Origin of the sequence: Aidingimonas lacisalsi, from assembly GCF_008079445.1 — a bacterium.
GTDB lineage: Bacteria > Pseudomonadota > Gammaproteobacteria > Pseudomonadales > Halomonadaceae > Aidingimonas > Aidingimonas lacisalsi.
Genome location: NZ_VRYH01000012.1, coordinates 1 through 56,836, shown reverse-complemented (window position 1 = coordinate 56,836; position 56,836 = coordinate 1). Strand labels below are relative to the sequence as shown.

General features: G+C 58.5%; 51 protein-coding genes and 1 pseudogene. 25 read left to right on the top strand and 27 right to left on the bottom strand.

Annotated features, from left to right (window positions below):
- Positions 1-270 precede the first annotated feature (270 nt).
- From FVV99_RS17435 to FVV99_RS17415, 5 genes are all read left to right on the top strand, one after another.
- Positions 271-1,044: a Crp/Fnr family transcriptional regulator gene (locus FVV99_RS17435; protein ID WP_269090069.1), complete on the top strand. Its 774-nt coding sequence runs from the start codon at positions 271-273 to the stop codon at positions 1,042-1,044.
- Between the two features lie 201 nt (positions 1,045-1,245).
- Positions 1,246-1,971: a Crp/Fnr family transcriptional regulator gene (locus FVV99_RS17430; RefSeq protein ID WP_148255399.1), complete on the top strand. Its 726-nt coding sequence runs from the start codon at positions 1,246-1,248 to the stop codon at positions 1,969-1,971.
- 332 nt (positions 1,972-2,303) lie between these two features.
- The gene (locus tag FVV99_RS17425) at positions 2,304-2,522 is read left to right on the top strand and encodes a JAB domain-containing protein (RefSeq protein ID WP_148255406.1); all 219 of its coding nucleotides are present in this window, start codon (positions 2,304-2,306) and stop codon (positions 2,520-2,522) included.
- Between the two features lie 482 nt (positions 2,523-3,004).
- Positions 3,005-3,727 carry a Crp/Fnr family transcriptional regulator gene (locus tag FVV99_RS17420; RefSeq protein ID WP_148255398.1) on the top strand — a complete coding sequence of 241 codons (723 nt, stop codon included), beginning with the start codon at positions 3,005-3,007 and terminating at the stop codon, positions 3,725-3,727.
- Between the two features lie 201 nt (positions 3,728-3,928).
- A complete protein-coding gene (locus FVV99_RS17415) occupies positions 3,929-4,642 on the top strand; it encodes a Crp/Fnr family transcriptional regulator (RefSeq protein ID WP_148255397.1) in 714 nt (237 codons plus the stop codon).
- Between the two features lie 380 nt (positions 4,643-5,022).
- Here FVV99_RS17415 and FVV99_RS17410 read toward each other — a convergent pair whose 3' ends face one another.
- From FVV99_RS17410 to dctP, 12 genes and pseudogenes are all read right to left on the bottom strand, one after another.
- A complete protein-coding gene (locus FVV99_RS17410) occupies positions 5,023-5,502 on the bottom strand; it encodes an MgtC/SapB family protein (RefSeq protein ID WP_148255396.1) in 480 nt (159 codons plus the stop codon).
- 660 nt (positions 5,503-6,162) lie between these two features.
- Positions 6,163-6,285: a hypothetical protein gene (locus FVV99_RS18960; protein ID WP_269090068.1), complete on the bottom strand. Its 123-nt coding sequence runs from the start codon at positions 6,283-6,285 to the stop codon at positions 6,163-6,165.
- Positions 6,286-6,744: a general glycosylation pathway protein gene (locus FVV99_RS18715; protein WP_201745146.1), complete on the bottom strand. Its 459-nt coding sequence runs from the start codon at positions 6,742-6,744 to the stop codon at positions 6,286-6,288.
- A 364-nt stretch (positions 6,745-7,108) separates the two neighbouring features.
- On the bottom strand, positions 7,109-8,011 hold the full coding sequence (locus FVV99_RS17395; RefSeq protein ID WP_236645455.1) for a GGDEF domain-containing protein: 903 nt from the start codon (positions 8,009-8,011) through the stop codon (positions 7,109-7,111).
- A gap of 580 nt (positions 8,012-8,591) precedes the next feature.
- Positions 8,592-8,924 (bottom strand): DUF427 domain-containing protein, encoded by a 333-nt coding sequence (locus tag FVV99_RS17390; RefSeq protein WP_148255394.1) that lies wholly within the window; start codon positions 8,922-8,924, stop codon positions 8,592-8,594.
- A gap of 90 nt (positions 8,925-9,014) precedes the next feature.
- Positions 9,015-9,107: pseudogene (locus FVV99_RS17385) on the bottom strand (transposase); the annotation flags it as partial.
- A gap of 384 nt (positions 9,108-9,491) precedes the next feature.
- A complete protein-coding gene (locus FVV99_RS17375) occupies positions 9,492-10,541 on the bottom strand; it encodes an L-idonate 5-dehydrogenase (protein ID WP_201745145.1) in 1,050 nt (349 codons plus the stop codon).
- 20 nt (positions 10,542-10,561) lie between these two features.
- On the bottom strand, positions 10,562-11,329 hold the full coding sequence (locus FVV99_RS17370; protein WP_148255393.1) for an SDR family oxidoreductase: 768 nt from the start codon (positions 11,327-11,329) through the stop codon (positions 10,562-10,564).
- Positions 11,326-12,531, bottom strand: a complete 1,206-nt coding sequence (locus FVV99_RS17365) for a mandelate racemase/muconate lactonizing enzyme family protein (protein ID WP_148255392.1) — start codon at positions 12,529-12,531, stop codon at positions 11,326-11,328. Before FVV99_RS17365 ends, FVV99_RS17370 begins: the two co-directional genes overlap by 4 nt.
- A gap of 15 nt (positions 12,532-12,546) precedes the next feature.
- Positions 12,547-13,854, bottom strand: coding sequence for a TRAP transporter large permease (locus tag FVV99_RS17360; RefSeq protein WP_148255391.1), 1,308 nt, complete (start codon positions 13,852-13,854; stop codon positions 12,547-12,549).
- A complete protein-coding gene (locus FVV99_RS17355) occupies positions 13,851-14,357 on the bottom strand; it encodes a TRAP transporter small permease subunit (protein WP_148255390.1) in 507 nt (168 codons plus the stop codon). Before FVV99_RS17355 ends, FVV99_RS17360 begins: the two co-directional genes overlap by 4 nt.
- A gap of 35 nt (positions 14,358-14,392) precedes the next feature.
- On the bottom strand, positions 14,393-15,436 hold the full coding sequence (gene dctP / locus FVV99_RS17350) for a TRAP transporter substrate-binding protein DctP (protein WP_148255389.1): 1,044 nt from the start codon (positions 15,434-15,436) through the stop codon (positions 14,393-14,395).
- A 149-nt stretch (positions 15,437-15,585) separates the two neighbouring features.
- Here dctP and FVV99_RS17345 point away from each other — a divergent pair, with 149 nt between their 5' ends.
- Together FVV99_RS17345 and FVV99_RS17340 are read left to right on the top strand one after the other, a co-directional pair.
- Positions 15,586-16,341: a GntR family transcriptional regulator gene (locus tag FVV99_RS17345; RefSeq protein ID WP_161599040.1), complete on the top strand. Its 756-nt coding sequence runs from the start codon at positions 15,586-15,588 to the stop codon at positions 16,339-16,341.
- A gap of 9 nt (positions 16,342-16,350) precedes the next feature.
- A complete protein-coding gene (locus FVV99_RS17340) occupies positions 16,351-17,310 on the top strand; it encodes a 2-hydroxyacid dehydrogenase (RefSeq protein ID WP_148255387.1) in 960 nt (319 codons plus the stop codon).
- Positions 17,311-18,116: 806 nt separating this feature from the next.
- Here the strand turns inward: FVV99_RS17340 and FVV99_RS17330 are convergent.
- Together FVV99_RS17330 and FVV99_RS17325 are read right to left on the bottom strand one after the other, a co-directional pair.
- Positions 18,117-19,076 carry a quinone oxidoreductase family protein gene (locus FVV99_RS17330; RefSeq protein WP_148255386.1) on the bottom strand — a complete coding sequence of 320 codons (960 nt, stop codon included), beginning with the start codon at positions 19,074-19,076 and terminating at the stop codon, positions 18,117-18,119.
- 161 nt (positions 19,077-19,237) lie between these two features.
- Entirely contained in the window at positions 19,238-20,146 is a 909-nt protein-coding gene (locus tag FVV99_RS17325) for a LysR family transcriptional regulator (protein ID WP_148255385.1), read from the bottom strand.
- 144 nt (positions 20,147-20,290) lie between these two features.
- Between FVV99_RS17325 and FVV99_RS17320 the strand changes: the two genes are divergently transcribed.
- From FVV99_RS17320 to FVV99_RS17280, 9 genes are all read left to right on the top strand, one after another.
- Positions 20,291-21,424, top strand: a complete 1,134-nt coding sequence (locus FVV99_RS17320) for a 4-oxalomesaconate tautomerase (protein WP_201745144.1) — start codon at positions 20,291-20,293, stop codon at positions 21,422-21,424.
- Positions 21,425-21,488: 64 nt separating this feature from the next.
- Positions 21,489-22,607, top strand: a complete 1,119-nt coding sequence (locus tag FVV99_RS17315; RefSeq protein WP_148255384.1) for a Bug family tripartite tricarboxylate transporter substrate binding protein — start codon at positions 21,489-21,491, stop codon at positions 22,605-22,607.
- Between the two features lie 77 nt (positions 22,608-22,684).
- Positions 22,685-24,634, top strand: coding sequence for a tripartite tricarboxylate transporter permease (locus FVV99_RS17310; protein WP_148255383.1), 1,950 nt, complete (start codon positions 22,685-22,687; stop codon positions 24,632-24,634).
- A gap of 76 nt (positions 24,635-24,710) precedes the next feature.
- Entirely contained in the window at positions 24,711-27,455 is a 2,745-nt protein-coding gene (gene acnA / locus FVV99_RS17305; protein ID WP_148255382.1) for an aconitate hydratase AcnA, read from the top strand.
- A gap of 90 nt (positions 27,456-27,545) precedes the next feature.
- Entirely contained in the window at positions 27,546-28,202 is a 657-nt protein-coding gene (locus FVV99_RS17300; RefSeq protein ID WP_148255381.1) for a 5'-methylthioadenosine/S-adenosylhomocysteine nucleosidase, read from the top strand.
- 112 nt (positions 28,203-28,314) lie between these two features.
- Complete coding sequence (locus FVV99_RS17295) at positions 28,315-28,653, top strand: helix-turn-helix domain-containing protein (protein WP_148255380.1); 339 nt, start codon at positions 28,315-28,317, stop codon at positions 28,651-28,653.
- Entirely contained in the window at positions 28,643-29,899 is a 1,257-nt protein-coding gene (locus tag FVV99_RS17290; protein ID WP_148255379.1) for a type II toxin-antitoxin system HipA family toxin, read from the top strand. Before FVV99_RS17295 ends, FVV99_RS17290 begins: the two co-directional genes overlap by 11 nt.
- Before the next feature lie 240 nt (positions 29,900-30,139).
- Positions 30,140-30,706 carry a TetR/AcrR family transcriptional regulator gene (locus FVV99_RS17285; RefSeq protein WP_148255378.1) on the top strand — a complete coding sequence of 189 codons (567 nt, stop codon included), beginning with the start codon at positions 30,140-30,142 and terminating at the stop codon, positions 30,704-30,706.
- Positions 30,703-31,887, top strand: coding sequence for an MFS transporter (locus FVV99_RS17280; RefSeq protein ID WP_148255377.1), 1,185 nt, complete (start codon positions 30,703-30,705; stop codon positions 31,885-31,887). The genes FVV99_RS17285 and FVV99_RS17280 overlap by 4 nt, the downstream gene beginning before the upstream one ends.
- On the opposite strand, the gene FVV99_RS17275 is transcribed toward FVV99_RS17280, so the two are convergent.
- Positions 31,884-33,515 (bottom strand): ShlB/FhaC/HecB family hemolysin secretion/activation protein, encoded by a 1,632-nt coding sequence (locus FVV99_RS17275; RefSeq protein ID WP_236645454.1) that lies wholly within the window; start codon positions 33,513-33,515, stop codon positions 31,884-31,886. The genes FVV99_RS17280 and FVV99_RS17275 overlap by 4 nt on opposite strands.
- A gap of 22 nt (positions 33,516-33,537) precedes the next feature.
- Positions 33,538-40,014, bottom strand: coding sequence for a GLUG motif-containing protein (locus FVV99_RS17270; protein WP_161599039.1), 6,477 nt, complete (start codon positions 40,012-40,014; stop codon positions 33,538-33,540).
- Positions 40,015-40,224: 210 nt separating this feature from the next.
- Here FVV99_RS17270 and FVV99_RS18585 point away from each other — a divergent pair, with 210 nt between their 5' ends.
- The 4 genes from FVV99_RS18585 (at position 40,225) to FVV99_RS17255 (ending at position 42,970) form a co-directional block, all read left to right on the top strand.
- Positions 40,225-40,374, top strand: coding sequence for a hypothetical protein (locus FVV99_RS18585; RefSeq protein ID WP_161599038.1), 150 nt, complete (start codon positions 40,225-40,227; stop codon positions 40,372-40,374).
- Between the two features lie 58 nt (positions 40,375-40,432).
- Positions 40,433-40,942 carry an anthrone oxygenase family protein gene (locus tag FVV99_RS17265; protein ID WP_201745143.1) on the top strand — a complete coding sequence of 170 codons (510 nt, stop codon included), beginning with the start codon at positions 40,433-40,435 and terminating at the stop codon, positions 40,940-40,942.
- Positions 40,943-41,076: 134 nt separating this feature from the next.
- Entirely contained in the window at positions 41,077-42,447 is a 1,371-nt protein-coding gene (locus FVV99_RS17260; protein ID WP_148255375.1) for an AlkA N-terminal domain-containing protein, read from the top strand.
- 1 nt (position 42,448) lies between these two features.
- Positions 42,449-42,970 (top strand): methylated-DNA--[protein]-cysteine S-methyltransferase, encoded by a 522-nt coding sequence (locus FVV99_RS17255; RefSeq protein WP_148255374.1) that lies wholly within the window; start codon positions 42,449-42,451, stop codon positions 42,968-42,970.
- 52 nt (positions 42,971-43,022) lie between these two features.
- Here FVV99_RS17255 and FVV99_RS17250 read toward each other — a convergent pair whose 3' ends face one another.
- A complete protein-coding gene (locus FVV99_RS17250; protein WP_148255373.1) occupies positions 43,023-43,982 on the bottom strand; it encodes a LysR family transcriptional regulator in 960 nt (319 codons plus the stop codon).
- Positions 43,983-44,243: 261 nt separating this feature from the next.
- Here FVV99_RS17250 and FVV99_RS17245 point away from each other — a divergent pair, with 261 nt between their 5' ends.
- From FVV99_RS17245 to FVV99_RS17230, 4 genes are all read left to right on the top strand, one after another.
- Positions 44,244-45,443 (top strand): efflux RND transporter periplasmic adaptor subunit, encoded by a 1,200-nt coding sequence (locus FVV99_RS17245; RefSeq protein WP_148255401.1) that lies wholly within the window; start codon positions 44,244-44,246, stop codon positions 45,441-45,443.
- A gap of 58 nt (positions 45,444-45,501) precedes the next feature.
- Entirely contained in the window at positions 45,502-48,678 is a 3,177-nt protein-coding gene (locus FVV99_RS17240; protein ID WP_148255372.1) for an efflux RND transporter permease subunit, read from the top strand.
- Positions 48,679-48,850: 172 nt separating this feature from the next.
- The gene (locus FVV99_RS17235) at positions 48,851-49,684 is read left to right on the top strand and encodes a helix-turn-helix transcriptional regulator (RefSeq protein WP_148255371.1); all 834 of its coding nucleotides are present in this window, start codon (positions 48,851-48,853) and stop codon (positions 49,682-49,684) included.
- Between the two features lie 14 nt (positions 49,685-49,698).
- Positions 49,699-50,304 carry a LysE family translocator gene (locus tag FVV99_RS17230; RefSeq protein WP_148255370.1) on the top strand — a complete coding sequence of 202 codons (606 nt, stop codon included), beginning with the start codon at positions 49,699-49,701 and terminating at the stop codon, positions 50,302-50,304.
- An 89-nt stretch (positions 50,305-50,393) separates the two neighbouring features.
- Here the strand turns inward: FVV99_RS17230 and FVV99_RS17225 are convergent, their stop codons facing one another.
- The 10 genes from FVV99_RS17225 to FVV99_RS19110 all read right to left on the bottom strand — a co-directional run bounded on the left by FVV99_RS17225 (position 50,394) and on the right by FVV99_RS19110 (position 56,007).
- Positions 50,394-50,978 (bottom strand): YdeI/OmpD-associated family protein, encoded by a 585-nt coding sequence (locus FVV99_RS17225; protein WP_148255369.1) that lies wholly within the window; start codon positions 50,976-50,978, stop codon positions 50,394-50,396.
- A 381-nt stretch (positions 50,979-51,359) separates the two neighbouring features.
- On the bottom strand, positions 51,360-51,662 hold the full coding sequence (locus tag FVV99_RS17215; protein WP_148255368.1) for a type II toxin-antitoxin system RelE/ParE family toxin: 303 nt from the start codon (positions 51,660-51,662) through the stop codon (positions 51,360-51,362).
- On the bottom strand, positions 51,659-51,940 hold the full coding sequence (locus FVV99_RS17210) for a type II toxin-antitoxin system Phd/YefM family antitoxin (RefSeq protein ID WP_148255367.1): 282 nt from the start codon (positions 51,938-51,940) through the stop codon (positions 51,659-51,661). Before FVV99_RS17210 ends, FVV99_RS17215 begins: the two co-directional genes overlap by 4 nt.
- 144 nt (positions 51,941-52,084) lie before the next feature.
- A complete protein-coding gene (locus FVV99_RS17205) occupies positions 52,085-52,492 on the bottom strand; it encodes a VOC family protein (RefSeq protein WP_148255366.1) in 408 nt (135 codons plus the stop codon).
- Positions 52,493-52,581: 89 nt separating this feature from the next.
- Positions 52,582-52,818, bottom strand: a complete 237-nt coding sequence (locus tag FVV99_RS18580) for a hypothetical protein (RefSeq protein WP_161599037.1) — start codon at positions 52,816-52,818, stop codon at positions 52,582-52,584.
- Between the two features lie 76 nt (positions 52,819-52,894).
- Complete coding sequence (locus tag FVV99_RS17200; protein WP_201745141.1) at positions 52,895-53,389, bottom strand: cytidine deaminase; 495 nt, start codon at positions 53,387-53,389, stop codon at positions 52,895-52,897.
- Between the two features lie 13 nt (positions 53,390-53,402).
- Positions 53,403-54,221, bottom strand: coding sequence for an alpha/beta fold hydrolase (locus tag FVV99_RS17195; protein ID WP_148255365.1), 819 nt, complete (start codon positions 54,219-54,221; stop codon positions 53,403-53,405).
- Positions 54,222-54,293: 72 nt separating this feature from the next.
- Positions 54,294-54,668 carry a GNAT family N-acetyltransferase gene (locus FVV99_RS17190; RefSeq protein WP_330861082.1) on the bottom strand — a complete coding sequence of 125 codons (375 nt, stop codon included), beginning with the start codon at positions 54,666-54,668 and terminating at the stop codon, positions 54,294-54,296.
- A gap of 214 nt (positions 54,669-54,882) precedes the next feature.
- Entirely contained in the window at positions 54,883-55,587 is a 705-nt protein-coding gene (locus FVV99_RS17185; RefSeq protein ID WP_236645452.1) for a CPBP family intramembrane glutamic endopeptidase, read from the bottom strand.
- 138 nt (positions 55,588-55,725) lie between these two features.
- On the bottom strand, positions 55,726-56,007 hold the full coding sequence (locus FVV99_RS19110) for a DUF6150 family protein (protein WP_407921360.1): 282 nt from the start codon (positions 56,005-56,007) through the stop codon (positions 55,726-55,728).
- 199 nt (positions 56,008-56,206) lie between these two features.
- Between FVV99_RS19110 and FVV99_RS17180 the strand changes: the two genes are divergently transcribed.
- Positions 56,207-56,686, top strand: a complete 480-nt coding sequence (locus tag FVV99_RS17180) for a replication initiation regulator SeqA (protein ID WP_148255362.1) — start codon at positions 56,207-56,209, stop codon at positions 56,684-56,686.
- Positions 56,687-56,836: the final 150 nt, after the last annotated feature.

Here is a 56,836-nt window from a genome sequence, read left to right as displayed (position 1 = left end):
TAGTGCAACATCCTTGTTTAGGCATTTCCCTCGCCTCACTTGTCCTCACACTAGACGTTAAGTCAGCAGTTGACTGTGCGCTCGCGAACATAGCGTGGAAATCTCCGCAAAACCTGCCCTTTTGTGATACGAATCACGCTTTTAAGCCTGAATGAACCAGCTTATGTGCGTTAGCGTACAGAGTTTTGCCTAAGGCGTTCTATACATTGAGGAATGTGTCTCTTGAACTTGAGATACCCGTGTATAAGCATCTGAAATCATTAAATTATAATGGGCATTGCGATAAGAAGCTGTGCGAAATCAAGCGATAGGGATAGAGCTTCAATGCAAGAACTAAGTGTTTTACAGCAAAACGCTCTGCTTGGCTTGCTGCCAGAAGAGGAGCTGAAACGGCTGTTGCCTCATTTCGAGGAGGTGACGCTGACATTGGGCCAATCGCTGTGTGAATCTGGACAGCAAATGGATCATGTCTACTTTCCGATTGATTCCATCGTATCGTTGCTGTGCGTCATGGAGGATGGGGCTTCAACGGAAATTGCTGTTGTGGGCCATGAAGGGGTTGTGGGCGTGTCACTGTTCATGGGTGGTGAAACCACGCCCAGCCGGGCGATCGTTCAGAGTGCAGGAACGGCTTACCGTATCAAGGGGCAAATGCTCAAAAACGAATTCTACCGCGCTGGCCCAATGCAGCGACTGCTCCTTCGCTATACCCAAGCCTTGCTGACGCAAATGGCACAGACGGCGGTATGCAATCGTCATCACAGCGTCGATCAGCAACTATGTCGCTGGCTACTGCTAAGCCTTGACCGACTGCCGGGCGATAAACTGATCATGACCCAGGAGTTGATCGCCAATATGCTGGGTGTTCGTCGCGAGGGAGTCACCGAATCGGCGGGTAAACTCCAAAAAGCGGGCCTCATCTCATATCACCGTGGGCATATCACTGTGACTGACCGGCCTGGGCTGGAGGGGCGCGTCTGCGAATGCTATACGGTGGTCAAGGAAGAATACGACCGCCTGCTAAACCACCAAAACGTTATGTGACGGGGCATAAGGCATAAGCCCTAATCAAAGCAGGCATTATCGAGTTATGTGCGCTACCGTGCCGACGCGTGATTTACCGAATGTTAATATGCAGATAGCCCGTCAGAAAAGCTGATGATGGGGTTTCAATCTGCAGCCGACATCAAAATGATAGTTACCTTCATTGTGCCGTTTGCCAGGTTCTTATAACCGGAGAGGCACATGACGTCTATTTCGCACGTTCCCGCTGCCAATCAACTACTTGCGGCGCTACCAGACCTCGAGCGGAATGCATTTATGGCTGAGTGCGAAACCGTGGAGCTAGCGTTCGGAGAAGTGCTGCTCCACCCCGCCGAGATGATCACCCACGTCTATTTCCCCGTCGACAGCTTTATTTCACTGATTGTCGTTATCGAGGGTGACAACCGTTTGGAAGTCGCAATGGCCGGGCGGGAGGGCATGCTCGGCACCTCCCTGATACTGGACATCGAAGAGGAACCGCTCCTTGCCTTGGTTCAAGGCAAGGGCTCAGCCCTACGAATCAGCGCTACCAGCTTTCAACGGCTGTTACTGGAAAGCCCCGTCTTGCATCAACGACTGAAGCGATATCTCTATGTAGTGATGAATCAGATGGCGAAAACAGCAGCCTGTAACCACTTTCATCGTATTGAGGCGCGCCTCGCCCGCTGGTTGCTGATGACCCAGGATCGTGCCAGAACTGATCACTTGCAACTGACCCATGAGTTTTTAGCCATGATGCTCGGGGTTAGACGTGCAGGGATTACGATGGCGGCGATAGCCTTACAGACGCGCGGTTTGATTCGTTATCACCGTGGCGAAATCAAGGTACTTAATCGGTCGGGCCTAATCGAGGCGTCCTGCGCCTGCTATACCGAAGATCGCGCACTATACGCAAAGATGCTGACGCCCCCACCTGCAAAAACCTAATCCCATTAACCTCGCCCCGACGTCATCCCCTGCTTGAGTAGCGTTAAGCTTTAGAGACCGTCCCTGCACAGGGAGCTACGCGGCATAGACCTCGTGGATCGACTGATCCGCCACAAATTCTCGACCGCTGAATACCGCCTGGTACGGTGCACGTGGTAGAAAACCAGGCCGAGCTGATACCGCTGGGCGCCTCCTCCAAGATTAATGTCGAATGGTAGTTTCTCACCAAGCTAGTCGATCTCGGCCGCGAAACGGTCACCCGCTGGCAGGATGAAAACTTCGCCACTATCGGCGAGCGCTCAAGAGTCGACCTCCATCATATATTCTAGGGTATTGGCGCGCAGCATCAGAGGCAGGGGCCGTTTTTCAAGGCAGCGCCACCAATATTTTCAACATCTACACACTCGAAGTGCTCTAAACACAGTGATTCAGATCAACCTACCACCCAGCAGCTAAAGGAAGCCCTAGGACTGATGGACATTCAGGTGATTGATCATGTGGTTGTGGGCAGTGAAGGATGCACGTCGTTTGCGGAGATGCGGTATTTGTAGCGGTATGGTAGAGCGAAATGGATCCGCCCGCCGGGGCGGGTCCCAGTTGGGATATTTTCTTTTTTCGGCCAGTAGCGGTCATTTAGTTAAAGCTGATGTGGCGCCACATTGCTTGCGGCAACGAAATTGAGATTCTCGTATGTGGCACTGCGCCCCTGCAGCGCATAAGTGCGACATCCTGTATGGCAACTCCCTCGTCGCACTGAGGGTTAAATAATCACCTGGCCGTGTATTGGCGAACATGGGCAGGTGAAATCCACCCATCTTGGTGTCTCTGAAACCACTCACGGTTCGTGCGCATGCCCGCACAGCGTTCTTTACGTTAACGTAAGTAAGTTTTTCTTCCCCCCCGGTTAGTCTATCCTCAGATTAGGCACGCTAATCGACGTTAATTCGTTGTATAACAATACCCACAACGCGCGCTTACATAAAAAGTTTTAGTTTGAACTACGCGACTATCAAGGATAATCGGAGGGTATTCGATGATTGAACCGCGCCATTTTCAACAAAATACGTTGCTTGGCTTACTGCCGGAAGAGGAAGTGAATCGTCTGTTGCCTGATCTCGAAAAGGTCGAACTGACATTAGGCCAATCGCTGGGTGAATCCGGAGAGCAGATAACCCATGTCTACTTTCCGCTTGATTCGATCGTCTCTTTGCTGTACGAGATGGAGGATGGCACCTCAACGGAAATTGCCGTGGTAGGCCATGAAGGGGTTGTGGGCGTATCACTCTTCATGGGCGGTATGACCACGCCCAACCGAGCCATCGTCCAGAGCGCCGGGCACGCATACCGTCTTAAGGGTCAACTGCTCAATAACGAATTCAACCGAGCAGGCCCGATGCAGCGACTGCTCCTGCGCTATACCCAAGCCCTACTGACGCAGATGGCGCAAACAGCGGTATGCAATCGTCATCACAGCGTCGATCAGCAGCTATGTCGCTGGCTGCTGCTCAGCCTTGATCGGTTACCGGGCGATAAAGTAAACATGACCCAGGAATTGATCGCCAATATGCTCGGCGTTCGACGTGAGGGCGTGACCGAGTCAGCGGGAAAGCTTCAGAAATCCGGCTTGATCTCCTACCACCGTGGACGTATCACGGTGACAGACAGGGCGGGGCTTGAGGAGCGTGTCTGTGAGTGCTATTCAGTCGTCAAGGAAGAGTACGACCGATTGCTCAGTCATAACCAAGTTGAAACGTAATATGGATGCCAAACCAAGGTGTCAAACATAACCGCAAAAAGTATTAGCAATTTATGTCGCTATCGTACCGACGCATGATTGTCCTCAGTAGCAACATGCAGAACTACCGTTAGCTAGTTTTCTGACGGTAGCCTGCAACCGACATCGAAATAATGATTTCCTCATTGTGCCGTTTGCCAGGTTTTTATGACCGGAGGGCGCATGACGTCTACATTGCAAGTTCCCACTACCAATCAGCTACTTGCTGCGCTACCAGACATTGAGCGTAATGCGGTGATGGCTGACTGCGAGACCGTGGAGCTTGCTTTTAACGAGGTGCTGCTCCAGCCCGACGATACGATCACCTACGTTTACTTCCCTATCGATTGCTTTATTTCACTTATTACCGTCGTCGAAACTGACAACCGCCTGAAAGTCTCCATGGCGGGCCGAGAAGGCATGCTGGGCACCTCATTAGTGCTTGGCATTGAAGACACACCACTGCTATCGCTCGTTCAAGGTGCAGGGTCTGCCCTGCGCATCAATGCAGCCCGCTTCAAGCGGCTACTTGAGAAGTGCCCTGTACTGAATCAGCGGATGAAGGGATATATCTATGTCGTGATGAACCAACTAGCGAAAACGGCTGCTTGTAATCACTTTCCCGCGATTGAGGCGCGTCTCGCCCGCTGGCTACTGATGACACAAGATCGCGCTGGCACTGATCAACTGTACCTAACCCATGAGTTTCTAGCCATGATGTTAGGCGTTCGCCGGGCAGGCGTTATGCTTGCCGCAATAGCCCTGCAAACCCGTGGTTTGATTGATTATCATCATGGCGAAATCGATGTGCTTGACCGGCCGGGCCTGATTGAGGCGTCCTGTGCGCGCTATTCCGAAGATTGCGCGCTATATGCCAGAGTAATAACGTCATTATAAAAATAGCAACCTGACTTCTTTCCTACAGACCTTCTTATCCACTAACAACGAGCCCGTTATCTGATCGAAGGGCCAACGGGTGCTTAACGCGCCCCAGCACCCCCAGCCGATAGATTAGCCATGACCACGGCGGCCTTGCGCTTCGCGGTCCATCGTTTGATGGGGTTGTCGTCGCTCATTCTATCCTCCTAGATGGCTGCATTATAACTTTAGTCGTCGTTATTCGGCCATGAGTGGACGTTCGGAAAAGGAGGATATCATCGTTTGTAACCAGCGTGTGGCACGCGTCCAGTGACCGTAGGTACAGGGAACGCATTCAATGGAGTCATCAGGTGCTATGTCGACGCTCTGAAAAGAATTTAATTTTTTGGTGCTCAGCATTATGAGGGGTCATTGCGTATCAAGCGAGTAAAGAAAGGCACCACATACAGTACCACCCAAGCTAGAACCGTACACAACACCGCAGTCTGCTCGCGGCCCAGACCAACGGCTACCCCTATGGCTGCCGTGAACCAAATACCAGCCGCCGTGGTAAGCCCTGTAACACCTTGGTCATCCTCGCCGGTGATGATGGTTCCAGCACACAGAAAACCGATGCCGGTAATTACCCCCTGAATGACTCGACTCATCTCCGAATCCGAGATACCCGCTTGCTGCGGAATAAATATAAACAGAGCAGCCCCCATGCAAACCAACATATGGGTACGTATTCCAGCGGCCTTGCCACGCCGCTCCCGTTCAAGCCCAAGCACTCCCCCCAGAAGAGCAGCGAACAGTAATCGAATCACAACAACGATGAACTCACTAAAATCGTTAAAATCCGAAAACTCAGACATAATGGCATCTACGATAAATTCCATCGTTTTTTTCCTGTAACCCTTGTGACTCGTGATTCATCTTTCACCCTGGGGACAAATCCTTGTTATTTTTAATAACAAAACATCAGAAACTCCAGATAAAAATGATAAATTTCATGTAGTTTTTTGCGGGGCATTCTTCGTGACTTAATTGATTGCATCGTAGTCCAAATGACGCATGAAACACTTCCTCATCTCCTAACAATTCCTATCGTTAAAAAACATATCTACATGCCCCTGTAATACTGCATACAACGAAGTCGCCCATTTGGAAAATCAGTATATCAAGCATGGTTGACACACATAACAATAAGCATCATGCCGACTGTATAATACCGATGAGCTCAACAACTGAATTTTTCGGAAGGCCGGCTTTGGGTCGTTGGCTACTCTTGCAGTATAGCCTAACGTTCTTCATTCAGCCAAACTCGGACTTTGGTCACCTTCGCATATACGCTAAAACCTTTTCACAGTTTGTCGAAGCCTGGGCAGTCAATTACCCAAGCGTCGATACATTAACATTTAAATTTTGATAGAAAAATTCGCCTGACACTGTTAATTACAACAACACCCACCACTGCACCTATGATAAGATCTGGATAGTTGTAGTCAGTCTAGGCAACGAGTTCTTCCACAAGGCTAACACCCAGATTGATAACCACATCATTTACCAAAAACAGGCTCTTCGACGTTTGATGAAGATCTACCTGATTGGCAGTCCAGTGGGCCATCTTTCGGATCAGAAACAGCCCATATAAGACGACGAAAAACCAGTTTTTCATTCATCTATTTATCATCATCACGAGTCAATCTCTGATAGACACCAAGACCGACCACCACCAAAACGGCTGAAATCAACAAAAAAGTAGGGTAGATCAATTTAGTAATATCTTTTGTCCCGGCGTCAAACACGAACACCAAGGATTCTAGACTTATAGCAATAGCTATTATTACGAGAAATTTTAACAAAGCCTCTCTCTGTTTTGCAGGCGACTTCGTAGAGCTACTACTAAAAACCTCTTCCTCCAACAAGAATTTTGACACATCAAAGACAGCCATTCCAATCACGATCAAGCCGATAGCATTAAGAAGGGATGCAACAAGCAAGGTTCTTTCATGTGCCGAGAGCCATATATCCCATAAGGCAACACCTATCATTGTGAGACTTATAATGCCCAAGCTCAAGCAGATGATTCCATAAACAGCACGCCCTATTAAATCAGAAATATTTTTCGCCTTATTCATTTCTCCTCCGACCTGTCGATTGATTTTCTGGCAGATGTTACCGCTAGCAGGTATTAGACAATATGCTCGTATCGTGAAAGCCTGGGTTAGCGAAATTGGTTTAGATGCATCCATCGATGGTACGCGATGTGGCGCACCAAAGCATCGTTGATATACCGTCGTACGAAAAACTTGAGAGCGGTACAGCTACTCTTGGGGTCATACGAAGCCGGAAAGCCCCGTCAGATACCTTGGGATAGAGGTAGATGATGCCTTGGACATGGCTGAGCAGATGGAAGTTTAATAAGGACTAACGACGGCCTGAGGAGGGCCGTCGTTATCCGGCCAATAACGGACCTAGATAGAAAGCAAATTCTCCTTCTCTTCATTCCTCTTCCGTCCTTTTGCGATACATCACTACCCGGTTCCTGCCGTCGCGCTTTCCAACGTAAAGCGACTGATCCGCTCGCGAGATCAGGGCCTGTAGGTCGACTTCCTCACTGTGTGCTATAGCGATACCGATGGTGACGCTTAGGCACAACTCGCTCATTTCTTCCTTCAGCGGCAGTTCGGCGACCTTCGTCTTCAAGCGCTCCGCCACGATTAGAGCATCGTCAGGGCCGGTGTCAGGCAGGGCGACCACGAACTCTTCACCACCGAAACGGCCTATCACATCCGTAGGCCGGAGAGAGTGCGCACAGATCTCCGAGATCTTGGTCAGCACCCAGTCTCCCTGACTGTGGCCCCAGGTATCGTTGATGCTCTTGAAATGGTCCACATCGATCATGAAAAGGCTGAACGGCACCTTTTCCAATCGCGAACTTTGCAACAGTGCCTTGGCACGCTTCATGAAATGACTACGACTATTGAGTCCCGTCAGAGCATCCCGCTCGGCGACCATACGCAACTGTTCTTCCAGTGATTTTCGATGAGCTATTTCCTTGAGCAGTTGGCGATTTTGATCGCGCGCTTCATGAAGCAGAGAAAATTGCTTGCGTTGCAAGCTCTCTAAACGCAGCAAGGCACAGAAGCCCACTACATTGGTCATAACCAACAACAGCGCTATGCGAAGCGTCTCCACCGGTGCAATCTCAGCAAACAGTACCGCAGATACCAGAAAGCCAGTGCTTAAATAGAGGCTGGCGAACGTCACCACCGTCAGCAGATTAGGGATTAGGAGATAGAAAGCCATGGTGGCTACCACCACCGCCGTTACCTGCGTGGAGAGGCTCTCGGGGCGTAAGGGAACAATCAAAATGATGCCCGTCGCAAGTATCCAGAGCGGCATACCGTGCAACCAGATTTTATGGGAATAGCTGCCCCTACGTGCGATAATGTATGCTAGGAGAAGGCAGAGACTAACCACCACGATGCGCATGGTGATTAATAGGTAATATTCTCTAGTCAAGCCTAGTAGGGAGTAGTCCGTAATGGCAAACATGCCAAAGATCACGGCCGCCACAATCAACGAAAGAGAGGACTCAAACCGCACCCTCGTCTTGATGGACCTCCGATACATTGACTCGCTGCTATCTTCACAAAACTGACCCGTCAGCCAATGTACGTTATATTGTTTTTTTAGCAATGACAAAGCTTAATACTCCCTGTGTAAAGCGGCGATTACTTAACGGATTCGGTCAACGAAGATCCTCGATGTAACCTTGACTAAAGAAGAACCTCTTAGCTAAATCGCCACATTTTATGTTTTTCTTAAATTAAATTGTATTCATTACACCTTTAGTACTATAGGGTCCCCGATAGCTGGGGGCTATGCCGGGATCTTATGGAGAAATTGATCAGATCGAGTTGTCGGCAGCACGCGGCCATCGTGTATACATTTTATACTTGTCCGCTCTGGGCGATAGCCGTCATTCCACCGCCTCTTCATGGAACGCCAGCCTTCCGGCAATCGCTTCCATCCCTTCCAACGGCTGATCATAGCTCCACGCCACATCGGCTTGATCGCCAAACGAGAAATAGCAGGCATCGCCTTTGAAGGGGCAGTGCGTCACGGTCTCGGAGGATGTGAGCAGGTCCATCCGCACGTCGTCATGGGGGATGTATTGCCTCGGCGGGTAGCCTGGTTCGCGGAGTTCGATGGCACGCGTGGTATCGGCCAGCAATGTTCCGTCGAGGGTGACTGTCACCCGGCGATCGTGCGGGTGCAGGGTGATGCGAGGCTCGGAAGAAGCCGTTGCCATGGTGCTTTCCCTTGCGTCTCGACGGTGTCGTTATGGTGTTCTGAGAGTCAGCCTAGTATCCAAGTATGGTTTGTCCCATGCGCCGAATCAACGGTGTGGCGACTCCGTGACGGGATGGCCTCGTTCCGTCACTTGCTTGACGGCCTCGATCTTGAATTCTTCGGTATATCGCTGGCGGCTCATGGGCCCCTTGGTGCCTTCAGTATAATGCCTGGAGGTGTCTACGAAACCCGGGGCGATTCAACCAAACGACAACTGTCTGGCTTCTAACTGAAAACCGGACAGTTCGAAATTGGGTGGCGAATAACACACTACGAGGGCGTCAACACCTGACGCGTGATGAGGCTCACCGGTTGATGCAAGGCGCAATGCTTTAATATTCCACCAGGCCTTCGAGGGGGCCGGCCCTGACCATCACAGCGCCGCTTCGGAGCCAGCGAAAGAAACCGGGATAGCGTCGCGCCCCTCCTCCGGACGCTATAATAAGGAGCTAAAGGCCCTAGCCATACCAGCCTAGCGACCAACAATTGTTCAGCGACGCTAGAATTAACCAACGCCTGGTCCGTATCAATACGTTCCTTCGAAGCTCAACTGCACCTTGAGTGAGTGGTTACGATCCGAGGCCAGATCGAAAGCCTCGGTCGCGTTGGTGTATTCAAGTGTGGAAGTCAACACGTGACCGAGCGCCTCACGTTGCTCCGGGATCTTGGTCACAGCCAGTGCGAACTCTTCATGGAAACGGAAGGTTCCCCGAACAGTGAGTTCACGGGCGCATACTAGCGACATCGGCAATGTCGCCTCTTGCCCCAGGCCAATGGTGACCATAATGCCTCGTGGAGCCAGTGCTCGTAACGCTTGCACCTGAGCAACGGGGACGCCCGATGCCTCGAAGGCAATATCGAACCCTCCACTCTCGGCCACCCTCTGTTCCAGCACACCGTCATGAATGACGTTCAAGGTTTCATCGGCGCCCATCTGGCTCGCTTTCTCCAGAGGGAAATCCGTCACGTCGGTGACCGTGATGCTTTCTGCACCGGCCATGCGGGCGGCTAGTACGGTCAAGGCGCCGATCGGTCCGGCACCAGTCACCAATACTCGTTTACCGAACACCTCACCGGCCTGACGTACCGCGTGAAGGGCTACCGCAAAGGGTTCCGCCAACGCGGCCTCACCTGGGGTGATGTCTGCCTGAGGAAACACGCATTGCGTCAAGGGCACGGTTACCTGCTGGCAAAAGATGCCTTGAGCATGAGGGAAGCGCATTGCCGAGCCATTGAAGACCATATCGGCACACTGATTTTGCCAACCCTTCAGACAATATCGACAGTGTTGGCACGGGCGGCTGGGGTTGATGGCCACCAAACGTCCTTGTAGCGCGGAATCGACGCCCTCACCGACTGTAGCGATAAAGCCGGCGGCTTCATGGCCCAACGTCAGTGGTTCCTTGAGGCGAACGTTTCCAAAGCCTCCAGCATGGTAGTAGTGCAGATCCGAGCCACAGATACCGCCTGCGGCGACCTGGATGGTGACCTCGCCCTTCCCTGGTGCCTCACAAGCCACTTCGTCGATACGTAGATCATGGGGACCGTGGGCCACCACGGCACTTGTCATGTTCATGTCACATCCACTCCGATTGCTCACAGCACGGCCAGCATGCCGCCGTCGACATAGACGATCTGGCCGTTGACGTAGTTCGAGGCAGGGGCTGCCAGGTAGACCACGGTGCCGACCAGATCTTCCGGCGTCCCCCATCGTCCGGAAGGCGAGCGCTTACGTACCCAGCCGTCGAAATCAGGGTCGTTGGCCAAGGGCTGGGTCATTTCAGTAAGCATGTAACCAGGACCGATGGCATTGGACTGAATGCCATATTGGGCCCATTCGGCTGCCATCGAACAGGTCAGTAACCGGATCCCACCCTTGGCGGCTGTGTAGGGAGCCACCGTGGCACGAGCAACCTGACTGGTCAGTGATCCAATGTTGATGATTTTGCCACCGTCACCTCGCTGGATCATCCGACGGGCCGCCTGTTTGCCCATCAGGAAGGCACTCGTCAGATTGGTGTCGATAACCTTCTGCCAGTCTTCCAGAGCTAATTCTGTCATCGGCTTGCGCCATTGCATGCCGGCATTGTTCACCAGGATATCGATTTGGCGATGCGCTGCATCGAAGTCCTTAAATGCCGACTCGATCGACGTTTCCTGGGTGATGTCGAAAGACACGGAATCGGCTGCCAAACCAGCATCACGCAGTTCGCTGACGGCCTCATCCAGCTTTGCTTGGTTTCTACCGTGTAAGATCACCTCGGCACCAGCCTCGGCTAGTCCCTGGGCCATGGCGAACCCCAGTCCACCCGAGGAACCAGTCACCAATGCGGTTTTGCCTGTTAAATCGAACAATGCGCTCATGCATCCTCCTCACTACGACGTACGATAAGATCCGACCGTTCGAACACGGCGGGCAGCAGCTCAACGCCGAGCCCCGGACCTTCCATGGGATAGACATAGCCGTTCTCGATGTTGGGTACGTTTGTTACCAACTCTTGATACCAGCCACGATAGAAGGCCCGTACCGATTCCTGGATCAGCGTGTTCGGTTGGCTGAATGACATGTGAATTGCGGCTGCAAAGCCGATCGGCCCGATGCAGTCATGGGGGGCAAACGGCTTATGGTATGTTTCGGCTAGCGCCGCGATCTTTCTCCCCTCTGTCAACCCGCCTGTCCAGCAAAGGTCGACCATCACTATACCGAGGGCATCTTTATCAAGCATTTCCTTGTAGGGCCAGCGCGAGCCGAGTGTCTCGCTACCGCAGACGGGAACCGAAGTCGAGCGGGCATATTCCCCCAGCGCGGCGGTCGAAGTCATCTTGATCGGATCCTCAAACCAATACGGATCGTAAGGTTCGAGTGCCCTGGCGATACGTTTAGCCGTGGTTAGATTCCATTGGGAATGAAACTCCACCATGATGTCCATGGCATCGCCGACTCGATGGCGGATCTGCTCGAACGGCGTCAAGGCCCTCTTCATCTGTTCCGCATTGATGTCCAGGCCACCAGTTGCCTGGGCGATGGGATCGAACGGCCAGATCTTCATGGCCGAGATACCACTTTCCAGCAAGTTCTCAGCCAATTCGCCCGCGTCCGTCATGAAGGCATCCAGATCCTCGAAGGGCCCCTCCTGCGCGCCGATATTCCAATTATTGACCGGACGGATGTCGCGATTGCGCACATAACCGTAGCCGGCACAGGTGTTGTAGATCTTGAGTTTCGGGCGGCAAAGGCCTCCCAGTAGCTGATGGACTGGCTGGTCACACACCTTGCCCAGCAGATCCCACAAGGCAATGTCGATCGCCGAGACTGCTCGCGACTCGGCGCCGGTCGAGGCATGAGCGAGTGGCAGCGCCGTCATCTCGCGGTGCAGAGCTTCGATGTTCAGAGGGTTGCGCCCCAGCAGGCGTGGCGACAGCGTGTCATGGATGTGTGCTGCGACACTTCCTGCACCATAGAATGTTTCCCCTAGTCCGATCGGCCCCGCGTCAGTATGGATGCGTACCCAAAGCACATTTTCAAACTCTCTAGCAATGATCGTCTCTATCGAGGTTATTTTCATCGACATCTCCAAGCATCAATTCAGATTAGGTAGCCACAGCGCCAAGTCAGGCAAGAAAAGAACCAGCAGCAACACGACCAGTTGGATGGCCATGAAAGGCCATACGGATTTGTAAATATCCATTAGACTTATGTCTTTGGGAGCCACACTCATCAGATAGAAGGCGGCAGAACCGAAAGGGGGTGAAAGAAACGCGATTTGCATGGCGATGCAGAACAGTACGCCGAACCAGACCGGGCTATACCCAAGCTCATTAACGATAGGAATGAAGATCGGTATGGTCAGCAGGACGATACCAATCCAGTCCATGAAGCAGCCTAGGACGAGGAATATCGCCAGCATTAGCACAATCGTCATCAACGGCGACACCCCCGCGTCCAGGAGAAGCGCATTGACGAACTCTCGACCACCGGCCAGGTTGTATACACTGATCAGTACCGCCACGCCGAATGTCACCCAGAGTAGTACGCCCACCGAACGCAATGTCTGCACCAGACTTTGGTGTAATAGCGGAATCGATAGTTCTCCACGCAGCATGATGGCAATCAGTGTACCTACCGCGCCCATGCAGGCAGCCTCGGTGATCGAGGTTATGCCACCATAGATACAGCCGAGAATCAGGGTGATCAGTAATAGCGGAGGAACGAGGCTCTTGAGTAGGCGCACCGGTGTCATGGTTGGTGTGTGCGAGTCGTCACCCTTGACCGGCGCCATAGCGGGATTCAGCCAACAGCGGATAACGACATAAGCCAGATAGCTCAGTGCCAGAATCAATCCGGGCACGACCGTAGCGGCGAAAAGCTTCTGTATACTGACACCGCCGACCAGGCCGAAAATAATCATCACGATGCTCGGCGGAAGCATCGTGCCCAACGAGCCACCAGCAACGATCACGCCAATAGCCATGTTGCGGTTATAATTCAGCCTTAGCATTTGAGGTAGCGCTACCAAGCCTAGCATCACTATTTCGCCGCCTATAATGCCGCTCATCGCGGCAAGGACGACGGCAATAATCAGCGTGACGAGAGCGACGCCTCCACGCACAGACCCCACCATTTGCTGCAGGGCATCATATAAATCCTGGGCAATCGTCGAGCGTTCGAGCAAAGACGACATCAGAATGAATAGCGGTACAGCGGCAAAGGAATAATTGACCGCCATGCCATAGACCTTCTCCATGGCAAGGGCAAGCACATCTGGTCCGAATTGGAACAATGCCAAGAGTGAAGCCACACCGCCCGCAGCAAACCCTAGAGGCACACCGACGGCCATCGCCGCAAACAGGGCGCCCAACAAGATCGCCGAAAAAACTGCCACCGTCATACCCGTTCCTCCTCACCGGCTTCACATCGGCGAACCAAAAGGTTTCTGATCGCAAGAATCGCCATCGTAAAACCGCAGACGACTAGCAGCGGCTTGATTGTCATGGGGATCGGCGCATTCCAGGCAGTGCCGAAACGTTCGGTGTGTATGAGAGCCTTCCAAGCCTCAGGGGCGCCGAAGTAGCCAATGGTCAGGCTGAAGCCCACCATGAACAAGCATTGAATGAGATCGAAGATGCGCTGCAATCTAGGTGGCGCTATGTCATAGAGTATCGAGATACGCAGGTGGGCATCACGGCGCATGACATAAACGCCCGAATAGATATAGGCGATGGCACAGACGTAGAGCGATAGCTCATTGGCCCAAATCGTGGGACTGTGGAAGAAATAGCGAGCCGCAACCTCATAGGTGGTGGCGACGATCACGATCATGAACAGCCAGGCGGGCAAACTGTCCCAACTGAACCTTCCACCATGACCGTGTCTCTGCGTTTTGTTCTGCATGTGAGCCTCCATACGGTCGGATTCGAGCAGAGGGCTCAGGAAAGCAAGCCAAGCTTTTTCATAAAGGCGAGATGGCTGGTTACCATGGCATCAGCGGCATCGCTGCGTGTCGCCCAGTCTTTCCAGACGCTCAGCGCCGCTTGGCGAAATGCCACCCGGTCCTCATCGGACCAGTCGGTGAACGTCACCTCGCTGCCAAGATCTGAAACAACCTGACGGTCCGCCACCATGACGCTCTTGATCAGATCGAAGGCAATGGCTCGCTGCGCCGTGCGAATCACGAAACGCAACTCCTCGGGTAACTGCTTCCAGACCTCGAGATTGATCGCCAGATGATCGGCGGGCATCGAATGGAACCCGGGGTAAGTGGCGTATTGGCATATTTCATAGAGCCCCAGGGAGCGGTTGAGGGCCAACGTCCCAGCATCCGCACCGCTCACGACCCCCGTTTCCATGGCAGTGAAAACCTCGCCGAATGGCATGACGACCGGAGCGGCTCCCAGGCTGGCGAAGATTTCGCTCTCCATTCCGGGGGGAGAGCGAAATTTCCAGCCTTTCAATGCCTCGATACCTGGGAGCGGGACGGTGGAACTCAATGACTCCAACGGTGGGCAGAGCAGTCCAACGCAATACATGTCATAGCGTGCATAAAGCGGGTCGACGATTTCCCTGGCCTCCGGCGTATCCAGCCAGGCATGGAACTGAGCAGGGTCTTCGTAACCACCCATGACATCACCGATGAACTGAAAAGCGGGGTCCTTACCGGTGAGATAGCTCGCCCCGGTCATGTCGATATCCAGCACCCCGGAACCGGCCGCATCAAACGTTTGCACGCCATCGACGATCGCGTTCGAGTAGTGAAGATCAATCTGCAGGCGACCGTTGGATAGGGTCCGACAGAGGTCGACCAGACGTCCATACATGCGGCCTTGGGTAGATGTCTCACTCTTGTTGGTCTGCGCGCGTAATCGATACTCGGCGTTGTCGGTTGCAGCTCGTGCGATGTCAGGCATGAGTCCTGCAGCCAGCAAACCGGTTCCGCTGGACTTGATGAGATTTCGTCGAGTGATCGGTTTCATGGGGCATCCTCATGGTGAGCGTGGCGATAGGCCATCATTGTTCGTTGTCTTGACGCATAAGAAAAATATCGCACAATTTTTCAATATTCCATGAAACTAAGGTTTAATTCGCAAAATATCTCTTTCAGCTCACAGTAGGGAGTATGAGCATGACCCGAACCACAGGAGCGAAAGCTCCATCGCCATCGACCAAAGGACTCTCTCAGGGTGAACAAGCCTATGAGCGCATCGAGTCCCTATTGACCCACATGGAACTGAAACCCGGCGAATACCTCACTCTGCAGGCGGTACAGGATCGCGTCGGCCTCGGCCGGACCCCGATCGTGGAGGCTATTCGTAAGCTTTCGGACGATACGCTCGTCGAGGTGCGAGCCGGACGTGGGTTGAAGGTCACGCCCATCGATCTTGTCAGGGAAAAGAAATTGCTGACCCTGAGAGGCGACATGGAGCGATTCGCCATCCAACTGACTATAGATAACGCGTCTCACTTGCATGTCAGCCAGCTACGTCGTCTCTGTGATTCGCTGGATGCGCTGAGTCAGGAGCGTGAGACGACATTGACGGCACAGGACATCCGTAGCTTCAACGAGCTCGATCATCGTCTGGATGACCTGATCCTCGCTGCCGCCGCCGAGCCTTTCCTGGGGCGGACATTGAGACCCTTGCATACCATCTACCGGCGGCTGGGCTTTCTGTTCCTGACCCATTGCGGGACCGATGAACTCTTCCACCGCAATATCGCACTGCACCGGAATGTGTTGCATGCCATCCTCGAACGGAATTCCAGAGCCGCCTGCGAGGCATCCGATACGTTGATGGACTTTGCCGCAGATATGTTCCCCGCACTCGAACTGACGCTGGACCCTTCCTTGCTCGATGCCAGCATCGAGCCCTTTATGCAATAAGGAACCACCATGAGAGTCGTTTTCCACGGCAAGAACGCCGCGACATTCCACGAAGGCCTGAGCGGCCGGCTCAACATCGATGCCGAACTGATTTGCCTTCCTGACGATGTCACCGAAGAGCATGACCGGCAAGCCTATTCCCAAGCGGATGTCATCGTCGCGACGCGACTCTCAGGCGAGGATCCCCTACCGCTTGATGCGAAGCTATTCCAGGTTGCAGGCGCCGGTATTGATGCCATCGATAGAGCCCGACTGCCCGACACGGCCACGCTGTGCAATTGCTACGGTCACGACGTGCCAATCGCTGAGTATGTCTTGGGAGCATTGCTGAATGCGCAGATTCCATATTCCCAGGCTGACCGCCAATTGCGTAGAGGCGACTGGACTTTTCAGTCGGGCAATCAATTTCATGGCGAACTTAATGGACGAACACTCGGCATCCTTGGATTCGGCCATATTGGCAAGGCCATTGCCCGAGTCGTCAGCCCCCTGGGGATGACGGTTCATGCGGCCAACCGCAGTCCAGTGAATGATCCGTTGGTGAAAGCCACTTTCTCACTGGACGAGTTGCAGGATTTCTACCGAGGCATTGACGATCTGGTGGTGGCTCTCCCCCAGGCGCCTGCCACCGAAGGACTGGTTTCCGATGCGGCGTTCGATGCCCTACCAGCCCATGCACGGGTCATCAACGTTGGTCGCGGAGGTGTCGTCGATGCCATGTCGCTCTATCGAGCCTTGAGCCAAAAACGGATCGCAGGCGCAGTGATCGATACTTGGTATCGTTACCCCAACGCCGACAATCCACACCCCTTGCCGAGTGATCAGCCGTTTCATGAACTGGATAATGTCCTGATGACACCCCACATGTCGGGCTGGACACGCGGAACAATTGAGCGACGCAAGGACGCGATCGCCGAAAACATCAGTCGGTTGGCCTACGGCCTGGACCTGTTCAACGTCATTCCGTGACATCATGGCAGCTCTTCTATCGAGAACAGACTTGCATCGTGCCGGGATTCCCGAAGCGTCGTAGGGAAACGTCACCAAACGATTTCGGCAAGGCATGGATCAACGAACGACCGGTAGCGGGCTGGGGCTTTCCATTGTGACGTAACTGGTCAAACGCCAGAGGGCCAGCCTAACGCTACGCAATCAGCATCATCATGGTCTGGAAGTCTTCCTGGAGTGGCCTAGCCTCCGTTAGCAGCTCGACCGATACTGTCTGGAGAACGAAGGGGGTGCCCCGATCAGCGTCGATGGGTTTCGCCGCATGCTGCACCGACTCAGCCCAACGGCTATGCCGCGGCACAGTCCGATGAATCGGCCGGCTCCTTCAAGTCGCCGGCGGCTGCCTCGCTCTAACCCTTCCAATCCACTGACCCGCCTGGGGAGACATCTCCCCAGCGGGCGGTGTCTCCCTTCCTTTAGCGTAGATGTCGCCTCGATACGCAATGCGATAGTGCGCCTCGTCGTGAATCTGTGTCGCTGAACGCCCGACCGAATCTCGAGCCCTGAGCGGCAGACCCTTGGCGTAACAGGTATGGCCTGATCCGCCTGAGCGGGACTGGACAGGCCATGCGGTCAGTCGGGCGGTTTCGCTGTGCCATCGATCCGCGCCGAGACTGAAATAAGGGAATGGGTACTCATGTGGACCCGACGAACAATCTGGAAACGTTCGTAGCGGTCAGTTCAAAAATCGGGGCACCGAATTCCAGACGTCGCGTGCGCGTTTCATCGCCGAGCCGGAGATCTTACATCAGGCCCCCGAAAAGGCGTCACGGTTGTAATATAACCCGCCCGAACGGTCTGCAGCGTTCAGCGTAGTCATGAGCCTCGACCGCTGAAGCTAAGGGAAATCGCTTGTCCAGGAAAACCGTGAGCTTCGACGCGGCGACTCGCAAAAGCAAGTCATCCACCGTGGCTCTGATCTGCGGCTCGATGAATTTCGTGCCCATGAATACGCCGAACAGCGACTGGTTTGCTTGAAGGGCGGGCCAGAGGTCGAGGGCGAGATCACCTCCTCCGGCATTGCCGACGAACACGAGCCGACCTTCCTGTGCAAGCGCCTTCAGCGAGACTGGTAGTGTCGTACCGACCGGATCGACGATAAGGTTGGCTCCTGCGCCATCAGTAAGCTCAAACACGGCTTGAGAGACATCGTCGTTGCGATGGTCGATCACGTGATCGGCGCCAACCGACAGCAATTTCGGCAACCTTTCGGAGCCGCTCGAGACGGCGATGATCCTGGCACCAGCGTGCTTCGCAAGCTGGATTGCGGCAAGGCCTACACCTCCGGCCGCGGCCTGCACCAGCACCGTCTCACCAGACTGCAGTGCGCCACGCGCAAAAAGGCAGTGATGGGCCGTGCCGAATGAAATAGGCAGAGCGGCCGCTTCCGCAGAACCGACACCGTCCGGAACAATCCAGGTCTGATTTTCGGGAACAGCTCGCAGCGCGGCATGTGATCCATCGCTTGCGAACCCCATCACCCGGTCGCCCACCTTGCGCCCGGTGACGCCGTCTCCCACCGCAATGACGGTTCCCGCAGAGGCATAGCCGACGATGTGGCTGGACCTTGGCGGCGGCGCCAGTCGCCGATTGAGCAGGTCACCGCCTTCAATCGAGATCGCCTCCACATCGATCAGGACGTCCGACGCACTCAGGTCGGGATCGGGTATGTCCTTGTAGTGCAGAACCTCTGGTGCACCACATTCGTCATAGACAGCCGCTTTCATGATCTTCTCCAGCCTGTTTCATCAATATTGAATATTGGGATCATGCATCAGCTTATAATCTTTCACTGCATCCTTGTAATGCTTGACTGCTCAAGGTGCTTTTTTAGTGCTTTCTCATAGCAGGGAATATATTTTTAAAAATCAAGGGTGGGCAGTATTTTTTAGGAGGAAGTGGAGTTCTCCCAGTGTTCTAGCAGCATGTCGATAAACAATTGGGCTGTGCTGGAGATGCTGTGCGAGTTGCTTCTCACTAAACCGATGGTGCGTTGAATGTGAGGTTTGGGAAGCTCACGTGCGCAGAGCGAGTCGTGGTCTGTGCCAGGCATGGTCATCCTGGGCAGGATCGCCACACCCAATCCTGACTCGACCAGGCCAAGCGAAGTAGAAAGGTGCTGGACTTCGTAGAAACTATTCAGCCGGATGCCTTCCGCCGAGAGGGTGTTGTCCAGCAAGATCCGATTGCCGCTGTCCCGGCTCACCGTGATCAACCTGACCTGTTCGAGGTCCGACCACTCGATGCGAGCTTTATCCGCAAGAGGGTGATCGGAACGTAGTGCCAGGACGAAAGGATCTCTCAGCAGAGGCGTGAAGGAGACTTCCGGACTCTGGGCACTGAACATGTTGATGCCGAAGTCGGCCTCGCCGCTGATCACCTTCTCCAGACCTTCCTTGGCACTCACGTCGAGTATCCGGATGCGGATGCCTGGCCAGGCTTCGCTGAAGCCACGAATAACACTAGGCAGGAAATAGAACGCCGCGGTGGGGATACAGGCGATGGTAACCGTGCCCTTCTGGTGCGTGGCCAGCTCGCGAATGCCCAGGATCGACGATTCGTATTCCTCGATCATGCGTCTCGCGCGGGGCAGGAAGTCGGTGCCGATGGGGGTCAGCCGCGTTCGCCGGGTGGTGCGTTCCAGCAGCTCGATTTCCAGGAGATCCTCGAGCTTCTGAATGCGTCGAGATAGTGCCGGCTGAGAGAGATGAAGACGTTGTGCGGCCTCGTGGAAGGAGCCCAACTCTGCGACCAGAATAAAGGCTTGCAAATCAAGGAATTCTAGGCGGTGTAGCATATCTTTTTTCTTGCATAAGGTGAAGTATATTAATAACCATAGCACATTAATGTGTTTTTCGAATTAAATGGTATATTTATTTGCATTTGAGGCATTAAAAGTGCCCTGACATGCTCATATCACACCTTTCAGACGCGATATGGCATGACGATGATGAACAGCATTCCCTGCATGATCATGCGCGGTGGCACCTCCCGAGGCCCCTTCCTGCGCATGAGGGACCTTCCCGACAGCCAGGCAGCGCAAGCCGAGATCCTGCTTAATCTCATGGGGTCGGGCCACGCTCTCCAGATAGATGGCATCGGAGGGGGGGATCCGCTGACCAGCAAAGTGGCCATCGTGGAGCGCTCCTCCGATCCCGATGCGGATGTCGACTACCTGTTCGCACAGGTCGATGTGCTCAACCGTCGCGTTGACTTCAATCCGAACTGCGGCAACATGCTTTCCGCCGTGGGGCCGTATGCCATCGAGACGGGACTGGTGGAGCCCGAGGAAGGGACCACTATTGTCCGCGTACGCAACCTCAACACCCAGCGGCTGATCGAGTGCCACGTCCCGACACCAGGGCGTCAGATCGCTTACGAGGGCGATACGACGATCAGCGGTGTGCCAGGGTGCGCCGCCGGCATTCAGCTCAGTTTCCTGGATATCATCGGCACCAAGACGGGCGCGCTGCTGCCGACCGGGCAGGCCATCGAGACGCTCGATGGCATCGAGGTGACCTGCCTCGATGCCGCCACTCCCATCATGCTGGTCAACGCGTCCGATCTGGGCCTCAGCGGCCGAGAGTCACCCTCTGAGCTGGACGCCCACCCCGCCATGCTCGAGCGGCTGGAGCGGATTCGTCGCCAGGCCGGTCGTCGAATGGGGCTGGGAGATGTCAGCCAGAGTGTCTTGCCCAAGCCCGTGTTGGTATCGGCACCGGTCGATGACACCAGTACGTTATGCACTCGCTATTTCGTGCCTCACCGCTGTCATAGTGCCATTGCCGTTACGGGCGCCATCGCCGTGGCCACGGCCGTCAGTGTCCCTGGCACCGTAACCAACCGGATCGCGGTCGAGACAGGAAAGCTGGAAGCCGATGGTCAGCTGTCACAGGTAAGGCTGGAACATCCTTCCGGGTTCATCGACCTGGATGTCGAGCACCGCAACGGCAATCCCGTCGACATTGCCCGCGTCTCCCTAACCCGCACCGCCAGGAAGATCATGAGTGGGACCATTTTCTACTCGCTTCCTACCACGTCCGGTCGAGATACTCTGGCCTCAAAGGCCAGCTAAGCTCTCCCATCAACAGGACCCTCGTCAACCACCATGACAACGACAACACGCCAGGAGAAATATCATGATGATCAACAAGACTGCAACTTCTAAACCCACGCTCGGAAGACTCAAGAAAGCCGCGCTGCTCGGGCTTGCGATCACCGGACTGGGCTTAACGACCTCTGTCCAGGCTCAAGACGTCGAGGTGCCCGGTAATATCAAGTGGACCATTCCCTTTGGTGTCGGTGGGGGGACAGACGTTTGGGCGCGATTCTTTTCGCCCTGGCTCAGCGAGTCTCTGTCGGGAGAGCCGACCCTCATGATCGATAACGTACCCGGTGGCGGCTCCATCAATGGTGCCAATCTGTTCGCCGTGCGTGCCAAGTCGGATGGTAGTGACTGGTTAGGCACCTCGGCCTCGACACAGTATCCGGTCATGCTCGACGACCCTCGCGTTCGCTATGACTACAGCGATTGGACGCCTATTCTGGCCACGCCGACAGGCGGAGTGGTCTATGCCCAGCCCAGTCTTGGTGAGTCGGCCGACACAGCGTTGGATGCCCTGCTGGAGCAGCCGGTCAAATTGGCAGCGCAGAATCCCACAGGCGTCGAACTTCCGGTGTTGATCGCCCTGGACATGTTGGGCGCCGACGTGCAAGCCGTGTTCGGCATGCGCAGTCGGGGCGAGGGTCGCCTGGCGTTCGAGCGTGGTGAAGCCGATATCGACTTCCAGACAACCTCTGCTTATCTGAGCAACGTCGAGCCGCTGGTGGAGGCTGGCAAGGCAGTGCCGCTCTTCTCGCTTGGGGTGCTGAACGACGAAGGCAAGATCGTGCGTGACCCGGCTTTCCCGGATTTGCCCACTTTCAACGAGGTCTACCAAGCGCGGCATGGCGAGGCACCATCGGGCAAAGAGTATGAGGCGTTCCGCAAGTTCTTTGCCTCCGGCTATGCCCTGCAGAAGTTGATCATGGTCCCCAAGGACACCCCGCAAGCCCTGATCGACACCTATCGCCAGGCGGCCCGTGACTTCGTGGACACCGAAGCATTCAAGGAAGCGGCCGACGCCCAACTGGGGCCTTACACACCGGTTATCGGCGAAACCGTCCAGCGCCACCTTGATGATGCCATGTCCATTAACGATGCCACTCGCGACTGGCTGGCCGACTGGTTGCAGTCGGAGCACGGAGCCAAGATCTAATAAATAGTGGAATACGCCGGCCCGCTGGGTCGGCAGCCCCGGCTCCTCCTGATCACACAATATATGAGCCATACGCCATGCTCGATATTCTTCTCTCCAGCCTGGGGCAGCTCTTCACCCTGTCCCATCTGCTCTTCATGGTGCTGGGCGTGCTGGTCGGCCTCGTGGTCGGCATCATCCCCGGCCTCGGGGGCATCGCCGGCATGTCGCTGCTGCTGCCCTTCCTCTACGGTATGGAACCGACCGTGGCCCTTGGCATGCTGATGGGCCTGGTCGCCGTGATTCCCACCGGTGATACTTTTGCCTCCGTGCTGCTGGGTATCCCAGGCTCCAGCGCTTCCCAGGCGACCGTCATCGATGGCTTCTCGCTGGCCAAGCGCGGCCAAGCGGCACGTGCGCTGTCCAGTGCCTTTCTGTCGTCGATGATCGGGGGCCTCATCGGTGCCGTCATCTTGACCGGCTTTATCTTGATCGCCCGCCCGCTGGTGTTGTCGTTCTCTTCCTCCGAGTTGTTCATGTTGACCTTGCTAGGCCTTTCGATGGTGGCCGTACTTTCCGGACGCGATCTCTTCAAGGGGCTAGCCGCCTGTGGCCTGGGCCTGCTGGTGGGTGCCATCGGCATGGCGCCGGCCACCGGTGAATTTCGCATGAACTTCGGGCTCGACTATCTCTACGATGGCTTGCCGTTGGTGGTGGTGGGTCTCGGGATCTTCGCTCTCCCGGAGATCGTCGACCTACTCGTTAAACGCGGTTCGATCGCCGAGGAGCCTTGTAAACTCGGCGAAGGCTGGCGGCAAGGCATTCGAGATGTTCGTGAGCAACGAGGCCTCGTCGCGCGTTGCGCTGCCATCGGAAGCCTGATCGGCACCATCCCTGGCCTGGCCGGCTCGGTGGTCGATTGGCTCACCTACGGCCATGCGGTGCAAAGCGCCAAGGACAAGTCCGAATTTGGCAAGGGAGATATTCGCGGGGTGATCGCCCCTGAATCTGCCAACAATGCCTGCGCTTGCGGGGCCATGGTGCCGACTCTGCTGTTCGGCGTACCCGGCTCGGGCACGGCTGCGGTGTTCCTGGGTGGTCTCTTGTTGCTTGGGCTGCAGCCCGGCGTTGGCATGATCGAGACTCACCTCGACCTGACCTACACCATCATCTGGTCGCTGGCCCTGGCCAACATCCTGGGGGCCGCGCTCTGCCTGGTTCTGGCACGCCCCGTTGCCGGCCTGACCCGAGTCCCCTTCGCCACGCTGGCGCCTCTGATCACGGTGTTGATCATGTTCGCCGCTTTCCAGGCCACGCGTTCCACGGGTGACCTGATCGCCCTCGGAGCGGTGGGTATCTTGGGCGTCCTGTTCAAGCAGGCGAATTGGTCTCGCCCTGCTTTTCTTATCGGTTTCGTGCTGGCGCCGGGAGCGGAGGGCTACTTCTACCAGGCGGTGCAGTTCCAGGGCGCGGATGCCTTCATGCGTCCTGGCGTGTTGATCATCGGCTCCCTGATCCTTGCGGCTCTCTTCATTCCCTTGCTGCGTTCGCTGTGGATCAAGCGTCGACAGGCCTCGTCGGTCGGCGCCGCTTCCACGGACCGCACCGAACCTTCCACTCTGGGCGTCATCGACGTGGTACTTTTCGCCGCCTTGCTGGGGACGGCAATCGTTGCCTGGCTCGATGTGGCCGACCTGACCTTGATAGGCGGCATCATGCCCCGACTGGCCATCGCAATCCTCGCCGTTTCCTGCCTCATGGAGATCGCTCGTTGCCTGATGCATCGTCCCCAGTGGGAGCATCAAGCCATCGGCCTGCAGGGGCTCTGGCTAGTAGGATTCTTTGCTCTGGTGGGTGCCATGCAGCTACTGGGCTTTATCACTGCGGCGACGCTGTTCTGCCTCGTTTTCCTGTTGGCCATCGCGCGTCTCAAGCCTTGGGTGGCGGCCGTCATGGCGTTTGGCGTCACGGCCTTCCTGGTGGGCATGGCCGAATTCCTGACTCTGACCTACCCGAGCGGACTGATCGATCCCTGGCTGTTCGGCTGAATCAGTCCTGTCATGCACGTCCACCGCGGGCCGACGACCATGCGTGTCGGCGGCCCGCGCAACGAAAGGAGACACCATGAGCACCTCGTCCCTACCGGAGACCCTGCAGACCCTCGAGGCCACCGGCACCACCTACCACTATTACAGCCTGCCGAAAGCCGCCGAAGCCCTTGGCGATGTCTCTCGCCTGCCGATGACGCTGAAGATTTTGCTGGAGAACCAGCTGCGCTTCGCCGCTCAGGAAGGCGTCGAGCGTGAGGACATGCAGGCACTGGTCGACTGGCAGCAGAACGCTTCATCCGATCGCGAAATCGGCTACCGCCCAGCCAGGGTTCTGATGCAGGACTTCACCGGCGTGCCCGGTGTGGTCGACCTCGCTTCCATGCGCAACGCCGTCGAGCGCCTCGGCGAAGATCCCTCGCGCATCAACCCACTGTCGCCGGTCGACCTGGTCATCGACCATTCGGTGATGGTCGACAAGTTCGGCAACCCCACGGCCTTCCGCGACAACGTGGCCATCGAGATGGAGCGCAACCGCGAGCGCTACGAATTCCTGCGCTGGGGTCAGCAGGCCTTCGACAACTTCCGTGTCGTGCCGCCGGGCACCGGTATCTGTCACCAGGTCAACCTCGAATACCTGGGCAAGACGGTGTGGACCAAGGAGGAAGACGGCAAGACCTTCGCCTATCCCGACACTCTGGTGGGCACCGATTCCCACACCACCATGATCAACGGCTTGGGCGTGCTCGGTTGGGGCGTGGGCGGCATCGAGGCCGAGGCCGCGATGCTCGGCCAGCCGGTGTCGATGCTGATTCCCGAGGTCGTCGGCTTCAAGCTCACCGGCAAGCTCCGCGAGGGCATCACCGCCACCGACCTGGTGCTGACGGTGACCCAGATGCTTCGCGAACGCGGCGTGGTGGGCAAGTTCGTCGAATTCTACGGCGACGGCCTCGCCGACCTGCCACTGGCCGATCGCGCCACCATTGCCAACATGGCCCCCGAGTACGGCGCCACCTGTGGCTTCTTCCCGGTCGATGACGAGACCCTCAACTATCTCCGCCTGACGGGCCGCGACGAGGCCCAGGTCGAGCTGGTCGAGACCTACTGCAAGGCCCAGGGGCTGTGGCGCGAATCCGGCCAGGAGCCGATCTTCAGCGACGTCCTCCATCTCGACATGGACGAAGTGGAATCCAGCCTGGCCGGCCCCAAGCGCCCCCAGGACCGCGTCGCCCTGAAAGACATGCCGGCGGCCTTCGCCAAGGTGATGGAGGATGACGGCAAGTCGTTGCCGACCACCGGAAAGGGACGCCTGTTCTCCGAAGGCGGCCAGACTGCCGTGGACGTCGAGGAGAGCTACGAACATCACGACAGCCAGCACGTCGACCTGGAAGGCGAGGCCTTCCGGCTCGACCCCGGTGCCGTGGTGATCGCCGCCATCACCTCCTGTACCAACACCTCCAACCCCAGCGTGATGATGGCCGCCGGCCTGCTGGCGCGTAACGCCCTGGCCCACGGCCTCACGACCAAGCCCTGGGTCAAGACCTCGCTCGCGCCCGGTTCCAAGGTGGTGACCGACTACCTCGCCGCCGGCGGCGTCCAGGACGACCTGAACGAACTGGGCTTCAACCTGGTGGGCTACGGCTGCACCACCTGTATCGGCAACTCCGGGCCGCTGCCGGAGGCCATCGAGAAAGCCGTCGAGGCCGGAGACCTGACCGTGGCCTCGGTGCTGTCGGGCAACCGCAACTTCGAAGGCCGCGTGCACCCGCTGGTCAAGACCAACTGGCTGGCCTCGCCGCCCCTGGTCGTGGCCTACGCCCTGGCCGGCAATGTGCGCAAGGACATCGCCAGTGAACCGCTCGGCACCGGCGACGATGGCCAGCCGGTCTACCTCCAGGACATCTGGCCCAGCCAGGCCGAGATCGCCGAGGCGGTGGAGAAGGTCAAGACCGATATGTTCCGCAAGAAATACGCCGAGGTCTTCGACGGCGACGACGTCTGGAAGGCCATCGACGTGCCCGAGAGCCAGGTGTACCAGTGGTCCGATGACTCGACCTACATCCAGCATCCGCCCTTCTTCGAGGGTATGGGCCGCGAACCCGCCGCCACCGAGGATGTCGAGGGCGCCCACATCCTGGCCCTACTCGGCGACTCGGTGACCACCGACCACATCTCGCCGGCCGGCGCCATCAAACCCGACAGCCCCGCCGGTCGCTACCTCCAGGAGCGCGGCGTCAAGCCGGTGGACTTCAACTCCTACGGTTCGCGTCGCGGCAACCACGAGATCATGATGCGCGGCACCTTCGCCAACGTGCGCATCAAGAACGAGATGCTCGACGGCGTGGTCGGCGGCGAAACCCGCCATGTGCCCTCCGGCGAGCAGATGGCCATCTACGACGCGGCCATGAAGTACCAGCAGGAAGGCACCCCGCTGGTGGTGATCGCCGGCAAGGAGTACGGCACCGGCTCCAGTCGCGACTGGGCCGCCAAGGGCACCCGACTGCTCGGCGTGCGCGCCGTGCTGGCCGAATCCTTCGAGCGCATTCACCGCTCCAACCTGATCGGCATGGGCGTGGTGCCGCTGCAGTTCACCGAGGGCGATACCCACGAGACCCTAGGCCTAACCGGCGACGAGCGCATTTCCATCTCCGGGCTCTCGGACCTGACCCCGGGCGGCAAGGTCGAGGTGAGCATCGCCAGCCCCAGGGGCGAGAAACGCATCGAGGCTCTTTGCCGCATCGACACCGCCAACGAGCTGGAGTACTACCTCCACGGCGGCATCCTGCACTACGTGCTGCGCAAGATGATCGGCTCCGCTTGAGCGCGGCGACCTGAGGGCCGCCGCCCCCTTGGCACCAACGCCCCCGCCCGCCATGATAGTGGCGATCATGGGCTGTGGGAGACTCTCGGGATGAACCAGACACCACGCGCACCGGCACCGCTGACGGATCTGGGCGGCCGCTCCGTGCTCTTCGCGATGGCGGCGGACGCCGAATACGGCCCGCACCTCAGGGAGCGTTTCGTTCCCTTCATGACCGGCGTGGGGCCGGTCGAGGCGGCGGTGGCGCTCACCGCCGTGCTGGCCGAGCTGGAGGCGCGCGAGCGGCTGCCGGACCTGGTGGTGTCGCTGGGCTCGGCGGGCAGCCCGGTGCTCGAACAGACCGAGATCTATCAGGCGACTTCGGTTGCTTACCGCGATATGGACGCTTCGCCGCTAGGCTTCGAGCCGGGCGTCATTCCCTTTCTCGACCTGCCGGCCACCCTCCCCCTGCCCTTGCGCATTCCCGGCATTCGCGAGGCCACACTGTCGACCGGCGCCAATATCGTCTCGGGCGCGGCCTATGACGCCATCGCCGCCGACATGGTGGACATGGAGAGCTACGCCTGCCTGCGCGCCTGCACGCGTTTCGACGTGCCGCTGGTCGTGCTGCGCGGCATTTCGGACGGCAAGGCGGAGCTGCACCACGTCGACGACTGGACGGAATACCTCCACGTCATCGACGAGAAGCTGGCCTTGGCCGTCGACCACCTCGGCGAGGCGCTGGCCGAAGGTCTCGTGAAGCGCTGACGTCCGGCGCATCGGGCCTAATGCATTGTGGAAACGGCAGCGGCGGGTACTGAGCAAACGATAGTGACATTAAAATATCGATAACCGAAAAAAACGATACTATACTATCGGCATGAAAACGAGACACGTCACCTTCAGTCCCCAAGCCTCCCTTTCGCTGCGCCTGTTCGCCGGATTGATCGAGGAGGGGCGGTTACGCAAGGGCTGGACCCGAAACGAACTCGCCGAGCGGGTCGGCGTCGGCGTGGTCACGATGCGGCAGGTCGCCAAGGGTTCTCCCCGGGTGGCCATCGGCACCTACTTCGAAGCGGCTGCACTGGTTGGTGTATCGCTTTTCACCGACGACATCGATAGCCTGCGGCGTGAGCACGATACTCAGTTGGAAAGGCTGACGCTGTTGCCCAAACGCGTTCACCGTCATCCACAAGAGCCTATCGACGATGATTTCTAGCCAACGCGCCTACGTCTGGGTCTGGCTGCCTGGCCAGACATCTCCGGTGGTGGCCGGCCTCGTGGAACGCGACGATCAGGAACGTTACCGCTTTGCCTATGGCCGCCGCTATCTGGCGCGTGAAGACGCGATCAGCCTGTATCCCGGCGAGCTTCCTCTCCGACCCGGCAGCCAGGAACAGGCAGATGGCAAACTGCCCTCATGCCTGCGCGACGCCTCTCCTGATGCGTGGGGACGCCGCGTCATCATCAACCGGCTGACGAACAAGACGGGCGATGGCGCCGATGAGGTTGACTTCAACGAGATGGTCTATCTGCTGGAATCCGGGTCGGACCGGATCGGTGCACTTGATTTCCAGCTCTCTCCCACCGACTACCGACCACGTGAGCATCAGGACACCTCCCTGGCGGAATTGCAGGAAGCGTCGGAGTATGTGGAAGCAGGGAAGCCACTGCCCTTGGCTCTGGACCAGGCCATTCAACACGGCAGCAGCATCGGCGGCGCCCGTCCCAAGGCCTTATTGAATGATCGGGACCGTAAGCTGGTGGCGAAATTCTCTTCCAGTACCGACCTCTACAGTGTGGTGAAGGCAGAATTCGTTGCCATGCGGCTCGCCAGGCTAGTGGGACTCGATGTCGCTCCCGTCGAGATGACCCGTTCGCTGGGCAAGGACGTACTGCTGGTGGAACGCTTCGACAGGATGAGGACCGCTGACGGCTGGTGTCGGCGGATCGTGCTCTCGGCACTCACTCTGCTGGGCCTGGATGAGATGACGGCTCGCTATGCCAGCTATGAGGATCTTGCCCATCGTATCCGGGCAGCATTCGACCAGCCTGGGCAAACGCTACGTGAACTGTTTGGACGCATCGTCTTCAATGTGTTGTGCGGTAACACCGACGACCACGCGCGCAACCATGCCGCCTTCTGGGATGGCGAAACCTATCGACTGACGCCGGCTTATGACATTTGCCCACAATCTCGAACCGGTGGCGAAGCCACCCAGGGCATGTTGCTGCACGACCAGGAGCGCCGCAGCCAGCTCGTCCACTGTCTGACAGCCGCGGATCGGCTCGGGCTCAGCCATGCTCACGCCAGAGAGATCATCGACCACCAACTCACCACGATCCGTGAACAGTGGGGCGCCGTGTGTGATGAGGCCGACCTGAGTCCGGTTGATCGCGACTTCCTGTGGGGCAGGCAGTTTTTGAACCCGTTCGCGCTGGAGTCGTTTACGGAATCGCCGTAGTCATGAGAACGCATCGCCCACCAGAGACAGTAGTGCCACATAGGAATGATATACACTGGCCAGAATCATCGTGATAGGTACTATTATCCAACCCTGAAGGCTTAACGCACTTTTGTGGGGGACGTTCTCGACACCGACTACGAAATATCCTTCTCTGCAGCGTCGTTTGACACCGTCGGGTGCCTTGTATTTATATAGGTCTGATTTTAGATAGATCGGTCTATATAGGAATGACATTCGATGCCAGCTTCCAAGCGCGACCAGTTGCTCGCCACGGCCGAGCGCCTCTTCTATGAACAGGGCTTCCACGCCACTGGCATCGACCGCATCGTGGCGGCCGCCGGCGTGGTGCGCATGACGCTCTACAACCACTTCGCTTCCAAGGAGGCCCTGGTAGCGGCCGTTCTGAAGACCCGCCATGAACGCTTTCTTGACAGCCTCGATGCGGCGGCGACCGCCGCATCGCCGGGCCAGGCGACACGGGCCCTGGTCGATGCGCATGGCCACTGGCTGGAACGGTACAGCCAGCATGGCTGCATCATGGCCCAGGCGATGGGCGAGTTCGCCGAGCACAGCGCCGAGATCCATGCCCTGGCGACGGCCGCCAAGACCGATCTGCTAGCCCGTCTGGAAGCCGCCATGGTCCGCGACGGGCTGAACAACGACCCCGGCCTGGCGCGACGCCTATTCCTAGTGCTGGAAGGCAGCAATACGGCAGTGGCTCTGCTGGGAACGCAGACGGCCCTGGCCGACACCCGGGCAGCGGCCGACGCCCTGCTCTCCGCGGCCCGGAGCGAGACCCCATGAAGACCCTCTCCCCCCTCGGCATGGCGACCCTCGGCAGCGGGGTCATTGCCATCACCTACGGCCTGGCGCGCTTCGTGTTCGGACTTTTCCTGCCCGCGATGCGCGACGAGCTGACGATCTCCGCCACCATGGCGGGAGTGATCGGCGCTCTGCCTTTCCTGAGCTTCGTCTTCGCCATTCTGGCCGCCCCCTGGGTGACGCGCCGCCTCGGGGTTCACCGCGCGGGGGTGGCAGCCGCCGGCCTGGCCGGGCTCGGGCTGATGACGATCGCCCTGGCGCCGTCATCACTGCTGCTGGCCGCCGGCGTGCTGATCTGCGGGATCAGCACCGGGCTGTCATCGCCGGTCATGGCCGAGGCGGTTCACCGGGTCGTGCCGTCCTGGGTCCTGCGCGGACGGGTCAACGCCACCATCAATGCGGGCACCAGCCTGGGGATCGCGCTCGCCATGCCCGCCGTACTGATCTGGGCGGAGGCCTGGCGCAATGCGTATATCGGATTCGCTGTCCTGGCAGCCCTGGCCACCCTGGCGGCCCTCTGCTATCTGCCCCGGGATGACCAAGGCACCTCAGCATCGCGCCCCCGCCCGGCGACTCTGCCGGTGAGCCGGGCACAATGGCTCGGCATCGCCCGGCTAAGCGGTCTGGCCATCGGTATGGGAGGCGTGAGCGCGGCCTACTGGGTCTTCGCCCCCGATGCGGTAATCAACGCCGGAGGGCTCGCGCCGAGCCAGACCGCCTGGATGTGGCTGGCAGTCGGTCTCGGTGGGCTGGCGGGTGCCGGCGCCGGTGATCTCATTTCTCGCTTCGGGCCGGCCGTGAGCCATGCTGCCGGTCTCATGGTAATGTCCGCCGGCCTCGCGCTGCTGGTCATCGATCCCGGCAACTTCGCCCTCGCCATGTCATCCGCAGCCCTGTTCGGCGTCGGCTACATGACTCTGACCGGTTTCCACCTGGTCAGAAGCACCCAGATCATGACCGAGGCACCCTCCTTCGCCCCGGTGATGCCGCTGCTCGCCACCTCGGTAGGCCAGGTCGCCGGCTCCCCACTGGCCGGCTGGCTTGTCGAGGCCGAAGGCCATGTCACCACCTTCATGCTCTTCGCCGCCCTGGGACTCGCCGTCGCCGGACTGGGGGCATGGCTGGGCCTTGCCGTGAACAACCTGAGGGGTGTACACACCTAGAAGCGATAGCCCAGGCTTGCCCAGATCCGCGGATCGCACTGTCGCCCTTCCGATTGGGCGTCGCCTCCCTGCGTTTTCCAGGCGCTGGCGATATCCAGGTTGAAATCCCCTGCCTGGTAACGCAGCCCGACGCCAACACCGGCGATCTCACGGCTCTCGCCCAGCTCCTCACCGCCGTCGGAGGTGCGTCCGGCGTCGTAGAACGCATAAGGCGAGAAGCCCTTGCCCGCGTTGTAACGCAACTCGAACTGGGCCAGCCAGCCACGACTGCCCGAGCCCTCGCCGACCGGATACGCACGCACGCCGTTGGGACCGCCGAGGCTGAGGCTTTCCGAGCTGTCCAGGTCGTCGCGGTCCGCCCACTGTGCGTTGACACGGCCATACAGCTCGACCCCGTGGCCCAGCGCCTGCAGGCGCGCCACATCCAGGTTCACCTTGGTGAAGCCGTAGTCTTTATCAGCCATCACGGGGTCCGAGCGCTCCAGCTTGCCTGGGGTCAGAGTCAAGGCACCGAAGGTGACGCCCCCGCGACCCAGGGCATCGCGCGTGTCGAACTCCAAACTCAGTGGCAACCCATGACTTTCAGTGGCACGCAGGTAGTCGACGAACTCGACCTCATCGTCCAGGTCCTTGTACTGATAGCGCGCGCTGATCGACAGATTGCTACTCTGGCGACGCAGCAGGGGATAGCGCAATTCCGCCGAATAGACATCCGCCGTGCCGGTGTAGCCTTCGAACCCCTGACCCAGCGTGTAGTCGGTGTGGGCATAGCCCAATGCGCCGCGCAAACCGCTGACACCGATCGGAGACTCGTAGCGCAAGTTGCCGAGCCAGGTGTCTTCGCTGCTATACAACGCGGTCAGGCTGAGTTGGTCACCCATCCGAGCCAGGCGGTTGACGTTGATGCTGGTACGGCCACGGTACTCGCCAGAATAGCGGCTGCCGTGGTTATCGGCGCCGACCAACCCGGTGACTCGCTGCGTAGGCCGTACTTCGACCTCCAGCTCGCCGGTACCGGTGCGGCTGCCGGGGCGCATTACCGGCGTTGCCTCCACTCCAGGCAAATCTCCCAGCAGCAGCAATCGGCGCTCCAACGGCGCGGAGGCAATCAGCGTGTCGGGTTGCAGCGGTGCCAACCAGGGCTGAACATCACTGGCCAACGGCTCGGGGCCGCTGGCATGAACGCGATCATAGCGCCCTTCGACCACCTTGATAGTGAGAACGCGACTCCCCAGGTCCTGCTCCGGTAACAGGGCCCGGGCGAACGGGTAGCCCTGGTCGCGATAGAAGCGGCTGATGCGGTTGGCAAGACCCTGCAAGCCGGCCAGGTCCTGTGGCTGATTGGTGGCCTCGCCGATTGCCGCCCGTAGCTGATCGTCGTCGAACACCGTGTTGCCACGAAAACGCACCGCCTTGAGTGTCACCTCGGCACCCCCCGGATCGCCTTCGGTGAGTGGCTCGCCGTCGAGGTCGAGCTCAACGGACGGCGCCTGCGGCGTGACTCGGTTTTCCTGACTTTGCTGCAGCACCTGACCCGCATCGGGCGGGGTCTGGGCGAGAACAGGTGTCACTATCAACAGGGCCAGACTGGAAGCCAAGGCAGCGCGTGACATCGTGTCGTGCTTCATGATCGCAATCTTCCCGAAAAAATTACTGGCCACCGGCAGTCGGTTCGTCCTGAACGGCAGGCAGTGCAATCCCGCCGTCCTCCACCCTGATCCGCGGCAGATCGACACCGACGGCATTGGCGGTCCTGGGGATCTCGTTGTCCACCGCTTGCAGCATCAGGTCTTCATCGGCATCGACATGATCCGTCTCATCGTCCGATCCCGGTTGTTGCAAGGCGGTGATCGTGCTACGAGCCGGCAAGGGGAACAGGGTATCGCCAGGCTGCGGCCCGGCATTGGCCTCGGCGATGTCCAGCCGGCCGGACACGAAGTCGATGGCGTAGTTGGGGTTCGTGGCATCATTCACGCTGCCCTGGCGAATCGCATAGTTGCCGGGGGCGTCACCCTGGTCGCGAATCAGTGCGCCGTCGAGATTCTCCCCCGCCACCAGGCCGCAACCGGAAGTCAACGCCCCGCAACCGGCCTGCCAGGTGAACGTGGGATCGACGCTGCCTTCAGCCTTGCGCTGATCGTCCGCGGTCACCACAACGGGACGACGCTCGATGGTCAGGCTGGCCTCGTCGTAACTGATATCGTAGCCCTGCTGACCGGAATAGAGTCCCGATAGAACGAGGCTTCCATCACGGGTGCGGTAATGGCCGGCATCGGCCGCACCGGTCCTGTAATTCAGGTGTCCGTCCAGAGCTGCACCGTTCACGTTTGTGGCATGATCGGTGGAACCCGTGGCGGTGTTGCCATCGTAGGTATGGCCCGAGAGGCCGCTGCCATCGGGAGACACGCTCACTGGCGTGAGGAAGCTGCGCAGCAGCGGAGTGGTGTTGCCTTCATAGAGGCGCCAGACCGCGTCGGTGCTGCCCTGATCGTCGATATCGTCTCCCCAGGCCGCGAACGTATCGAGTTGGGTCAGTTTCGCGTATGACTGACCGCTGCCGACGCTGTTGGTGTAATCACCATCGATGGCATTGCCATCGGTATCGGTGGTGGCATAGAAGCTGACATTGGTCGATCCATCGTTGCGCCCGGTCAACCCGCCGAGGTAATCCCCCGCCCCCTCTACGTCACCGGTGGTGTAGGTGTGGTGTATCGCGCCCTGATCGGTGTTGAAGCCGACCAGGCCTCCCACGCCAACACCCTCGGCCGTCACGCTGCCGGTGGCATAGGCATCGCGGATACTTCCCTCATTGCGCCCGACCAGCCCACCGACGATGTTGCCGCTCCCGACGACATTGGCCGTGGTAGAGACCGCGCCTGTGGCATAGGCATTGCTGATAGTGGCGTCGCTGTTACTTCCGGCGAGTCCGGCCACCTGGTTGCCCGACGCCATCACGGTGCCGGTGGCATGAACTCGGTCAAGATCGCCACGGTTGGCACCGACCAGTCCGCCGACATTATTGACTCCGGCCACACTGCCGGTGGCATAGGCATCGGTGATGGCGTCATGATTCATCCCGACCAGTCCGCCAACCTTGTCGCCGTCACTGGTATTCGTCGTCTTGACCGAACCCGAGGCATAGGCGCCACTGATTTGGCCATAGTTGGTGCCCACCAGCCCGCCGATCTCATTACCGGCTCCGGTGACATCGGTCGTGGCATAGGTATTGGCGATATTTCCACCGGCATTGAAACCGACCAGCCCGCCAACATCATGGTCGCCCGACACCTGACCGCCGTTCAGGCCGAGGTTCTGGATCTGGCTATCTTCGGTAGCGGCATAGCCGAACAGCCCGACATAGCTCTCGCTCGGGCGATCAACGAACAGGTCGTAGATGACATTTGCCCGACCATCGAAGGTGCCGATGAAGGAGGAGCCGGCATCACCGATAGGATCCCAGCCCTTGCCGCCATTGGCGTTTTCATCCGCCAGATCGGCGTAGGCGGATGTTCCGCTGTCGAGGTTATTGGCAAGGACGAAATGGTAGCCGCCGCCCAGCACATCGCCATTGAAGTTGACGTTCTGCAACTGCTGCCAGTCGGTGAGGATATAAGGGTCGCTCGAGGTGCCAATACCGTTCTGGAAGAGGGTATCGGTGACGCGATCCGCCGTCGGCGTGACGTCATCCAGCCGCGGCAGCGCGACCTGGTAGCCCTCCACATCGGCGTCCCCACCGAAATTCCAGATAGCTTCGTCCCAGCCCTCGAATGTCGCCGGGTTCATCAGTTCCAAGCGAGTTCTGGGCGTACCGACGCTGTTGGTGTAGCCACCATCGATGGCGTTGCCATCGGCGTCAGTGGTGGCGTAGTAACTGTCAGAGGTACTTGTGCCGCCCCCAACCAGACCGCCAACACCTTCGTTACCCGTCACCGTCCCCGTCGCATAGGCATTTGAGAGGTCGGCGGATAAAATGAATCCAACCAGACCGCCGACATCTTTGTTACCCGTCACCGCGCCCGTCGCGTAAACGTTTGTAATGTCGCCGTTGAAACTATATCCAACCAAACCGCCGACAGACTCGCTACCCATCACGACGCCCGTCGCATAAGCGTTTGCTATGCTGTCCCAGTTAACCCCGACCAAACCGCCGACGTACTCGCTCGCCTTCACTGTCCCGGTCACATAGGCATTTGTGATGCTGCCATCGTTTTGCCCAACCAGACCGCCGACATAATAGCTATCCGTACCCCTCACCATGCCGGTCACATAAGCATTTGTGATGCTGCCATTGTTGTCCCCAACCAAACCGCCAACAGAATTGTTGCCAGTGACTTGGACCCCGAGCAGCCCGACATTCCGGATCTTACTGCTGCTATCGGTGGCGGTGCCGAACAGGCCGATGTAGTCCTCGCCGCCACGATTAATGGTCAGTTCACTGATCACATGGTCCAGGCCATCAAAGGTGCCGGTGAATGGTGTCGCATCATCACCGATAGGCTCCCAGCCCTTGCCATCATTGGCGTTTTCACCCGCCAGATCGGCGTAGCCGGATGTGCCGCTGCCAAGATTATTGGCAAGATCAAAGTGATAGCCGCCGCCCAGCACATCGTCATTGAAATTGACGTTCTGCAACTGCTGCCAGTCGGTGAGGATATAAGGGTCGCTCGAGGTGCCAGTACCGTCCAGGAAGAGGGTATCAGTGACACGCTCCGCCGCCGGCGCGACGTCATCCAGCCACGGAAGTGCGACCTGGTAGCCTTCCACATCGGCGTCCCCACCGAAATTCCAGATAGCTTCGTCCCAGCCCTCGAATGTCGACGGGTTCATCAGTTCCAAGCGGGTCCTGGGCGTACCGACGCTGTTGGTGTAGCCACCATCGATGGCGTTGCCTTCAGCATCGGTGGTGGCGTAGTAACTGTCAGTGACGGTGCCGGAGTTATTTCCTACCAACCCTCCAACCCGCTTAACTGCTGATGGTGTTGATACATCGCCGGTGGCATAGCTCTGGCTGATCGTACCAACGTCGTTGTTGTACCCCACCAGTCCGCCAACGTCGTCTCCAGTCCCACTGACCCGGCCTGTGGCATAAGTATTATTGATGTCGCCATCGCGATTTTTGCCAGCCAGCCCGCCTACCTTTCCGGTCCCGCTGACGCTGCCCGTGGCATAGCTTTGACTGATTGAACCGTAGTCATTGACCCCCAGCAAACCGCCAACTTTAGCGTAGCCATTGACATCGCCCGTCGCATAGCTCTGGTGGATGGTAGAGAGGTAACCGATACCCACCAAACCACCGACGTAGTCACTTATGCCGGTGACCGTCCCTGTAGCATAGCTCTGGCTGATCGTACCGCTTCGGTCGTGCCCCACCAGGCCGCCGATGGCAATAGATTTACCGCTGACATCGCTCGTCGCATAGCTCTGGCTAATCGTACCGCTGTTGTCCCCCACCAGCCCGCCAACGTCGTGAGCCCCACTGACGCTGCCCGTAGCATAGCTCTGGCTGATCGTACCGCCGTAGTTGTTCCCCACCAGACTGCCGACAGCATTCTCACCTGTGATGTCCACGTTCTCCAGACCAATCTGGCGCAGCGTGGCATCCTCGATATAGCCAAACAGGCCAACATCACTCTGATTACCACGATCAATGGTGAGATCGCTGATCACATGACCGAGACCATCAAGGGTCCCGGTGAAGGAGTTGTCATAATCGCCAATCGGCCCCCAGCCCTTGTCACCATTGGCGATGGGACTGGCCAGGTCGGCGTAGCCGGATGTGCCGCTGTCGAGATCATTGATCAGGTCGAAATGGTAGCCACCAGTGAGAACATCGGCATTGCGCTTGATGTTGTGTAGTTGCTGCCAGTCGGTGAGGGTGAAGGGATCGCTCGACGTACCGGTGCCGTCCTCGAACAGGGTCGTGGTCTGAAGGTCCTGCTGGCGAGTGACGCCTTCGAGATAGGGCAGGCTGACCTGATAGCCGGGCACACCGGCATTGGTGGAGAAAGCCCAGCTTGCCGAGGAATCCCAGTCACTGAAGGTGTCCGGATTGGCCATTTGGGTGTAGCGAACCCCGACACCCTGGTTGGAATCATTGGACGTGTTGATGTCATTGCCATCGGCATCGGTGGTGGCGTAATAACTTTCGGTGACGTTGCCACCGATGTTATTGATGCCGACCAGGCCGCCGCTGCCGCTGCCCGTAACGGCACCAGTAGCATAGGCGTGGTCGATACTGCCGCCATTGGAGCCAACCAGGCCGCCAGCGCCGAGGCCTTCCACACGGGCCATGGAATAGGCATTGCGGATGGAAGCATCATTGATTCCCACTAACCCACCAACGGTGTTGGAACCCGATACATCACCGCTGACATAGGCATTCTCGATGTGGCTATCGGCCGTGTTGTAGCCCACCAGCCCTCCGACATAATAGCGACCTGTGATGTCGACATGCGCCAGCCCGACATTGCGCACCAGGGTCTGCGGGCCAAACGCAAAGCCAAATAGGCCAACAGAGGGGTCATCGTCACGAGCAATGTACAACCTCTGGATGGTATGGCCGAGACCATCGAAAGTACCGGTAAAATTGTCGGTCTTATCGCCCACGGGTACAAAACCGGCCCCCCCGTTCCATCCCGAGGTGGCGCTGGCATCGATATCCTGACCCAGGGCGTAGTGGCCCCCGAGGTCATCGCTCATGGCCTGAAGGTCGTCGACATTCTGAATCAGGGTGTAACTGGTGCCGTTGACCGACAGGCTGGCATTGTTGCCGGAGAGCGTCACCGGGGCGTTGAGGTGATAATCGCTGTCGTCGTAGTTGAGCGCCAGGCCGGCGCTGTCGCCGGTGGCAGTCAGGGCGGCGTTGACGTTGATATCGCCATGGGCGTCGAGGGTCAGGGTGGTATCGGCATCCCAGTCGACGGCGGCATTGACGTTGATATCGCCATCTTCGCTACCGGTGGAGACGGTCTCCAGGGTGACATCGTTGTTGGCGAGGTTGGACGACAGCGTCTCGGCGCCGATGCCGCTATCACTCTGCGAGTCCGTGCCGTCGCTGACAGTAAAGTCGGTGGGGTCGATCAACCATTCGCCTGTCTCGCCGCTGTTGGCACGAGTGGTGACCTGCACCTCGTTGGCGATCGAGACCTTGGCTGCCGAGGTGTCGACAAACCCGCCATCGCCGCCCTCGGGGGCGCTGGCATCCAGCCGGCCCGCCACCTCGACGCGGCCGCTGTCCATGTCGCCCATCAGCTTGATCTCGCCGTTCTCGCCGCTGGCCAGCGTCTTCGCTTCGGTGATCCCCGAGTGGTTGATGACACTAGCAGTCAGTTCATCGGCGGCCTTGGCGGTGAGCAGAACGCGCCCGCCGTCGGCGCGAATCGCACCGCCCTGCTCGATCACCGTATCGAGGCGCGCTTCTTCCACCTCGATCTGCACCGGGCCGCCCAGATCCAGGGTGACGGTACTGCCCGCCCCCATCAGGGTATTGCCCTGCGGGGTCTCGATGGTGCCGGTGTTGACGATCTCGGCGGCAATCATCGCCACCGTGCCGCCTTCGGCGGTGGTGATATTGCCCTGGTTCACCACGGCATTGGCGCTATCGCCTTCAAAGCGATAATTGCCGTTCATGAAGTCTTCGGTCGAGATATCCAGCGTGGAGGCGACCAGCGCGCCGACATCGACACGGGCGGAGGGGGAGAAGGTCACGCCACTGGGGTTGACCAGAAACACTCGGCCATTGGCTTCCAGTGCGCCGCGAATCTCTGACACTTGATCGCCAGTGACGCGATTCAGGGCGGCGGCATCGGACCCCGGCTGCTTGAAGCGCACGGTCTTGCCCTTGCCGATGGAAAAGCGTTCCCACTCGATGGCGGCCCGGTGACTGCTCTGCTCCACGGTGAGGTCGTCACCCTGACGTTCGATGTCCGCCTCCCCGCCGACCACCTCTTCGCCCGACGGCAGCTCCGCCGCCTGCAGCGAGGCCGCCAGTGGCAGCACAAGCAACGGCAAGCTGCTGACAATACGACGATGGCGGCCATTGCCGGTGGCACGGCGCGAAGCACACTCCGGCGCCACGCGCCAGGCGTTGGTGACCAGGCTCCAGACGAGTCGATACGCGTTATTCATGATGACACTCATGCAGTCCCTAGATGAGGCGGCAGGGGCTCGATAAACGTGGAAAAGCCATCGCATCAGGGCAAGATGGGAGGATGCCCGTACCGGTTGTGCCGGACGTTGTAGCAACAGAGGGCCGGGCCGCCAAGACCGGGAAGCGAGTTTGAGACACAGAGCAAAGGGAGAGGAGAAAAATGAGACGCATAGACAAGGCGGCAGCCAATGCCATATCGAAAGCCGCTCGAGACATGGTTCGCCGGCGCTCTTGCCATGTTCACGCAGCTCGCGATAAGCCTCTGCCCTGCTGTCGAAATCACCATGGCCCGTTCGACCAGCCAGTGTCAGCACACCGAGTATCGCATCGACTGGTAACGATCCAGGATGTGACGCATGCTTGCGTGACCGTTCCCGGCACAAGGGAGGCAAGACAATGATGCAACTGGCCAGCGACATCCTGCTCTGGGTCTCCGCGATAGGCTGCGGCCTTATCGCTGGGCTCTATTTCGCGTTTTCGACCTTCATCATGACGGCGCTCGACCGCCTCGACCGAGAGGCGGGCCGCGCCGCCATGAACGCGATCAACTCGACGATCCTCGGCTCGCTGTTCATGCCGCTGTTCTTCGGCACGACGCTAGCCAGCGCCGTGCTCGCACTTCTTGCCCCGTTCCGCTGGGACGAACCGGGCTCGATGTTCATGTTCGCCGGAGGGCTCGTCTATGTCATCGGCATGTTCGTCATCACGATGGTCTTCAACGTGCCGCTCAATAACGAACTGAACCGGGACCCGACATCAGAGGACGAAGCGGCCGCCATCTGGGCGCGTTACCTGAAGGATTGGACCTTCTGGAATCATCTGCGAACGGTCGCCTCGACGATCGCCTGCGGATGTTTCATCGCAGCTCTACTGGCCAGCAGGAGTTCCGCCTCCCTAGCCATGTGATCGGGGTGCCCAACATGGCCAGGTCACGTTGCGCCTCGAATCACTCCCCGCCGTTTGCCTTCACTGCCGATTCCGGCGAGCCAGGTGCCATGGGCGCGATATACTGGGAGCCACAGTGATTCGAGGAATTCAACGTGCTCGATCCGCAATACTGCCGCCAGGCACGCCTGGCCCGGGATGCTCGCTTCGATGGTCGCTTCTTCACCGCAGTGACGAGCACCGGTATCTACTGTCGACCCATCTGCCCGGCCACACCGCCGCAGGAACGCAATGTCCGTTATTTCGAGAGCGCAGTGGCAGCAGCCGAGGCCGGCTTTCGCCCTTGTCTCCGGTGTCGACCGGACAGCGCCCCGGGATCGCCCGCCTGGAAAGGTGTCGACACCACGCTGGAACGAGCGCTGCGGCTGATCGATGGCGGCGCCCTACAGCAAGGCTCGCTCAGTGAACTGTGCGCACGCCTGGGGATCGGCGATCGCTATCTGCGCCACCTGTTCCACGGTCGCTTTGGCGTGTCGCCCAAGAGCTACGCTCTCTATCAGCAGTGCTTGTTTGCCAAACAATTGCTGCACCAGACCCATCTGCCGGTGACCGACGTGGCCTATGCCAGCGGTTTTCGCAGCCTGCGTCGCTTCAACGACGCCTTCAAGACACGCGTCGGCCTCGCGCCGCGAGAACTGCGGCGTCGCGCCGGTGCCCCGTCGGCCGCACTGAGTCTCGAACTCGCTTACCGCCCACCCTATGCCTGGCAGACACTACGCGACTTCTATGCCAGCCGCGCCATCGACGGTCTGGAATGGATCGACGACGATGTGTATGGACGCACCATCACCTGGGGCACGACCCAAGGCCACTTCACCGCGATACATCGCCCCGAGCGGCACGTCTTCGACGTGGCGCTGACATTGAACGACCTGGGCTCATTGGCGCCGATCGTGCGTCGCATCCGGCGACTTCTCGACCTCGATGCCGACAGTACGCTCATCGAAGCGCACCTGGCCAAGGCCCTGCCGGATCAGCCACTGGTGGAAGGACTGCGCCTGCCAGGGATCTGGAGTCCATTCGAAGCCGGGGTGAGGGCGATTCTCGGCCAGCAGGTTTCGGTGACCGCCGCCCGGGGGTTGACCACCAGGCTGGTCGCCGAACTCGGCGAAACCGCCGGTGATATCGATGGCAAGCCTTGCCGACACTTTCCGGAGCCAGCCACCATCGCCGCCAGCCCTCTCGACTTTCTCGGCATGCCCGACACTCGCCGCCAGACGCTACGTCGCTTCGCTACCTGGCACGCCGGTTCGGAGGACAGCGACGACACTCATGCCTGGACGGCCCTCAAAGGCATCGGCCAATGGACCGCCGACTATGCCGCCATGCGTGGCCATTCGCACCCGGATATCTGGCTCGCCGGCGACCTGGGCATCCAGAAAGCCTTGCCTGCCCTGCACAACGCCGATCCACAGTGCGCCGCTCCCTGGCGCAGCTATCTCACCTTGCAACTATGGAGCCACTGAGATGTCTTCACTCGACGCACTCGACTATTACCTCCCCGCCGACGACGCCCCGCTTGGCCCGATCCGTCTGCGCGCCAACGAGCACGGCCTCACCGAGATCGCCTTCGTCACGGCCGACGACGAACCGCCCAGGCCCAACCCTCATACCCGGCGCGGTCAACAGCAGTTGGCGGAGTACTTTGCCGGCCAGCGGCAATCGTTCGACCTGCCCCTGGCTCCTCAGGGCACGCCCTTCCAGCAGCGCGTCTGGCAGACCTTGCTCGGCATTCCCTATGGGCGCACCGCCAGTTACGCAGAGATCGCCGCAAGCCTCGACGAGCCCAAGGCAGTCAGGGCAGTGGGAGCAGCCAACGGACGCAATCCACTGGCTATCGTGGTGCCTTGCCATCGGGTGATCGGCAGCAACGGTAGCCTGACCGGCTATGCCGGCGGCCTGGATCGCAAGCGCTGGTTACTGGCGTTCGAGGCAGAAGAGATGCCCTTCATTCTGTCGCCTGACGTTGCATCGCTTCCCGACGCTTGAGGCAGCGTAGCGAGCGGGACTGTCACCAGTCAGTGTGACCGGGCCTCGCCGTTCAGGCCGTGTCCATGGTTTCGAGTGTCTTCGCCGGTTGCTGCCAATGTTCGGTGCTGAAGCCGCTATCGATCTGTAAGCGCTCGGCGACCATATCGACGAAGCTGCGAACCTTCGGTGAGATGAGCTTACCGCTGGGAAAGACGGCGTTGAGTTCGATATCCGGTCCCGACCAGCCATCAAGCACACGACGCAACTGATTCTCTTCAGGGCCCCAGCACGCCACGATCTCGCTCGCCAGCATCAACCCATGGCCCTCGACGAGCAGGCGCCGCAGCACGAACGGGTCGTTGGCTACGGCGATGGGATCGACCGCAATATCTTCCTGGCGCGAGCCGTTCTGCAATTGCCAGAAGTAGCGCTGGTTACGACGGTCGGTGCTCTTCGCCAGGACCGGATGTCGCGCCAGGTCGTCGGGGGTACGCGGCTCGCCGTGACGGACGAGATAGCGTTCACTGGCATAGATATACGAGCGGTAGCGCGCCAGCGAGCGGGCGACCAGAGTGGAATCCGGCAGACTGCCGACCCGCAGTGCCACATCGATCTGATGAGCGACCAGATCGAGATGCTCGTTCGACAGTACCAGATCGATTCTGACCTCGGGATAGAGTTCGCGAAAATCGCGAATCAGCGTCGACGTGAATTCCGTGCACATCGTGAACGGTGCCGTAACCCGCAACCAGCCGCGGGGACTGCCTTCGAGCTGGTGTACGGCGCTTTCCGCCTCGCCCAGCTCATGCGTGATGCGATGGCAATATTCGTAGTAGACGCCACCGGCTTCGGTAAGACTCAACCGGCGTGTCGTGCGATGCAGCAACCGTGCGCCCAGGCGCTTTTCCAGGCCTTGTACCTTGCGGCTCACCGTCGTCTTGGGAATGCCCAGCAGCCTCGATGCAGCGGTAAAACTTCCCTGCTCCACGACCTTGGCAAAGATCAAGGCATCGTTGAGATCCTGCAGCATATCGGTGTCCTCGCCGTGCATGAGAGACAACCGCGGGCGAACGGACGCGCGGTGACTGTCCCGCTACTGGAACAGTATTTCCCTCCCACCCCGACTAATCAAGTCGGGTTAACCGACGTATCTTTCTCGTTTCACAGCGCCACATGTCGATTACGCCCCTCCCCCAACGATTATTTCCAGACGGGGGCACAGCGACTATTGCCCGCCACGAGCCGGCTGGCGCAGGTGCCGATAAGCGACTGGTTTAACGAGGCCTCATCCATGAACGTCCACAAGATGTTCCGATCCTTGCGCTCCTCGCCCACGGCGATGACCCTCTCCCTATGGCTGGGGATGGCCCTGCTCGCGGGTTGCGACAGCCAGGCGGAAAGCACCCAGCAGACCCCGCCGCCGCCCGAGGTCAGCGTAGCCGAGGTGCTGGTGCAGGATGTCCGCTACTGGGATGAATTCACCGGCCATGTCGAGGCGGTGGAAACGGTCGAGCTGCGCCCGCGTGTCAGCGGCTACATCGATCGCATCAACTACACCGAGGGCCAGTTGGTCGACAAGGGCGATGTGCTGTTCGTCATCGACCAGCGCCCCTATCAGGCAGAACTGTCCCGAGCCGAAGCCGATCTAAAGCGCGCCGAGGCGAATGCCGAACTCGCCCGCGCCCAGACCGCCAGGGCCGAGACCCTGGCCCAGAGCCGTGCCATTGCCCGTGAGGAGCTCGACCAGCGCCGCGCAGCGAGTGCCCAGGCAGCCGCCGACGTACTGGCGTCACGTGCCGGTGTCGAGACCGCCCGCCTGAATATGGCCTACACCGAGGTACGCGCCCCCATCGCCGGACGCACCGGCCGCGCCCTGGTCACCGCCGGCAATCTGGTGTCCGAAGCCTCGCCATTGACGACCATCGTGTCGATGGACCGGGTCCATGTGCACTTCCACGCCGACGAGCAGAGTTATCTGCGCTACGACGCGATGGCCCGTGCCGGCGAACGAATCAGCTCCCGCGAGGAGCGTACCCCGGTACGCGTCGGCCTGGCTTCCGATACCGACTATCCCTATGAAGGGGCGGTGGATTTCGTCGATAACCGCCTGGACACGGCGGCGGGCACCATCCTGATGCGTGCCGTACTCGACAACCGTGACGGGCACTTTGCGCCGGGCATGTTCGCCCGCGTGCAATTGCGTGGCAGCGCCGATGACGGGGCGCTGCTGATCGACGACAAGGCGGTGTTGACCGACCAGGATCGCAAGTTCGTCTACACCGTCGATGAGCAGGGGCTGGCTGTGCGCAAGGACATCCAGCTCGGGCGCAAGGTCGGAGGCTTGCGGGTAGTGGAGTCCGGGCTCGAGGACGGCGATCGCGTCGTGGTGCGTGGCGCGCAGCGTATCTTCTTCCCCGGCATGCAGGTTTCCGCACAGCGCGTCGCCATGCGCGATGGCCAGCCTTCGACCGACCTGTCGGCAGCTCACTGACCAACGCCCCTGAGGCGTGCCCCGGGTCGCGCCCCGCCCCGACGATGGAGTTATCTGCATGGACTTTGCGAAGTTTTTCATCGACCGGCCGATCTTCGCCGCGGTGCTGTCGCTCATCATTTTCATTGCCGGCCTGATCACGATCCCGCTGTTGCCGGTCACTGAATATCCGGATGTGGTGCCGCCGACGGTACAGGTCCGGGCGGTCTATCCCGGCGCCAATCCCAAGGTCATCGCCGAGACCGTGGCCACCCCGCTGGAAGAGTCGATCACCGGCGTCGAGGACCTGATGTACATGAAGTCGGTGGCCGGTTCCGACGGCGTGCTGGCGATGACGTTGACGTTTCGCCCCGGTACCGATCCGGACGAGGCTCAGGTCCAGGTGCAGAACCGGGTCAGCCAGGCGCTGGCGCGACTGCCCGAGGACGTGCGTCGTCAGGGCGTGACGACGGACAAGCAGTCACCCGATCTGACCATGGTGCCGCAGTTGATCTCGCCGGACGGTCGCTACGACAGTACCTACCTGCGCAACTACGCGGCGCTGCATGTGCGCGACGAGCTGGCGCGCCTGCCCGGTGTCGGCCAGGCGATGCTGTTCGGCGCCGGCGATTATGCGATGCGCGTGTGGATCAACCCGGATCGCGCCGCTTCACTGGGACTCACGGCCGGCGACATTCTCGCCGCCATCCGCGAACAGAACGTGCAGGTGTCGGCCGGCCAGCTCGGCGCACCGCCGACGCCTCAGGGGTCGGACTTCCTGATTTCGATCAACGCCCAGGGTCGCCTGACCACCGAGGAGGAATTCGGCGACATCATCGTCAATACCGGCCGTGATGGTCAGGTGACCTACCTTTCCGATGTCGCACGCATCGAGCTCGGCGCGGCGGAATACTCGCTGCGTTCGTTGCTCGATAACGACCAGGCGGTCGCTATCGGTATCTTCCAGGCCCCCGGGGCGAATGCCATCGCCCTGTCGGACAGCGTGCGCGACACGCTGGCCGAACTGGCCACGCGCTTCCCCGAGGGCGTGGAGTACGAAGTCGTCTACGACCCCACCGTCTTCGTACGCGATTCCATCAAGTCGGTCATCAAGACGCTGCTCGAAGCGGTGCTGCTGGTCGTGCTGGTGGTCACGCTGTTCCTGCAGACCTGGCGCGCCTCGCTGATTCCCCTATTGGCAGTGCCGGTATCGATCGTCGGCACCTTCGCCGTGCTCCACCTGCTGGGCTTCTCGATCAACACCCTGACGCTGTTCGGGCTGGTCCTGGCGATCGGGATCGTGGTCGACGACGCCATCGTGGTGGTCGAGAACGTCGAGCGTAACATCGCCGACGGGCTGGCCCCGCTAGCCGCGGCTCATCAGGCGATGCGCGAGGTCAGCGGGCCGATCATCGCGATATCGCTGGTGCTGTGTGCGGTCTTCATTCCCATGGCCTTTCTGGAAGGCGTCACCGGCCAGTTCTACCGTCAGTTCGCGGTGACCATCGCCATTTCCACGGTGATTTCGGCCGTCAACTCGCTGACGCTCTCACCGGCCCTCGCGGCGCTGCTGCTCAAGCCGCACGATGCGCCCAAGGACATCGCTTCCCGCCTGATCGATCGGCTGTTCGGCTGGCTGTTCCGACCCTTCAATCGTTTCTTCAATGCCAGTTCGGCACGTTATCAGAGTACGGTCTCGCGCAGCCTGCGCCGACGCGGCGCCGTGTTCGCCGTCTATGTCGTATTGCTGGTAGCAACGGGCGTGATGTTCCAGGCGGTGCCCGGCGGTTTCATCCCCACCCAGGACAAGATGTACCTGATCGGCGGCACCAAGCTACCCGAGGGCGCATCGCTTGACCGTACCGAGGAGGTCGTCCGCCACATGACCGACCTGGCATTGGAAACCGAAGGCGTGACTTCCGCCGTGGCCTTCCCGGGACTCAATCCGCTGCAGTTCACCAATACCCCCAATACCGGCACGATCTTCTTCGGACTCGACCCGTTTGCCGAGCGCACCCGCAGCGCCGAGGCGATCAACGCCGAGCTCAATGGCAAGTTCGCCGCCCTGCAGGAAGCGTTCAGCTTCGCCTTCACCCCACCGGCTATCCTCGGGCTGGGTACCGGCTCGGGCTTCTCGCTGTTCGTGCAGGACCGCGCCGGGCTCGGCTACGGTGAGTTGCAGGCAGCAGCCAACAATCTGGCGGGGGCGTTGTCGCAGACCCCGGGCATGGGCTATCCGATCAGCTCCTACCAGGCCAACGTGCCACAACTCGATGCCGATGTGGATCGCGCCAAGGCCAAGGCTCAGGGCGTGGAACTGACCGACCTGTTCGAGACGCTGCAGGTCTACCTGGGCTCGGCCTACGTCAACGACTTCAATCGCTTCGGGCGTACCTGGCAGGTGATCGCCCAGGCCGATGCCGAGTACCGCATGGATGCCGAAAGCATCGCTAATCTGCGCACCCGCAACGATGCCGGAGAAATGGTGCCGATCGGCAGCATGGTCCGACTCAGCAACACCTACGGGCCCGACCCGGTGATCCGCTACAACGGCTACCCCGCGGCCGACCTGATGGGTGAAGCCGACCCCCGTGTGCTCTCCTCCAACCAGGCACTGGCCGCGGTCGAGCGGATCGCCCCGTCGGTATTGCCGAGCGGCATGAGCTTCGAATGGACCGACCTGAGCTATCAGCAGGTCAACCAGGGCAAAGCCGCCCTGGTGGTGTTCCCACTGGCGATACTGCTGGTGTTCCTGGTATTGGCGGCACTCTACGAGAGCTGGACGTTGCCGCTGGCGGTCATCCTGATCGTGCCGATGTGCATGCTCTCGGCGTTGATCGGCGTGTGGTTCGGCGGCGGTGACAACAACATCTTCGTGCAGGTCGGGCTGGTGGTGTTGATGGGCCTGGCATGCAAGAACGCCATCCTGATCGTCGAGTTCGCCCGCGAGCTGGAAATCCAGGGGCGCAGCATCGTCGAAGCAGCGCTCGAAGCGTGCCGACTGCGTCTACGGCCGATCATCATGACCTCGATCACCTTCACCGCCGCCGTGGTACCCCTGATGCTGGCCAGCGGCGCCGGCGCCGAAGTGCGTGAAGCACTGGGCACCGCGGTGTTCGCCGGGATGATCGGCGTGACCCTGTTCGGGCTCTTCCTCACCCCGGTCTTCTACGTGGCGCTACGCAAGCTGGTCGAGCGCGGCCACCGCGAGCCGCAGGCAAGCGACCAGCCGGCAGGCAGCGAGTACAAGGCGTGAGCGGCTGCCGAAAGCGATGGCATCGACTTATCCCGATGCCGATATCGAGCATGACATGAAATGTACATGAACGTGCGTCGTTTGACTGGATACAACATAGCAATTATGTCCAAGCATCAAGCGGTCGATCCGGCCTATGCTGTGCAAAGTCAACAGGCAGGAGAAACGCGGCATGACGGAACAGTCGAGCCGGTTTCGGTTCACCAAGAGCCACCATGTACCGGCACTGACAGTGCTTCAGGCAGCGATGCACGATTTCAGCTATGATCGCCACGCCCATGAAGAGTATGCCTTCGGTGTCACGTTGGCGGGACGCCAGGACTTCTTCAGCGGCGGTGAGTTTCATCGCAGCCCACCCGGCAACGTGATTCTGTTCAACCCCGAAGAGGTTCACGACGGCCAACCAGGCGGCGGAGAGACGCTGGACTATGTCATGGTCTACGCGCACCCGCGACAACTGGAAGCGCTGTTCGCCGACGCCATCGGCCATGAGGCGGCGGCCGATTTCCGCATCAACGAGACGCTGATTCAGGACCCGGCCCTGCGCCGGGAAATCCTGGAACTGGTGCGCCTGGTCACGACCCAGGTCGGCAGTTGCATTGACCAGGAAAACGCTCTCTACCGGCTCATTGCGCGATCCGTTCAACTCGCCGGCGTCTTACAACCGAACCATGTCGCCAGCCGACCCGATAGCCTGCTCGGCCTCGCCAAGGAGTACATCCACTCCCACCTCAGCGAGGATGTCTCGCTGGACGACATCAGCCAGGCGGCCCATCTTTCGAAATACCATTTCCTGAGGCTGTTTCGCCAGCAGTTCGGCATGACCCCACACCAGTATGTGATCAATTGCCGGGTCAATGCCGCACGGACGGCACTGGACGCCGGAACATCGCTCAATGAGGTTGCCTTCCAGTATGGCTTTGCCGATCTCAGCCATTTCAACCGGCGTTTCAAGCGCATCTATGGCATGACACCCCGCCAGTATCAGAGCCATATCGCCACCTGAGCCGAGGTCACTCCATGTTGGGAATCGTCGCCTATGCCCTGGGCGTCATGTACACGCCTGGGCCGGTAAATTTTCTGGGCCTGACCGCCGGACTCAACGGGCAAGCCAGAGCGTCACTAGGGTTCTGCCTTGGTGTCGGCACGGCCATGCTGATGTTATTCCTGGGGTTCGGCTGGGCCGGGGCCGCCTGGGTGCAAGGCAACATGCTGGCGGTGGTCGGCTCACTGGGCTGCGGCTACATCTTCTATCTCGCCGTTCGAATCGCTCGCACCAGCATTGATCTGGGCAGTATTGATCATGCCCCGCGCGTCCTGCGCTTTCGCGATGGCCTGATCATGCAACTGTTCAATCCCAAGGGCGTGGTCGCCACGCTACCGATCGCCACGATCCAGTTTCCCGCCGAAGGCATCCACGGTATCCCCCTGGTGATCTGGTCACTCGGGCTGGCCGCATTAGCCGTCGGCGCGCCGGGAAGCTATGCGGTACTGGGCAACCTGATCGGGAGCCGAATCGGGAACCCCCGATGGTTCAGATACTTCAACCTGACCATGGCAGCACTGCTCGCCGGAGTGGCGATATCGATCGGCTATGAGCACGTCTGGTTGCCGTTCATGTCTTGAGCAATTTTGAAGCGCAGTGGAAAATTTGTCCGACAATAGTGCTTTGTTAGGCCGTCTCGCCCACAGAGTGAATGCTGCCTATCTCACTGCTAGCGATCGTACATGCCCTTTCCTGCGAGGATTTTGGGGATACACTTCTCGATCCGTGCGGTACGCGTCTTAGATTGCTTCGCTCTTGTGAAGTGGAGGATGTAGCCTCGCCGTCGCCCGGGAGTCAGAGCATGGAAGGCCTTCGCGAGCTTGCTGTCCTTGTTCAAAATCCGGGTAAGCTCTTCCGGAAGTTCCAACTCGTGCTTCGCCTTAAAGTCGACCTTTAACCCGGCCTTCTCCACAGCGATGGCCTGCTGAACATAAGACTTCACGACGGTCTTCTTGATGTGATCCTCGCTAGTGAACTCCAACCGCATCGCGGACTGCGTGTTCTCCCCTTGGCTGCGGAGCAGGCTGTATGTGTCTTGGATCAGAGTCCCCTTGAAGAACATTAACGAGCAATGCTCTTTAAATGGTTGAATGATGGCCACGTTACTTCCCTCGAACATGAAACACGGCTTCCCCCACTTCAGTTCCTCGTCGAGCCCGCAATCGAGCAGGATCGACCTCAGTGTCTGAATCTCGCCTTGCCAGCTCTTCGCCCGACTCACAAACGCATCAACCTTGGAACTCTGAGTACTCATAGTTATTTCTCCGAGCGGTACGTGTCTCCCCTCATAAAACGCCAGCTTTCTTGCAATTTCTTCCATTTCCTCGAACGGCTGTTCAGAACTCCCGGCCACTTCCTTGTGCCCGCAGCAATCAAGTCTTCCAGCGTTCAGCCAAATTCACGTACTCAAGTTTCTGGCAGCTCTCGATGCGACGTCCGCAGGAAACTTCTTGGACTCACCCTTTGAGTAAAGATCTAGAGTTCGATTGTCTGCAAAGGTTTTGATCATGACCCGAATTGTCAGTCGTCATGTGACACCCTTCAACAAGACTTGGGAATGTCTGCATAACGCCTGCCATAAACGGCCGAGTGAAGCGAGGTCCGGCGACCGCAGGGAGGGTATTTAATGGCTTGGTTATATTTCTTCATCATCAATCTCAGACATCCGCAGTAATTGACTGCTACGCCGTACAGTCAGAATATCAACCTGCTCTCTGACGCTGTAAATAATCCGATATGTTCCAAATATAACTTCCCTAATGCGACGTCCCCCCACCTCAGGAACGATGCGTCCACTTTCAGGGAAATCAGCCAGCCGCTCCACGGTGTCAAAGATACCTTCAACCCACTCAACCGCAGCGCTGGGTTTATCTTCCGCTATATACTGGGCGATATCCTCAACGCGCTCCAGGGCAAGTGGAGACCAAACAACCCTCATTCCGCCAGCCTGCCCAGAATTCGTGATTTTGCGTCCTCATGAGGAATGCCTTCCCCATTAGCTATCTGCTCTTCGGCTTTGCAGACCTCTTCCAGCAACTCTAGGCGCTCTTGCATTCTCTCGTATTCCTGGACATCCACCAGTACGGCAACTCCACGTCCCCTCTGGGTTAACACCATAGGCCGGCGGGTTTCATGGATCTGCTTTACAAATGTGGCAACACCCGCCCGAAACTCAGACAGGGGCCGGATATCTTCATCGACGCGAACTCTTGACATGGAAACTACCTATGTACATCTAGCTGTACTTTAAAGTGTACGCTATCCCCATGAGATGGGCAAGGAAGGCGCTACGAAACATAACGTTCAGCGGCGGCGCGCAGTTTTCTGCGCGTCCGCTGCATGCTGTTGTTGGACGGCCCGTCAGGAAGGTGTCGAGGTTGACAGCGGCGTGGCAAACCACCAGCGATGACCCTCCAGGTCGCGCGCTTCATACTCACGCTGGCCATAGAGTTGATCAGTCGGCTCGTACTGTATCCTTGCGCCGGCGGCTCGCGCGTTTGCAAAGTGAGTGTCGACGTCAGAAACGTATACCACCAACCCGGCGCCAGCCATGTCCACTGTCTCCGGCGAACCGAGTTGGTGCTCGGTAGTCACTCGGTGAAGCCATACCGGTGTGCCCCCGACACGGACTTCGGCATGTACCGCCTTGCCATCGGCGTCCCGCTCAACGCCTCCGGCTTTGAAACCGAACGCCTGAACGAGAAAGTCGTGAGCTACCGCGATATCGCGATAAACCAGCACTGGGATGAGCCGTTCTAATGATGACATGTGCATTCTCCGTTTCGGGCCGTCCAACGTTCAAGCTCAGCCGCCGGCAGCCCGCGCCAGCGGAAAAGCCAGTCCGGTTGAAGCTGTTGTTAGAAGGCATCTAGCTTTTTCCAGTTAGACGTCAAATACTTTTCGATTACACCGCCGGGCACGTAACCGGGAAAGCTCTGCACAAACTTCCGCCGTGCCACGTCGAAGCTGTCATTAGGCAATAATCCTACAAGCTTGGCGAGAAAGATCATGGCGTGAACGACCCAGAACCCGTCCCCGCCGGTACGACAGGCAGATTCACTCCCTACCAGCACTCGTTCATGTATGCAGTCCATGCTTCACCTTCTAACGACGCAAACAGCGGCCGAGCACAGCGAGGTCCGGGCCGCATGGGCGAACTGCTTTGCCTTGTTATAGCTCGCCACCATTGACCTCTGACCAGTGAAAGGGCTGTAACTCTCTAACTGGTGTAAATATAAGCTTATTTTCAACATTTGTAATTGCTGCAAGAACGCTTCCACCCCAGTGGACAAGGCGTTCTTGGCAGATACCACAGGGGGTAAGTACCTTGAATGGAGAGAGCTCATCATCACGGTAAATACACAGAGAGTGGGTGACGGCTTCATTAAACTTATGTGCCTCAAGATATGCTCCCACGTCCATGCAAAGTGCCAGCGCGTCATTCTTTGTATCCGGAGCAACGCTGGTAAGTAAGCGACCAGTTGAAGTCATCACCGCTGCTGCACCACCCCAGCCTTGGGGGTGCCGATCCCGGATAAGGTCAACAGCGGCATTGTATAGGTCCATCTCGACGCACATGCTGAGTCCTTTAAAAGCTATAACGCCAGTCATCACTGGTGCCAGAACCGGAGCGAAGCACAGGTTATGGCATTCGGTGGATGGCATTGTTATGTAGTTCCTAAGCCTGAACAAAATCCAGAATTTCCTTCACCAACTCATCAGGCTTCTCTTCAATAACCAAGTGGCCTGCACCATCAACGATGCGGAGTTCTGAATTCGGAAGCATTCTGTGAAGATGTTCCCCGCGTTCAAGTGGGATCCAGCTATCTTCTCGTCCCCACAGAATCAAGGTTGGTGTAGTAATGGTAGGATAAAGTGCCTGAACTTCGTCAGTGTACTTAGAATCCGCCTGAGCCATTTGGCGGTAGAAAGCTGCCTTACCTTGCGCTCCGGTCCACGGCAAAACGATCCCTTCGAGGGTTACGTCATCAAGCGGTTTGAAAGCTGCCGTTTGCACATAGGATCGCACGACCGCGTCATGAATGTAGTCGGGTAATCCTGAAAAGGCGGCTTCGTGGGCGTTCACGTGTCGGAAAAAAGGCGAGCCCCAGGGAGAGACTGCGACGGGATCAATCAAAATGATCTTCTTAAAGGGCCGGTCATTGAGAAGGTGGGTTCTGAGAGCCGTAGCGCCACCAAAGTCATGGCCAATAATAATCGGACTATCCAGTTCCCAGTAGTTGAGAAGCCGGTCCAGCACTCTATTCTGCACACCCAATGAAACGTCACCTTCCGTTTTGCACGACTGGCCGTAGCCCAACAAGTCGAAAAAATAGACCGTGTAGTACCGTGACAATTGCTGGATCAAGTGGCGCAGATTGAAAGATGACCAAGGCGTTCCGTGAACAAGGACCAGGGGCGGCCCCTCTCCCAAACGACCATATCGAATCTCCTGTCCTTCGAAATCAAAAGACTGTGAAAGTTCACAACCATTCATAAGTCGAACTCCTTTTCTACATAACGCCAGAGCGCACCTGCGCACTTTAGTGCGTCCGTGTGACGCGAATTGTTAGCCAACACAACGGACATAGCGAAGCTCCTCGACCATGGCGCCGCCAAGCTCAAACGACTTGCGGGACTGTGGGTCTACTACAAATCCTGCACGCTCGTAGAACCGCACCGCTCTTTCGTTGTCAGCGAGAACCCACAGACTGACCGACTTGTATCCTTCCGCCATAATGCGTTGGTGCGCCTGTAGCCACAGAAGACAGCCGGCTCCCATGGACCAACATGCAACGTTGACATAGATGGCAAAAATCTCTGCTCGGTCGGTCGGCTCCCCCTTGTCACGCGATGCCCCGAAGGCGACAAAACCAACAACCTCACCGGCTACACAAGCCACCAACAATTGCGCTGGCAGCCGTTCGACCATGCGACGCCACATAGCCTCACGCTCTGACACCGATAAGGCAGCAAGGTAATGCTCCGGCAGAATGCCTCGGTAAGCGTGCTGCCACACATGAACGTGCAACTCAGCGATGGCTCGGCAATCTTCGGGCGTGGCTATCCGTATTTCCATGATGGCTAACGCCGTGCTTAGCGGTCGCAGTGGAGCGAAAGCGAAACAAAGATCCGAGCGCAGCGACTACAGCACATTGTTATGCCACTCCCAAGCTCAAAACATAGCTCACTAAATGTGCGAAAGCGTGAGCGATTATCGCCGCTTCCAAGCCATATCGCCAATACAGGTAACCGAACAGCACCCCGAATGCGGTATTAGTTCCGACAATGAACAGCACCACGTAGCCCGTTAACTCGCCTGCCTGCATTGTTGCCGCTGGTAAATGGCCCACGCCGAAAAGCAGCGCGCTCACGATGATGGCCAGCCAGACATAGAGGGGCCGAGGCGTACCGCTCCGATGTTGCAGGAACCGCCATGCCAGCCATACCAAGACTGTCATTAGCCCCCATCGTAAAAGCAATTCCTCTGTGACCCCGCCATAGAGCACACGCGCAATTATCGGCACTGTAAATTGCTGCTCCACCTCAGCGAGGGCCGCTGGGAAGCCGAAACCGCCAATTGCGAATAGCCCAACTCCCCCCACGACCCCGGCGACCAGACTGGGTCGGAGCTGCGGCCGAAGGGCTGACCTGATCGATCCTGCAGTCACTGCGGCCTCAAAAGCAGCAGCTCGAAAGTCAACTTTCGGCGCCAGCACCACGCCCAACCACACAGCAACAGCGACTAAAAGCGCACTCTGCGCAGTGCTTGCAAGTAACACCAACCATAGGGGCACAGCGAGCGTCACGTCAGCCACAAGTTGTGGTAGCACAGTGACAGTGAGCGCGACCACGCCGAGCATGCCCGCAACCCACATGCATAAGCCAAGTCGAAGTCGCTGGGGTTTAATGGGCCCTGCTGTTGTCATCAGTGCATCCTTCGGCATAACGCCCGGCACAGCGGCGAGCAGAGCGAGTCCGCTGCTGCCGCTTGTTAAACATTACAGCTTGCCCTCTAGCTCATGTTCGCCCTGCCAGCCACTAGCAGTCCTAGAACTGACGAAGCAAACCAACAAATCTGCCACACTGCGTGAATTAACCCAGTGTATTAATGAGGTCGCAGCTGCTCGGCTTGGCACTGAACACCATAGGCCATCTTCGCCACGGGCCGGACTTCTGGATTCAACCTTGCAAACCAGCAAGTCCGCAGCGGCGCGCGAGCTTACCTCACACACCAAAACGTCTGCGACTGCTCTTGAGCTAACTTCGTGTACTAGTGCCATGAAACTTCCTTATGTTTAACGCCGTTGTTCAGCGGCAGCCTTGGCAGAGCGAAGCGGCGACAAGGCTATCCGGTGGAGGGCCGTCAGGCCCGGAACGAACTGCAACTATTGGTTAGGGCAAGTCTAGCTCAGCAAGAAAAGCTTGACCAAGCGCTTAAAGCTCTTTAATTTATTTCAGGCCTTGCTGAGGAGAAGAGCCATGCGCACTATAGAAATTGATGATGATCTGTACGCCTATATCGCCAGCCAAACCATGGAAATTGGGGAATCTGCAAACAGCATACTCCGACGTATCTTTGGGCTGTCCGATGAGGGACAAGCTCCTTCAACAACCCAGCCGCATGAACTTGCCCAAGCTCTTGAGCACCCCGGTTTGAGGTTTAAAACCGCCGTAGATCAGTTTCTCTTTATTTTAGGTGAAGCATACAAGCTGAAGCCGAATACCTTTGATCACATACTAACAATCCAAGGGCGGGAACGAATTTATTTTGCACGCAGTCGAGAGGAGATTGAGCAGTCAGGAAACAGTACGCAGCCGAAACAAATTCCAGGCACTGACTATTGGGTGATGACAAACTCGCCAAATCGGCAGAAGAAAAGCATGCTTCGGGAGGCATTGTTGGCAATTGGGGTGAGTAAGCAAGCCGCAGAAGCGGCCGCACGAACCCTGCCGCTATAGCCCTAACGACAGGCATCATGCGCCGCCCACGGCGGTCGCATGGATGCCATGGTTAGTGAGCGATCAGCATAGGAGAATTGCACATGCACCCCATGCGTCTCCCGACCTTTCAACCGCAACATCCGACACATGTGGAATTACCTTGACACC

Bases quoted from the DNA above. Each gene is read 5' to 3' on its own strand.
- FVV99_RS17435 (WP_269090069.1), top strand. From the start codon at position 271: ATGGGCATTGCGATAAGAAGCTGTGCGAAATCAAGCGATAGGGATAGA.
- FVV99_RS17430 (WP_148255399.1), top strand. From the start codon at position 1,246: ATGACGTCTATTTCGCACGTTCCCGCTGCCAATCAACTACTTGCGGCG.
- FVV99_RS17420 (WP_148255398.1), top strand. From the start codon at position 3,005: ATGATTGAACCGCGCCATTTTCAACAAAATACGTTGCTTGGCTTACTG.
- FVV99_RS17415 (WP_148255397.1), top strand. From the start codon at position 3,929: ATGACGTCTACATTGCAAGTTCCCACTACCAATCAGCTACTTGCTGCG.
- FVV99_RS17410 (WP_148255396.1), bottom strand. From the start codon at position 5,502: ATGGAATTTATCGTAGATGCCATTATGTCTGAGTTTTCGGATTTTAAC.
- FVV99_RS18960 (WP_269090068.1), bottom strand. From the start codon at position 6,285: ATGAATGAAAAACTGGTTTTTCGTCGTCTTATATGGGCTGTTTCTGAT.
- FVV99_RS18715 (WP_201745146.1), bottom strand. From the start codon at position 6,744: ATGAATAAGGCGAAAAATATTTCTGATTTAATAGGGCGTGCTGTTTAT.
- FVV99_RS17395 (WP_236645455.1), bottom strand. From the start codon at position 8,011: ATGCCGCTCTGGATACTTGCGACGGGCATCATTTTGATTGTTCCCTTA.
- FVV99_RS17390 (WP_148255394.1), bottom strand. From the start codon at position 8,924: ATGGCAACGGCTTCTTCCGAGCCTCGCATCACCCTGCACCCGCACGAT.
- FVV99_RS17375 (WP_201745145.1), bottom strand. From the start codon at position 10,541: ATGAACATGACAAGTGCCGTGGTGGCCCACGGTCCCCATGATCTACGT.
- FVV99_RS17370 (WP_148255393.1), bottom strand. From the start codon at position 11,329: ATGAGCGCATTGTTCGATTTAACAGGCAAAACCGCATTGGTGACTGGT.
- FVV99_RS17365 (WP_148255392.1), bottom strand. From the start codon at position 12,531: ATGAAAATAACCTCGATAGAGACGATCATTGCTAGAGAGTTTGAAAAT.
- FVV99_RS17360 (WP_148255391.1), bottom strand. From the start codon at position 13,854: ATGACGGTGGCAGTTTTTTCGGCGATCTTGTTGGGCGCCCTGTTTGCG.
- FVV99_RS17355 (WP_148255390.1), bottom strand. From the start codon at position 14,357: ATGCAGAACAAAACGCAGAGACACGGTCATGGTGGAAGGTTCAGTTGG.
- dctP (WP_148255389.1), bottom strand. From the start codon at position 15,436: ATGAAACCGATCACTCGACGAAATCTCATCAAGTCCAGCGGAACCGGT.
- FVV99_RS17345 (WP_161599040.1), top strand. From the start codon at position 15,586: ATGACCCGAACCACAGGAGCGAAAGCTCCATCGCCATCGACCAAAGGA.
- FVV99_RS17340 (WP_148255387.1), top strand. From the start codon at position 16,351: ATGAGAGTCGTTTTCCACGGCAAGAACGCCGCGACATTCCACGAAGGC.
- FVV99_RS17330 (WP_148255386.1), bottom strand. From the start codon at position 19,076: ATGAAAGCGGCTGTCTATGACGAATGTGGTGCACCAGAGGTTCTGCAC.
- FVV99_RS17325 (WP_148255385.1), bottom strand. From the start codon at position 20,146: ATGCTACACCGCCTAGAATTCCTTGATTTGCAAGCCTTTATTCTGGTC.
- FVV99_RS17320 (WP_201745144.1), top strand. From the start codon at position 20,291: ATGACGATGATGAACAGCATTCCCTGCATGATCATGCGCGGTGGCACC.
- FVV99_RS17315 (WP_148255384.1), top strand. From the start codon at position 21,489: ATGATGATCAACAAGACTGCAACTTCTAAACCCACGCTCGGAAGACTC.
- FVV99_RS17310 (WP_148255383.1), top strand. From the start codon at position 22,685: ATGCTCGATATTCTTCTCTCCAGCCTGGGGCAGCTCTTCACCCTGTCC.
- acnA (WP_148255382.1), top strand. From the start codon at position 24,711: ATGAGCACCTCGTCCCTACCGGAGACCCTGCAGACCCTCGAGGCCACC.
- FVV99_RS17300 (WP_148255381.1), top strand. From the start codon at position 27,546: ATGAACCAGACACCACGCGCACCGGCACCGCTGACGGATCTGGGCGGC.
- FVV99_RS17295 (WP_148255380.1), top strand. From the start codon at position 28,315: ATGAAAACGAGACACGTCACCTTCAGTCCCCAAGCCTCCCTTTCGCTG.
- FVV99_RS17290 (WP_148255379.1), top strand. From the start codon at position 28,643: ATGATTTCTAGCCAACGCGCCTACGTCTGGGTCTGGCTGCCTGGCCAG.
- FVV99_RS17285 (WP_148255378.1), top strand. From the start codon at position 30,140: ATGCCAGCTTCCAAGCGCGACCAGTTGCTCGCCACGGCCGAGCGCCTC.
- FVV99_RS17280 (WP_148255377.1), top strand. From the start codon at position 30,703: ATGAAGACCCTCTCCCCCCTCGGCATGGCGACCCTCGGCAGCGGGGTC.
- FVV99_RS17275 (WP_236645454.1), bottom strand. From the start codon at position 33,515: ATGAAGCACGACACGATGTCACGCGCTGCCTTGGCTTCCAGTCTGGCC.
- FVV99_RS17270 (WP_161599039.1), bottom strand. From the start codon at position 40,014: ATGAATAACGCGTATCGACTCGTCTGGAGCCTGGTCACCAACGCCTGG.
- FVV99_RS18585 (WP_161599038.1), top strand. From the start codon at position 40,225: ATGCCATATCGAAAGCCGCTCGAGACATGGTTCGCCGGCGCTCTTGCC.
- FVV99_RS17265 (WP_201745143.1), top strand. From the start codon at position 40,433: ATGATGCAACTGGCCAGCGACATCCTGCTCTGGGTCTCCGCGATAGGC.
- FVV99_RS17255 (WP_148255374.1), top strand. From the start codon at position 42,449: ATGTCTTCACTCGACGCACTCGACTATTACCTCCCCGCCGACGACGCC.
- FVV99_RS17250 (WP_148255373.1), bottom strand. From the start codon at position 43,982: ATGCTGCAGGATCTCAACGATGCCTTGATCTTTGCCAAGGTCGTGGAG.
- FVV99_RS17245 (WP_148255401.1), top strand. From the start codon at position 44,244: ATGAACGTCCACAAGATGTTCCGATCCTTGCGCTCCTCGCCCACGGCG.
- FVV99_RS17240 (WP_148255372.1), top strand. From the start codon at position 45,502: ATGGACTTTGCGAAGTTTTTCATCGACCGGCCGATCTTCGCCGCGGTG.
- FVV99_RS17235 (WP_148255371.1), top strand. From the start codon at position 48,851: ATGACGGAACAGTCGAGCCGGTTTCGGTTCACCAAGAGCCACCATGTA.
- FVV99_RS17230 (WP_148255370.1), top strand. From the start codon at position 49,699: ATGTTGGGAATCGTCGCCTATGCCCTGGGCGTCATGTACACGCCTGGG.
- FVV99_RS17225 (WP_148255369.1), bottom strand. From the start codon at position 50,978: ATGAGTACTCAGAGTTCCAAGGTTGATGCGTTTGTGAGTCGGGCGAAG.
- FVV99_RS17215 (WP_148255368.1), bottom strand. From the start codon at position 51,662: ATGAGGGTTGTTTGGTCTCCACTTGCCCTGGAGCGCGTTGAGGATATC.
- FVV99_RS17210 (WP_148255367.1), bottom strand. From the start codon at position 51,940: ATGTCAAGAGTTCGCGTCGATGAAGATATCCGGCCCCTGTCTGAGTTT.
- FVV99_RS17205 (WP_148255366.1), bottom strand. From the start codon at position 52,492: ATGTCATCATTAGAACGGCTCATCCCAGTGCTGGTTTATCGCGATATC.
- FVV99_RS18580 (WP_161599037.1), bottom strand. From the start codon at position 52,818: ATGGACTGCATACATGAACGAGTGCTGGTAGGGAGTGAATCTGCCTGT.
- FVV99_RS17200 (WP_201745141.1), bottom strand. From the start codon at position 53,389: ATGCCATCCACCGAATGCCATAACCTGTGCTTCGCTCCGGTTCTGGCA.
- FVV99_RS17195 (WP_148255365.1), bottom strand. From the start codon at position 54,221: ATGAATGGTTGTGAACTTTCACAGTCTTTTGATTTCGAAGGACAGGAG.
- FVV99_RS17190 (WP_330861082.1), bottom strand. From the start codon at position 54,668: ATGTGGCGTCGCATGGTCGAACGGCTGCCAGCGCAATTGTTGGTGGCT.
- FVV99_RS17185 (WP_236645452.1), bottom strand. From the start codon at position 55,587: ATGCTCGGCGTGGTCGCGCTCACTGTCACTGTGCTACCACAACTTGTG.
- FVV99_RS19110 (WP_407921360.1), bottom strand. From the start codon at position 56,007: ATGGCACTAGTACACGAAGTTAGCTCAAGAGCAGTCGCAGACGTTTTG.
- FVV99_RS17180 (WP_148255362.1), top strand. From the start codon at position 56,207: ATGCGCACTATAGAAATTGATGATGATCTGTACGCCTATATCGCCAGC.